The organism is Burkholderia sp. Bp8992 (assembly GCF_003853705.1).
Lineage (GTDB): Bacteria > Pseudomonadota > Gammaproteobacteria > Burkholderiales > Burkholderiaceae > Burkholderia.
The window spans coordinates 56,496-112,501 of the sequence record NZ_QTQI01000001.1; the positions used below are offsets into that span (position 1 = coordinate 56,496).

Here is a 56,006-nt window from a genome sequence, read left to right on the forward strand (position 1 = left end):
GTCGCTCGGCGAACGCGACGCGACGCGCAAGCTCGCGCGCGGCATTCCGCTGCGCCGGCTCGGCGAGCCGGACGACGTCGCGCACGCGGCCGTGTATCTCGCATCCGACGAGAGCCGCTTCGTGACGGCCGCCGAACTCGTGATCGACGGCGGCATGTGCGCGGTCTGATACGCATCCCGAACCACCACGACCGGAGGAGAACATCGTGTCGACACCCGTGAACCGCCAACTGCTGCTTAAGACGCGCCCCGAAGGGCGCGTCGGCCGCGAACATTTTTCGCTCGTCGAGACGCCGGTGCCGGCGCTCGCGGACGGCGAGGTGCTCGTGCGCGTGCTGTATCTGTCGATGGACCCGACCAACCGCGTGTGGATGAGCGACGTGCCGCAGTACCTGCCGCCCGTCGCGATCGGCGAGGTGATGCGCGCGCTCGGCATCGGGCGCGTGGTCGCGTCGCGCCATGCGGGTTTCACGGAAGGCGATCTCGTGCAGGGGCTCGTCGGCTGGCAGGACTACGCGGTCGTGCCGGCCGAGCAGGCCGCGCAGCTCGTGAAGCTGCCCGCGCAGTCGGGCCTGCCGCTGCCGACGCTGCTCGGCGCGTGCGGGATGAGCGGGCTGACCGCGTACTACGGGCTGACCGACATCGCGCCGGTGCAGCCGGGCGAGACGCTCGTCGTGTCGGCGGCGGCCGGGTCGGTCGGCTCGATCGCCGGGCAGATCGGCAAGATCCACGGCGCGCGCGTGGTCGGCATCGCGGGCGGTGCGGACAAGTGCCGCTACCTGACCGAGACGCTCGGCTTCGACGCGGCCGTCGACTACAAGGCCGACGATTTCCGTCAGCAACTGAAGGCGGCGACGCCGGACGGCGTGCACGTGAACTTCGAGAACGTCGGCGGCGAGGTGATGCGCGCGGTGCTGTCGCGGATGGTGATCGGCGGGCGCGTCGCGCTGTGCGGCGTGATCTCGAACTACAACAGCGGCCGCGCGGCCGACGACGTCGGCGTGCTGATCTCGAAACGGCTGACGATGCGCGGCTTCCTGATCCTCGACTACCGCAAGAGCCGCGAAGCCGTGCAGACGCTTTCCGGCTGGCTGCGCGACGGCCGGCTCAAGGCCGAGGAGACTGTTGCAGAGGGTCTCGAGAACGCGCCGGACGTACTCAATCGGCTGTTCGACGGCGACCATCGCGGCAAGCTCGTGCTGCGCGTCGATCCCGACGCGTGACGGGCGTGCGATGCGGGACGCACCGTGTCGCAAGGGCGTGTCGACCGCATTGAGTACGATCAACCGGGCCACAGTTTAGGACTTGTCCCATATATTGTTGCGGCCGCTCTCCCTAAAGTGATTGCCAGCAGACAGGCGGCGTGACCGACGCGTCACGCCGTCTTTTTTCTGGTCACGCGAACGGGAGAGGAAACATGCGAAACGACGCGAAGCGGGCGGTATCGACAACGGGCGCGGTGCGTGATCGAACGGTGTGGAGTACGGATGCCGTGCGGAGGATTGCACTTGGGCTCGGTGTCGCGCTGGCCATGTCGAATGCGGCGGCGAACGGGCAGGCCGGATCGGACGGCGTCGTGCATTTCACGGGCGCGCTCGTCGATCTCTACGACGTGACGTTCGATGCGCCGTCTGGCGCCTTCGTCGAAGGGCCGGGGATGACGCGCAGCGCGGTGGCGACACTGCGGTTCGATGCGCACGGCCGGCGCTTGGCCGGCGCCCATGTGACGCTGGCCGCGGCCAACGGCACGCCGCTCGAGCCGGATGCCGGTTCGGGCGTGCGCGCAACCTGGCGCGATGCCCGCGACGATCGGAGCGTGCCGCTGGTATCGGGCCGTGCGTATCGCGTCGGCCCGTATGGCGGCGTGATGACGGTGGCGGCAGACGACGAAACGGGCGCCGTAGCGCCCGTCGTGATCGGAATCCGTCATCCGTGACGGACGGTTTATTTATGCAGGTGTGCAGATCACTGCACGTCGGCCCTGCGGCGCGTCATTCACCCTGTTCCGAGCGTGCATAGATGTCCCAGCTCGCCATGAACAGCGCGGCGACGAGCGGCCCGATCACGAAGCCGTTGATGCCGAACAGCGCCATCCCGCCGAGCGTCGAGATCAGCACGACCCAGTCGGGCATCTTCGTGTCCTTGCCGACCAGGATCGGGCGCAGCAGGTTGTCGACGAGGCCGATCACGCCGACGCAGAACGCGACGAGGATCACGCATTTCCACACCGCGCCGATCATCAGGAAGTAGAGCGCGGCCGGTACCCATACGAGGCTCGCGCCGATCGCGGGCAGCAGCGACAGGAACGCCATCAGCGAGCCCCACAGCACGACGCCCTCGATCCCGAGGATCCAGAAGATCAGGCCGCCGAGCGCACCCTGCACGAGTGCGACCGCGATGTTGCCCTTCACGGTCGCGCGCACGACCGTCGTGAATTTTGCGAGCAGCAGGTTCTTGTGCTCTTCGTCGAGCGGGATTGCGCGGCGCACGCGGCGGCCGATCTCGCCGCCGTCGCGCAGCAGGAAGAACACCATGTACAGCATCACGCCGAAGCTCACGACGAACTGGAACGTGTTCTGGCCGATGCTGAGCGCCTGGGTGGCCGCGAACTGGCTGATCTGCGCGGCGCCGTCGGTCAGCTTCTTCTGGATGCCCGGGATGTTGGTCAGCCCGTATTTCTGCAGCAGGTTCTGGATCGACGTCGGCAGCGCGTGAATGATGTCGTGGAAGTACTGCGAATAATTCGGCTGGGCGTCCTTCAGTTCCTGGTACACGTACGCGATTTCCTGCACGAGCGTCGCCGCGACGAACACGAGCGGCAGGATCACGATCAGGATGATCAGCGACATCGTCACGAGCGCGGCCAGGTTGCGCCGCTTGCCGAAGCGCGCGGCGAGCCAGCGCTGCACGGGCTGGAACAGGATCGCGAGAATGGTGCCCCAGAACACGGCGCCGGAGAACGGTGCCAGGATCCAGCAGAGCCCGACGGTGACCGCGGCCAGCAGGAAATAGAAGAATTTTTGGTGATCGTGTCCGCTTTCCATGGATGGCGTTCGCGCAGATTGTTGCTTCGTTTGATTGAATTGCGTTGCCCGGGGCGCGATCGGCTCGCGAACGTCACGGGTTCGCGGCGGAACGCGGCGTGGGGCGGCCCGAACGGGAGTATGCCCGCAAAGGCCCCGCCATCATAGCCGCTGCGTGTGGCCCATGCGAAAACGCCGCGGCGAAGGCCGCGGCGCTGCCGGGAAGCAGGTGCGGCGCGAGGCCGCGTGCCGCATCGTCAGATATTGAGCTTCGTGACCTTCGTGCCGTTCACCGACAGGTCGCCCATCAGGCCGGCGTTGGTCAGGACCAGCACCTCGACCGGTGCGGTGGCCGTGGTGGTGTCGACCGCGCCGTTCGCGCCGACCTTCACGACCGCGACCGATGCGTCGGCGCCGGCGGCCCAGCCTTCGGACTTGCGGAACGAGTCGAGCGCATCCTGCGTCATGAACAGGAACACGATCGCCTTCGACTGCGCGCCGGCCTGCAGGCCGACCGACAGCGACGACGTGTTGTAGTAGCCGACGGTGCTGCCGCCGACGCGCAGTGCGCCGTTGCCGGACTGGCCACCGACGATGAAGCCGGCCTGCAGCACGTTCGGGAACACGAGCGTGCCGCGCGATTTCGCGACGAGTTCACGCGAGCCCGGCACCGTCGAATAGAGGCGCGACAGCGTGGCGTTCACGCTGGCGTCGATTGATTGCCGCTTCGACGCACTGGCCGACGCGTTATCCGGCTTGTCGGGTGTGGTCGTGCAGCCGGCCAGCGCGAGGCTGCCGAGCATGACGGCGGCGGCGGCTTTCATGGCGAGGGATTTCTGCATGGCGGTTCTCCTTCGTTGTCTGATTGAGGATGGACAGTGCGGGCAGCGGGGCGGCTGGGCGCGGTCAACGGCGGGAAAGGAGCAGGCCCGCAACGAACGCGAGACCGGCCACGACACCGGCGGTTTGCCACGGGTTGTCGTGCACGGCCTGCGACACGCGTTCGGCCGAATCGCGCAGCCGGGCGGCTGCGCTGCCCGACGCGTAGTCGAGCGCGCTGCGTGCTTCATCGAGCCTGGATTGCACACGCTTGCGCAGGGCGGCGATATCGCCGTCGCCATCGTTTTTCAGCAGGTCTTCGAGTTCGTCGACCAGCCCGCGCAGATCGTCGGTCACGTCGGCATGCAGGTCGCGGGCGGCCGAGCGCGTCGTGCGTCCCACGCGCCGGCCGGTGCGACGGATGTCGGCCAGGCCGCGGTCCAGCTTGTGTTCGATCGAGTCGGTGAGCGCCATGATGTTTATCCTCCTTCGATTCAAGGCCAGTTTGAAGATAAGACGAATCCCAGCAACCAATGTGATTCGCACGATCCGAATGAGTTTCGAGACAATTTTTCAATTCGTTGGCAGGATCGCCGGGAAGCCCCGCCGTGCGGGGCCGCGCGACAATTGAAAAAAATTCTCAATTGGGCGAAACGTGTGCAGCAGACAGCGATACGAAGTGAATGTCCGGTAAATATGGCGTCGCCCGGGGTGCCAGGTAAATAGTGCCATTGCAGGCGACAGGCTGATGCAAATGCACTAATCGACGGCGTACTGGCGAGCAGGGTTTGTGCCTGCGGCCGGCATCCGGGAGCGGTGCCCCAGTGCGAGGTCGACGACGACGGGATCGTGGTCCGACGAGCGATACGCATCGGGTGCGTAATAGGACGACCGGTGCGCGGCCGTTTTGTAATCGGGCACCGGTTGCAGTGCAATCGGTTCATCGGCGTTGATGTGCCAGACGTGCACGGCCTTGACGCGCGCGGCCAGTGCCGGCGTCGCGAGCGCGTGATCGAGGCTGCCGGCCTCGCCGCGAAATACGTAGCTGTACGCAGTGTCGCCGGCGAAGCGGGGCACCAGGTTCGCATAGCCGCGCGCCTCCAGCGCGCGAACGGGATCTTCCTTCGCATAGCTGTTCAGGTCGCCGATCAGCAGCACGCCGTCTGCCGCGGCACCCGTCGGCGACGTGGCGAGCCAGTCGGCGATGCGCACGGCCGCCCGCGTGCGCGCCGCATTCCAGCAGCCCTGGCCGTCCGACTGGTCGCGATCGGCGCCGCTCGCATGCGGGCAGTTCTTCGACTTCAGGTGATTGACTGCGACCGTGAACGCCCGTGTGCCGCCTGCGCGCCGGAATGTCTGCGCGAGCGGCGGCCGGTGCCGGCCGCCCAACGTGACGGTGGCGGCACGCCCGGCCGGCTCGACCGTGCGGCTGTCGTACAGCAGCGCAACCGCGATCGCATCGCGGCCGAGCCGCGCGGTACCGGGATCGACCGCGCGCCAGCCGTCGCCGAGTTGCGTGGCGAGACGCCGGACGGCGCTCGTGTCGCCGTAGCCGTTGTTCGCGATTTCCATCAGCCCGATCACGTCGGCGTTCAGCGCGCGCAACGCCGCGACGATCTTCGCTTCCTGCCGCGCGAACGCGGCAGGCGTTTTTGCGCCGCGATCGGCCGCGGCGCCGAATCCGCTGCCGCGGCCGTCGCCGTTGAAATAGTTGAATACGTTGAACGACACGACGCGCACGTCGGCATCCGGATGCCGGGCCGGTGCATCGCGACGCGGGTTCGCCGTGGCGTCGAACGCCGGCGCGGCGCCGGCGGCCGGTTGCAGCCGCCACGCACCGTAGCGCAGTTCGAGCACGCCTTCGACGCCGCGCACCGTGTAGCCCGCACGAAGCGTGTTGGCGGCGCTCAGTGCGGGCGACGGATAGCGGACGGCCGCGCGATCGCGGCGGTTCGAGCCGTCGTCGAGCACGATGCGGTTGCGCGCGTTGGCCGCCGCGAGCGCAGCGGCTTCGGCGGGCGGCGCGACCTGGGTCGGGATGCGCAGCCGGCCGTTGCTGAGCACGACGCTGCCGTAGCGGCCGAGTTCGTGCGTGCCGCTGACCGTCAGCGTTTGCGGCAGGCGCACCAGCATGCCTTCGTGGGCGGCCAGCACGGCCGGCGTGGCGACCGGCAGCGTGAGCGTGGCGGGCGTGACCGCCTGCCCGCGTGCACAGACCGCGACGCCGCCCGTCAGCGTGAACTGCGTGCGGCCGTATCGATCGTCGATCCGGCCGGTGAGATGCACGAGATCGCCTGCATTCGCACGCGCGTTCGGCGCGTACACGAACAGGCCTTCCGGGACGCCCGGCTTGTGCGTGCGCTGCGCATCGGCCTGCTGGACGAAGAAGCCGCCGAGGCCGTCGGGCCCGCCGAACGTCGCGGTGACGACGGCCTCGATCGACGTCGTGTGCCCGGCCACCGGCGACGGGCCGTCGCCGCGGCGGAGATCGGCGATCGCCGAGGTCGCGCCGCCGCAGCCCGCGCTGACCGGCAGCGCGGCGATGGCCGGACGGACGGAGAGGGCGAGCGACAGCGCAATGGCAGGCAGTGGCAGCAGGCGTGACATGGGACGGTCCACAGGAAGAAAATCCAACGGTTCGGCCCCACATCCTGAAGGCAAAATGTCAGGAAGCGGCCGAATTGGCCGTCAGGCCAGTGCCGGTCGGCCAACGATGCCGGCAGGCCGCATCGCGGCTGTTACGCTTTCGCATCGGGCGTCGCTTGCCGATCGTGCACCGAACATTGCCGCGCCCCGTTCCCACAGGAGATGCCCATGTCTTACATGCTGTTGATTGTCGAGCCGACCGAGCAGCGTGCCGAGCGCACGCTCGACGAAGGTCAGGCGCTGTACGCGCGGATGGTCGATTTCGCCGAGACGCTGAAGGCGCGCGGCGTGCTGCGCGGCGTCGAGTCGCTGGAGCGTTCCGAGCGCGGCACGCGCGTGCAGGTGCGCGACGGCGAGACGCGCCTGCTCGACGGCCCGTTCGCGGAGGCGAAGGAAATGGTCGGCGGCTTTTTCCTCGTCGACGTCGACACGCGCGAAGAGGCGATCGAGATCGCACGCCAGTGCCCGGCGGCGCAATGGTGCACGGTCGAGGTTCGCGCGGTCGGCCCGTGCTTCCTGTGACGGCTGCGACTCGGTATTTACCCTGATCTGTCGCGGCGCGTGTCGATCCGGCCGTCTTTCGTCCGTCGTCCGGATAAGGCCCCGATGGACGGGCGCCTCCTTCCATCGACGACAAGGAGTAAACGATGCGATTCATGATCATGATCCGGGCGAACGCCGTCAGCGAATCCGACGCGTTGCCGGACAACCGGCTGGTCGAAGCCATGACCGTCTATCACGAGGAACTGGCCAAGGCCGGCGTGCTGCTCGACGCGAACGGGCTGCGGCCGAGCGCGCGCGGCTGGCGCGTGCGCTACACGGGCGGCAAGGGCACCGTGATCGACGGCCCGTTCGCCGAAACGAAGGAGCTGATCGCCGGCTATACGCTGATCCAGGTGCGGTCGCGCGACGAGGCGCTCGAATGGACGCGCCGGTTTCCCGCGCCGTTCGGTGCCGAGATGGATTGCGAGATCGAGGTGCGGCCGCTGTTCGAGCTCGACGATCTCACGCCGAGCGACGCGGTCGAGCGGTTCCGCGATCTCCACGTCGGCCGCGCCGGCGCCTGAACGTCCACCTGAATCCAACTTCACCGGGAGCACCCGTCATGCACAAGATGGTCTTCATCAACCTGCCCGTCGCCGACCTGCCGCGCTCGAAGGCGTTCTACCAGGCGCTCGGCTTCGAAGTCGTGCCCGAATACACCAACGACATGGCCGCCTGCATCAAGATCAGCGACGCGATCTTCGCGATGCTGCTCGTGCGGCCGTTTTTCCAGACCTTTACCGACAAGACGATCATCGATCCGGCCACGCAGGTGCAGGTGCTGTCGTGCCTGTCGTGCGAAAGCCGCGCCGAGGTCGACGCGATCGTCGCGAAGGCGCTCGCGGCCGGCGGCTCCGCGCCGCAGGCGCCGCGCGAGTACCCGAACATGTACGGCCACGGGTTCGACGATCCGGACGGCCACGCATGGGAGCTGATGGCCATGCCGCTGGAGGCGCCGGCCGCGGGGCAGGCGTCGTGACGCTCGAGGCGACGCATCGTGCGATCGAAGCGGTCTGGCGAATCGAGGCGCCGAAGATCATCGCGCGCGCCGCGCGCGTGGTGCGCGACGTCGGCGTCGCCGAGGAGCTGGCGCAGGACACGCTCGTCGCGGCGCTCGAGCACTGGCCCGTCGACGGCGTGCCCGACAACCCGGCCGCCTGGCTGATGACGGCCGTGAAGCGTCGCGCGCTCGACCGCGTCCGGCAGGAGTCGCTGCATGCGGCGAAGCGCGACCAGCTCGGGCACGAGATGGACGCGCTCGAGGCGCACGTCGTTCCCGACATCGCGGAGGCGCTCGCCGACGCGAGCGACGACGACATCGGCGACGACCTGCTGCGGCTGATCTTCACGTCGTGCCACCCGGTGCTGTCGACCGATGCGCGTGTCGCGCTGACGCTGCGGCTGCTCGGCGGGCTGACGACGGGCGAGATCGCACGCGCGTTCCTGACGCCCGAGCCGACGATCGCGCAGCGGATCGTGCGCGCGAAGCGCACGCTCTCGGCCGCGCACGTGCCGTTCGAGGTGCCGGCCGCCGATGCGCGGCCCGCCCGGCTCGCGTCGGTGCTCGAAGTGATCTACCTCGTGTTCAACGAAGGCCATGCGGCGACCGCCGGCGACGACTGGACGCGTCCGGCGCTGTGCGACGAAGCGCTGCGGCTCGGCCGCGTGCTGGCCGGGCTCGCGCCGGACGAAAGCGAAGTGTTCGGGCTCGTCGCGCTGATGGAACTGCAGGCGTCGCGCATGCATGCGCGCACCGATGCACAGGGCCGGCCCGTGCTGCTGCTCGACCAGGACCGCAGCCGCTGGGATCCGCTGCTGATCCGGCGCGGCCTCGCGGCGCTGGAGCGGGCGACGAAGCTCGGCGGCGTGCGCGGGCCGTATGCGCTGCAGGCCGCGCTGGCCGCCTGCCATGCGCGTGCGCGGCACGCGTCGGATACCGACTGGGCGCAGATCGTCGCGCTGTACGACGCGCTCGCCGAGGTCGCGCCGTCGCCAGTCGTCGAGCTGAATCGCGCGGTGGCGGTGGGGATGGCGTTCGGGCCGGCCGCGGCGCTCGAGCTCGTCGACGCGCTGCGCGACGATCCTGCGCTGGCACGCTATCACTGGCTGCCGAGCGTGCGCGGCGACCTGCTGGCGAAGCTCGGCCGCGCCGACGAGGCCAAGCTCGAGTTCCGCCGCGCGGCGGAACTGACGCGCAACGAACGCGAACGCGAATTGCTGCTCAAGCGTGCGACGGATGCATGACGCATGACCCATGACGCACGAGAGTGCGTCCAGCTTGCCGTCCCGACACCACCCGCGTCTCGCCTGGCACTGCCTGACACCGCCCGACGCTATCGCGCGCATTGAAAAAGCCTATTGGGGGATGCGAACGCGAGCGCCTAGATTGAAGAGCACGATGCGTGCGCCGCGGCGCACGCATCGTTCCCCACATACATCATCGGCCCGGCTTCGCACGCGGCCGCGCCGACTCGAACGGAGGCGCAAATGGCTCAACTCAAGGGCAGCAAGACCGAAGAGAACCTGAAGGCCGCATTCGCAGGCGAATCGCAGGCGAACCGGCGCTATCTGTATTTCGCTTCGAAGGCCGACGTCGAAGGGCAGAACGACGTCGCCGCGCTGTTCCGCTCGACCGCCGAAGGCGAAACCGGCCATGCGCACGGCCATCTCGAATACCTGGAAGCCGTCGGCGATCCGGCCACGGGCTTGCCGTTCGGTTCGTCGCGGCTGAATCTCGAATCGGCGATCGCCGGCGAGACGCACGAATACACCGACATGTATCCGGGCATGGCGAAGACGGCCCGCGACGAAGGCTTCGACGAAATCGCGAACTGGTTTGAAACGCTCGCGAAGGCCGAACGCAGCCACGCAAACCGCTATACGAAGGCGCTGGACAGTCTCGTCGACTGACGGGCCGCCGCGGGCCGCACGGCATCGCCGTGCGACCGGCATGCGGCCGGCTGTTCGTTCACCGCTGCCCGCAGTGCGCGGGCGGCGCGCTCGCGCGCATGCGCGCCACGCTGGAGCGCCCCCATGCCCCACAAGGAAGGCAGTCTCGAAGCCCCGACCCGGCATCCGCTCGACTGGCAGTCCGATGCGTTCTACGACCAGGCCGCGATCGATGCGGAAATGACGCGCGTGTTCGACATCTGCGCGGGCTGCCGGCGCTGCGTGTCGCTGTGCGGCGCGTTCCCGGCGCTGTTCGACCTGGTCGACGACACGCCGATGGGCGACATCGAGGAAGTGCCGAAGGAAGCGTTCGGCAAGGTCGTCGACCAGTGCTATCTGTGCGACCTCTGCTATATGACGAAATGCCCGTACGTGCCGCCGCACGCATGGAACGTCGACTTCCCGCACCTGATGCTGCGCGGCAAGGCCGCACGCTACCGGCGCGGCGAAGTGGCGTTGCGCGACAAGGTGCTGTCGAACACCGATGCGCTCGGTCATTTCGCGGGTATTCCGATCGTCACGCAGGCGGTCAACGCGGTGAATCGCACGCCGCCCGCCCGCCACGCGCTCGAAGCGGCACTCGGCGTCGATCGCAACGCATGGCTGCCGGCGTTCGCGCCGCGCAAGTTCCGGCGCGGCGCGAAGCGCTCGGACAACCCGCCCGTGCGCGACGGCGAACGCACGCCCGGCAAGGTCGCGATCTACGCGACGTGCTACGTGAATTTCAACGAACCCGGCATCGGCCACGACCTGCTCGCGATCCTCGCGCACAACGACATCCCGTACGAACTCGTCACGCACGAAGCCTGTTGCGGGATGCCGCTGCTCGAACAGGGCAATCTCGACGGCGTCGCCGCGAAGAAGGCCGTGAACATGCCGGTGCTCGAACGCTATGCGCGCGAAGGCTATGCGCTGATCGGCGCGATTCCGAGCTGCGTGCTGATGTACAAGAGCGAGCTGCCGCTGATGTTCCCCGGCGACGAGGCGGTGCGCGCGGTGGCCGACGCATTCTGGGATCCGTTCGAATACGTGATCGCGCGGCATCGCGACGGGCTGCTGAAGACCGATTTCAAGACCGGCCTCGGTACCGTGTCGTATCACGTGCCGTGCCATGCGCGCGTGCAGAACATCGGCCGCAAGACGGCCGACGCGTTGTCGCTCGTGCCCGATACGCGCGTGAACGTCGTCGAGCGTTGCTCGGGCCATGCGGGCACGTTCGGCGTGAAGAAGGAATTCCATGCGGACGCGATGCGGATCGGCGCGCCCGTGTTCAAGGCGATGGCCGAGGCGCAACCGGATGTCGTGTCGTCCGACTGCGCGCTGGCCGGCCATCACATCGTGCAGGGCATCGACGAGAAGGGGCTGCCGTCCGCGCCGCTCGCGCATCCGCTCACGCTGCTGCGCCGCGCGTACGGGATCTGATTCGAGGCCCGCCATCCACGAGGACTGCTCATGACGCTGACCCGCGACTCCCTGCTGACGCTCGAGGCGTACGCCAAGATCCGCCGGGCCGAACACGCACGGCTCGTCGCGTACAAGCGCCGCCGCGCGGTGGCGCTCGGCAATCACCTGCGCTTCCTGTTCGAGGACGAGACGACGATCCGCTATCAGATCCAGGAGATGCTGCACATCGAGAAGATTTTCGACGAGGCAGGCATCGAGGGCGAACTGGAAGCGTATCTGCCGTTGATACCCGACGGCACCAACCTGAAGGCGACGATGCAGATCGAATACGAGCACGAGGCCGAGCGGCGTGCGGCGCTCGCACGGCTGATCGGTGTCGAGGATCGCGTGTACGTGCAGGTCGACGGGCATGCGAGCGTCTATGCGATCGCCGACGAGGATCTCGAGCGCGACACCGCCGAGAAAACGTCGGCCGTGCACTTCGTGCGCTTCGAACTCGACGCGCCGATGCGCGCGGCGCTCAAGGGCGGGGCGGCGCTGTCGATCGGCTGCGATCACCCGGCCTACGCGATGCCGCCGCAGCTTGTGGACGCGGACGTGGCCGCATCGCTGGCCGGCGATCTGCGCTGACGCGACCGCCGTGGGTCCCGGGCGCCGGTTTCAGCCTTCCCGTTCCGACCCGAAACAGGATTTCCGCTCGCCGGGCGGCATGGCCGCGCGCGTGTCGCCGCGAAAATGTAACAGGCGTCACGAGGTTGCATGCGGGGACATACCGTGCATCGCGCGTCACCGCGCTTTCATCACTCGCAGAGAAACAATAAAAAGATTGTGCACGGAGATAATCAAAGCGAACGGGAATTGAATGATTTACCGATTCGTGAATATCTTGTTACGATTTTTTCCCTGATTTACCGATTTTCGGCAGCAATTCTTGCGATTGTTGCCGACAAGGGCCGGATCAGCCTGTAACAGCTTATTTCAGGCCATTCTTCATACCCCGCGGAGCCCCGCCAGACGGGCCTTTGCAGCGGCGGGCATAAAGATCTCGCAAAAAAATTCAAGCGTAAATAGATTGCGCATCAATGGCTGGATGTTTCAGTGCGTAACATTAAGTCATTGTCATATTGAGATAAACCCTGAGGATGGTATGCTTCGTGCACAAAAATTCCCACATTGGAGTGAGACCGTGACTTGTGCGCCATTGCCGGGAATTGCGGCACCGTGAAAGTGCGGTGTCGCCCGGTATGCACAACACCGGATAACCATAATGTGCAACCTGGCCGCCGGGCGACGCGATTGTGTCGCGAAGGCGCCGCCAATCGCAGCCCGGCCTGGCTGCGTGGAGAGATCTACTATGTTCTTCGATGAGCTTAACGATGAAGAGTGGGTTCGTCTTTCAACGCTGATCGCCGATGAACCCATCCGGCTGAACCGTCGTGGGCGTCCACGCGCCGAACCGCGCGTCGTCGCGAATGCGGTGCTGTGGATCCTGACGACCGGTGAAGCCTGGTCCAAGCTGCCCGGCCGCTATCCGTCCGGGCCGACGTGCCGTCGCCGCTATGAAGAGTGGCTGGCGAACGGCACGCTGCTGAAGATGATCGACGTACTGACCCAGTTCAGCGGGCGCACGTTCGCGTATATTCCGCCGCCGCCGGAGGCGGCAGTGCCTGCGCGTCGCGCGGAGCCCGTGCCCGACAACGATCGCTTGCGCGGCGTGTTCTGGCAAAACCCCGAGTCGTGGCAATTGCCGGTTGCGCAGGCAAACGTTTGGGAGGGCGAAGGTGCGTCGATCAGCGCGATGCAGGTCGATGCGGTGATCGACCGGTCCGACGCATCGTTCGTGGTGCCCGGGGCGCCGGCGGCCGAGTTGCGCCATGCACGCGCATCGGCGACGAGCTTCGCCGCGGCCGAACCGCAAGTCGACGAGTATCGCGGCTATACGATCAGCGGCATCGCGCAGCCCGTGCAGAACCTGATGTATCGCGCGTGGGCCGAGATCTCGCAGGGCGACCGGCGCGTGGAGCGCTCGGGCCTCATCGGCCCGCGCTTCACCGATGCCGAGGAAGCCGAGCAGTTCGCGCTCGACTGGGCGCGCCAGTGGATCGATCGCCATGGCGCGAGCGACGAGCCGGCGCGCGAGCCGCAAAGCGAGGTGCTGGTCGGCTTGTCCGCGCTGGCGCGTGCGGAATCGGACATCAAGCGCTTCATCGCCGAGCGTCACGCGGGCGCGATGTCCGAAAGCCGCAACGATCCCGTGCAGTCGGAACGTCGCGAGTACGCGTACCGCGTCGGTTGATCGCGATGTCGATGCAATGCGCGGGCCGCCGTGTGCCACGACGTCCGCGCAGTTGCCCAGTCTCTCCATGGCCGCGTTGCCGGGAGCGCTGCCACGACGGCAGCGCTCCCGGCGTTTGATGCATCACTGGCGGCCGTAGGTATCGTCGAAGCGGACGATGTCGTCCTCGCCGAGATATGCGCCCGATTGCACTTCGATCAGTTCGAGCGGCATCTTGCCCGGGTTCTCCAGGCGGTGCGAGACGCCGAGCGGGATGTACGTCGATTCGTTTTCGGACAGCAGGAACGTTTCGTCGCCGCGCGTGATGCGCGCGGTGCCGCGCACGACGATCCAGTGCTCGGCGCGGTGGTGGTGCATCTGCAGCGACAGTTGCGCGCCCGGCTTCACGACGATGCGTTTCACCTGGAAGCGCTCGCCCATGTCGACCGAGTCGTAGTGGCCCCACGGGCGGTGCACCTTGCGGTGATCGGTGGCTTCCGCGCCGCGTTGCGCCTTGATGCGTCCGACGATCTTCTTCACGTCCTGCACGCGCGATTTGTCCGCGACGAGCACGGCGTCGGGCGTTTCGACGACGACGAGGTTCTGCGTGCCGACGCAGGCGACGAGCCGGCTTTCCGAATGCGCGAAAGTCGATTCGGCGCCTTCGAACAGCACGTGGCCGCGGCCGACGTTCTCCGCATCGTCCTTCGGCGAGATCTGCCAGATCGCGTCCCACGAACCGACGTCCGACCAGCCGGCGTCGAGCGGCACGACGACGCTCTCGCACAGTTGCGGCAGGCTCGCGAGCGGCTCCATCACCGCATAGTCGATCGAGTTCGACGGCGAAGCGGCGAATGCGTCGCGATCGACGCGGAAGAAATCGCCGTCGTCCCTCCCTTGTGCGACCGCCTGTTCGCACGCGGCGTAGATCGCCGGTTCGAGCTGGCGGATCGCCTTCAGCCAGACCGAGGCGCGCACGATGAAGATCCCGCTGTTCCACCAGTATTCGCCCGACGCGACGTACTGCTGGGCGAGTTCGAGGTGCGGCTTCTCGACGAAACGGTCGAGGCGGCGCACGTCGAGGCTGCCCGTCGCGGCGTCACCGAGCGGCGCGCCGACGCGGATGTAGCCGTAGCCGGTTTCCGCGTGCTTCGGCACGATGCCCATCGTCGCGATCTTGCCTTGCGCGGCGCAGTGCACGCCGGCCGCGACGGCTGCGTGAAAGCGCGGCAGGTCGGCGACCGCATGGTCGGCCGGCATCACGGTCATCACCGCATCGTTGCCGTCGGCGACGAGCCGCAGCGCGGCGAGCGTCAGCGCGGGCGCGGTATCGCGGCCGAGCGGCTCGAGCATGATGGTCGCGTTCTTGGCGGTCAGGCGCAGCTGTTCGGCGGTCGTGAAGCGGTGATCCTCGCCGCACACGATCAGCACGTCGTCGTTCAGCGGATGGACGGCCTCGAGGCCGTCGAGGCGCAGTGCGGTCGACTGCAGCAGCGAATGATCGCCGAGCAGGCCAATGAGCTGTTTCGGAAAACGTTCGCGCGACATCGGCCACAGACGCGTGCCGGAGCCGCCGGCAAGAATCACCGGTTGCACCGCGAGGCGCGTGCCGGTGGCGGGGGCGGCGGAAGAAGCATGGCGCGTTTCGGCTGCCACGGCCGGAGCATTCATGATGGCACTCTCCACGGTTGAAGTCAGTGCCTGTCGTTGTAGCATGAAGTAAATCGACAATAAAACCGGGCCCATTGCCTGATATTCATCGGGCATTCACCAGGAAAAATTTTCCGCGCTAGCATCGGTTGCAAATAAAAAAATAAAAAATAATTCCGCGCATTGTTGTCAATGGCTTGCCTGCAAAGGGCTGGCGGCGACCGTAAAGTTTCCGAAAACTTCTCGATTTCCGACCGATTCGGGAAAACGTGCCGAATTAATTCAGAAAGATCGCGGCAAGTATTTCCGATTATTTTTCGAAATACTTGTGCGCTTGAGGGGGAATTTTCTTGTCGCTTCAATAGCGTCATGCAACGTTTGAATCGAGTGTGCGGCACGGGTCGCACGAGGAGCTGTTCGGCAAACGCCTGTTCAAAGAGGAAGCAGACATGTTGAGCGTGCTGGCGAGAGTCATCGATATCGCGATGGTCGTAGCGGGGGCGCTGATCGCCGCCGCGCTGCACGGCGGCAGCATCTGGCTCAACGACCTGCAGCGCACGATGATGCTGTTCGATTGCCTGCTCGTCGTCGTGTGCTTTCCCGCATTCGGCATCTACCAGTCCTGGCGCGGCAAGCGTCTCGTCGGGCTGGTGGGGCGGGTCGTGTTCGCGTGGCTCCTGGTCGAGCTCGCGGGCATCCTGCTGAGCTTCAGCTTTCACCAGTCGGGTGACCTGTCGCGGCTGTGGCTGGGTTACTGGGCGCTCGTGACGATGGCGCTGCTCGCCGGCTCGAAGGCCTGCGTGCACGTCGTGCTGCGGCAACTGCGCCGCGGCGGCTACAACCTGAAGGCGGTCGCGATCGTCGGCGGTACGCCGGCGGCGCGGCGGCTGATCGCGCAGATGCGGGCGCGGCCGGAAGCCGGTTTCAACCCGGTGTGCGTGTACGACGAAAGCGAAGTGCCGGGCGAAGTGGCGCTCGACGACGTGCGCATCGAGCGGCAGTTCGAATCGCTGGTGTGGCTGGTGCGCAGCCGCGCGATCAGCGAGCTGTGGCTCACGCTGCCGATCACCGAGGAGCGCCGGATCCACCACATCGTGACGGTGTTCCGCCACGACTTCGTGAACATCCGCTTCATCCCGGACGTGCGCACGCTGTCGTTCTTCAACCAGGAAGTGGTCGAGGTGCTCGGCGTGCCGGCGATCAACCTCGCGGCGTCGCCGATCACCGACGTGCGGATCCTGCCGAAGTTCGTGTTCGACCGGCTGTTCGCGCTGGCGGCGCTCACGGCGCTTGCGCCGGTGATGGTGCTGATCGCGGGCCTGATCAAGCTGACGTCGCGCGGGCCGGTGTTCTTTCGCCAGAAGCGCAAGGGCATCGACGGGCACGAGTTCGAGATCTACAAGTTTCGCTCGATGAAGGTGCACCAGGAAGTGGCCGGGCAGGTCACGCAGGCGACCAAGAACGACTCGCGCGTGACGCCGGTCGGCCGGTTCCTGCGCCGCACGAGCCTCGATGAACTGCCGCAGTTCATCAACGTGCTGAAGGGCGAGATGTCGGTCGTCGGCCCGCGTCCGCATGCGCTCGCGCACGACGACATCTACAAGGATCTGGTCAAGGGCTACATGTTCCGCTACCGGATCAAGCCGGGCATCACCGGATGGGCGCAGATCAACGGCTATCGCGGCGAGACCGACCAGATCGAGAAGATGATGGGACGCGTGAAGCTCGATCTGTACTACATGCAGAACTGGTCGTTCTGGCTCGACATCAAGATCGTCGTGCTGACGCTCTGGAAAGGCTTCACCGGCAGCAACGCGTACTGATACCGACGTCCGGCACCGCCACGCAGGCATTCCGGTCTTACGAATTTCGAATCATTGGTCACGAGGTCCGACACATCATGAATCTGACTATCATCGGCAGCGGTTACGTAGGTCTTGTCACCGGCGCATGTCTCGCCGACATCGGGCACGACGTGTTCTGTCTCGATGTCGACCAGGCAAAGATCGACGTCCTGAACAACGGCGGCGTGCCGATCCACGAGCCGGGCCTGAAGGAAGTCATCGCGCGCAACCGTGCGGCCGGCCGCCTGCGCTTCTCGACCGACGTCGAGGCCGCGGTCGCGCACGGCGACGTGCAGTTCATCGCGGTCGGCACGCCGCCCGACGAGGACGGCTCGGCCGACCTGCAGTACGTGCTCGCGGCCGCGCGCAACATCGGCCGCTACATGACGGGCTTCAAGGTGATCGTCGATAAGTCGACGGTGCCGGTCGGCACGGCCGAGCGCGTGCGCGCAGCGGTCGCCGAGGAGCTCGCGAAGCGCGGCGGCGACCAGATGTTCTCGGTCGTGTCGAATCCGGAATTCCTGAAGGAAGGCGCGGCCGTCGACGATTTCACGCGTCCCGACCGCATCGTGATCGGTTGCGACGACGACGTGCCTGGCGAACGCGCCCGCGAGCTGATGAAGAAGCTGTACGCGCCGTTCAACCGCAACCACGAACGCACGCTGTACATGGACGTGCGCTCGGCCGAGTTCACGAAGTACGCGGCCAACGCGATGCTCGCGACGCGCATCTCGTTCATGAACGAGCTGGCGAACCTCGCCGACCGCTTCGGTGCCGACATCGAGGCCGTGCGCCGCGGGATCGGCTCCGATCCGCGCATCGGCTACCACTTCCTGTATGCCGGCTGCGGCTACGGCGGCTCGTGCTTCCCGAAGGACGTCGAGGCGCTGATCCGCACGGCCGACGAGCACGGGCAGGCGCTGCAGATCCTGAAGGCCGTGTCGTCGGTCAACGCGACGCAAAAGCGCGTGCTCGCCGACAAGATCGTCGCGCGTTTCGGCGAGGACCTGACGGGCCGCACGTTCGCGATCTGGGGCCTGGCGTTCAAGCCGAACACCGACGACATGCGTGAAGCGCCGAGCCGCGAGCTGATCGCCGAGCTGCTGTCGCGCGGCGCGCGCATCGCGGCGTACGACCCGGTCGCGCAGCAGGAAGCGCGCCGCGTGATCGCGCTCGACCTGGCCGATCACCCGAGCTGGCTCGAACGCCTCTCCTTCGTCGACGACGAGGCGCAGGCCGCGCGCGACGCCGACGCGCTCGTGATCGTCACCGAATGGAAGATCTTCAAGAGCCCCGACTTCGTCGCGCTCGGCCGCCTGTGGAAGTCGCCGGTGATCTTCGACGGCCGCAACCTGTACGAGCCGGAGACGATGAGCGAGCAGGGCATCGAATACCACCCGATCGGCCGGCCGGGCTCGCGCCAGGCCGTCGCCGCCCGCGTGCCGGGCGCCGTGCGCGCCAGCGCGTAACCCGTTTCCCGTCACTCGCCACGAGACGCCATGTTCCGGAACATCCTGATCGTCTGCCACGCGAACGTCTGCCGCAGCCCGGCAGCGGAGATGCTGTTCAAGTCGCACGCCGCGTCGCGCGGCGGCCCGCGTCCGACGTTCCACTCGGCCGGCGTGCATGCGAATGACGGCGACGGCATCGATCCGGTGATGCGGCAGCTGCTCGCCGAGCGGGGCGTCGATGCGACGACCCATCGCTCACGGCGGCTGTCGCGCCGGATCGTGCGCGACGCCGACCTGATTCTCGTCAGCGAGCGCGGACAGATTGCGGCCGTCGAAAAGGTCGATCCGTTCGCGCGCGGCAAGGTCCACCTGCTCGGCAAGTGGGAAGGGGCCGAGATTGCCGACCCGCACGGCGGCCCCGAGGCCGATTACCGCGAGAGCTACTCACTGATCGAACGTCTGGTTCAAGGATGGCTACAGAAACTATGCTGAAACGCCCGATGCGCCCAATGCGCCCGGTGGCGCTTGCCGTCGCGCTGACGACTTTCCTGTCAGCCTGTGCGACCGCCCCCGGCAACTACCTCGACTCGTCGAACCTGAAGGACGAAGGCCGGCAGCAAGCCGCCGAAACCTATCCGGTTCATTACATCGACGCCAAAGTGGTGATGGACCAACTGCAGAAGGCGCAGGTCGACCATCCGCTGCCGCCGGGACGCTATACCGATCCGTCGGAGTACGTGTACCGCGTCGGCCCGCAGGACATCCTCGGCGTCACCGTGTGGGACCACCCCGAGCTGACGACGCCGCAGGGCCAGTCGTTCTCGAGCGGCGGCAACACGACGCAGACGGTCGCGGGCGCGTTGCAGCAGCCGTATACGACCGCGCTGCCGGGCCAGGCCGATCCGTACGGCCAGACGGTCGCTGCGGACGGCACGATCTTCTTCCCGTTCGTCGGCCGCATCAAGGTGGCCGGCAAGACGGTCGCGCAGATCCGCGAGCAGATGGCCACCACGCTGTCGCGCTACGTGAAGAATCCGCAGCTCGACGTGCGCGTGCTGTCGTTCCGCAGCCAGAAGGTGCAGGTGACGGGCGAGGTGAAGCAGCCGGGCCCGCTCGCGGTGAGCGACGTGCCGCTGACGCTCGTCGACGCGATCTCGCGCTCGGGCGGCTCGACCAACGAGGCCGACCTGCAGCGCGTGCGCCTGACGCGCGACGGCAAGCTCTACACGCTCGACGCGAACGGCGTGCTCGATCGCGGCGAAGTGAAGCAGAACGTGATGCTGCAGCCGGGCGACATCGTCAACGTGCCGGACCGCAGCGACAGTCGCGTGTTCATCATGGGCGAGGTCAAGACGCCGGTCACGGTGCCGATGCTCAAGGGCAGGCTGACCATCGCCGACGCGCTGACCGCGGGCGGCGGCATCCTCGACACCGACGCGAACCCGCGCAAGATCTACGTGATGCGCGGGATGCGCGACAACCCGACGAAGCCTGAGGTGTACCGCCTCGACATGACGCAGCCCGATGCGCTGATGCTGTCGAGCCGCTTCCCGCTTCAGCCGCTCGACGTCGTCTACGTCAGCACGGCCGGCTCGGTGCAGTTCAACCGTGTGCTGCAGCAGGTGCTGCCGACGATCCAGACGATCTTCTACATGCGGCAAATCACGCGCTGATAGCCCGCCGGGGCGGCGCCTCCGCCCCGGCACCACTCAAGCGGGAACGAATGGTGAACACGCAAGCGAAACACTCCTACGCGGATCTGTCCGCCAAGACCGAGGAAGAGGACGTCGTCCTCGGCCAGTTGCTCCAGGTGATCATGGACGACATCTGGCTGCTGCTCGGCATCGCGGTGACGGTCGTCGCGCTCGCGGGCCTCTACTGCTTCATCGCGAAGCCGGTCTACCAGGCCGATGTGCACGTTCGCGTCGAGGGCAACGACAACACGTCGCAGGCGCTCACGCAGACGCAGACGGGCGCGATGATCAACAGCGGCCCGCAGCAGGCGCCGACCGACGCGGAAATCGAGATCATCAAGAGCCGCGGCGTCGTCGCGCCGGTGGTCGAGCAGTTCAAGCTGAACTTCTCGGTCGCGCCGAAGACGCTGCCGGTGATCGGCAGCCTCGCGGCACGCCTCGCGACGCCGGGCACGCCGTCGCGGCCGTGGCTCGGCCTGAAATCGTATGCGTGGGGCGGTGAAGTCGCCGACGTCGACACGATCAACGTCGAGCCTGCGCTCGAAGGCAAGAAGCTGACGCTGACGGCCGGCCCGAACGGCACCTATTCGCTGGTCGACGCGAACGGCAAGCGGCTGCTGTCGGGCCAGGTCGGCGAATCGGCGCAGGGCGGCGGCGTGACGCTGCTCGTGAAGAACCTCGTCGCGCGCCCCGGCACGCAGTTCACGGTGGTCCGCTACAACGATCTCGACGCGATCAGCGGGTTCCAGGCCGGCATCCAGGTGACCGAGCAGGGCAAGCAGACGGGCGTCGTGCAGATCTCGCTCGAAGGCAAGGACCCGGACCAGACCGCCGCGATCGCGAACGCGCTCGCGCAGTCGTACCTGAACCAGCACGTGGTCGCGAAGCAGGCCGAAGCGACCAAGATGCTCGACTTCCTGAAGGGCGAGGAACCGCGCCTGAAGGCCGACCTCGAGCGCGCGGAAGCCGCGCTGACGCAGTACCAGCGCACGTCGGGCTCGATCAACGCGAGCGACGAGGCGAAGGTCTACCTCGAAGGCAGCGTGCAGTACGAACAGCAGATCGCCGCGCAGCGCCTGCAGCTCGCGTCGCTCGCGCAGCGTTTCACCGATTCGCACCCGATGGTGATCGCGGCCAAGCAGCAGCTCGCGGAACTGCAGGGCGAGAAGGACAAGTTCAGCAACCGCTTCCGCAGCCTGCCGGCCACCGAAGTGAAGGCCGTTCAGCTCCAGCGCGACGCGAAGGTCGCCGAGGACATCTACGTGCTGCTGCTGAACCGCGTGCAGGAGCTGTCGGTGCAGAAGGCCGGCACGGGCGGCAACATCCACCTCATCGATTCGGCGCTGCGTCCGGGCGATCCGGTCAAGCCGAAGAAGGTGCTGATCCTGTCGGCGGCCGTGTTCCTGGGCCTGATCCTCGGCACGGGCGTCGTGTTCCTGCGCCGCAACCTGTTCCAGGGCATCGAGGATCCGGACCGCATCGAACGCGCGTTCAACCTGCCGCTGTACGGGCTGGTGCCGCAGAGCGCCGAGCAGGTGAAGCTCGACGCGCAGGCCGAGAAGGGCGGCAGCCGTGCCCGGCCGATCCTCGCGAGCCTGCGTCCGAAGGATCTCAGCGTCGAGAGCCTGCGCAGCCTGCGCACCGCGATGCAGTTCGCGATGATGGATGCGAAGAACCGCGTGATCGTGCTGACGGGCCCGACGCCCGGCATCGGCAAGAGCTTCCTGACGGTCAACCTCGCGGTGCTGCTCGCCCATTCGGGCAAGCGCGTGCTGCTGATCGACGCGGACATGCGCCGCGGCCTGCTCGACCGCTACTTCGGCCTCACCGCGCAGCCGGGCCTGTCCGAGCTGCTGAGCGACCAGTCGCCGCTCGAGGAGGCGATCCGCGAAACGCCGGTGCAGGGCCTGTCGTTCATCGCGGCCGGCACGCGTCCGCCGAACCCGTCGGAGCTGCTGATGTCGTCGCGCCTGCCGCAATACCTCGAAGGGCTCGGCAAGCGCTACGACGTCGTGCTGATCGATTCGCCGCCGGTGCTGGCGGTGACCGATGCGACGATCATCGGCCGCATGGCCGGCTCGACGTTCCTCGTGCTGCGCTCGGGCATGCATACCGAAGGCGAGATCGCCGATGCGATCAAGCGCCTGCGCACCGCGGGTGTCGACCTGGAAGGCGGGATCTTCAACGGCGTGCCGCCGAAGGCGCGCGGCTACGGCCGCGGCTATGCGGCCGTGCATGAATACCTGAGCGCCTGACCCACCTGGTGCGTAACCGGGCAGGCAGCGCGTGCTGCCCGCCCGGCCGACTGGAGAAACCATCGATGAAAATTTCCGTGCTCGTTCCGACCTACCGGCGTCCCGCCGACCTCGCGCGCTGCCTGCTGGCGCTGCAGCGGCAGCAGCGGCTGCCCGACGAGGTGATCGTCGTCGCGCGCCCGGAGGACGACGCCACGCACGAGCGGCTCGCCGATCCGGCGGTCGGCGGCGCGCTGCCGCTGCGCATCGTGCCGGTCGACGTGCCGGGGCAGGTCGCCGCGCTGAACAAGGGGCTCGACTCCGCGCACGGCGACATCGTGGCGATCACCGACGACGATGCGGCGCCGCATCCCGACTGGCTCGCCCGCGTCGAATCGGTCTTCGAGGCCGATCCGCGCGTGGGCGCGGTCGGCGGGCGCGACTGGGTCCACGAAAAGGGCCGCGTGCTCGACGAATCGCGCGAGCTCGTCGGCCAGCTCACGCTGTTCGGCAAGATCGTCGGCAATCATCATCTCGGCGTCGGTGGCGCACGCGAAGTCGACATGCTGAAAGGCGCGAACATGAGCTACCGCCGCGCCGCGATCGAGCGGCTGCGCTTCGATACGCGGCTGCGCGGCGCCGGTGCGCAGGTGCACAACGACATGGGTTTCAGCATGCGCGTGCAGCGCGACGGCTGGAAGCTCGTCTACGACCCGGCGATCGCGGTCGATCATTTTCCGGCCGAGCGTTTCGACGACGACCGGCGCGATGCCGCGTCGCTGAATGCGATCAGCAACGGCGCGTACAACATGCACCTGATCCTGCGCGAGCACCTGCCGCCGCTGCGGCGCGAGCTTGCCTGGTGGTGGTGGACGCTGGTCGGCACGCGCGTCTACCCGGGCGTCGCGCATCTGCTGCTGTCGCTGCCTACGGCGAAGCGCGAGCGGATTCTCGAGCACTGGCGCGCGGTGCGCCGCGGCGCGCGCGACGCCCGCCGCGCGAACCTTGCCCCCCACCGCGCGGCGATGCCGCCGGTGACGTCTTGAACGGCACCCCCGGAGGGCTCGCATGACTTCAACGAAAGTTCACGTCCATTTGTTTTACGGCGCCGATCCGCGTACCTACCGGAAAGGCGAGAACATCGGCTGCCTGTACGGCTATCACCATGCCGAATCCGACGAATTCCGGCTGACCTATTCGCAGGACGGCGGCGAGAACCGCGTCGCCAGCCTCGCGCGTCGCGCGCTGAAGGCGGCGCTCGGCTTCGACATCGTGCATGCCTGGCGCAACCGCGCCGCGCTGCTGAACACCGACGTGATCTGGACGCACACGGAACAGGAGCACCTGGCGGCCTCGCTGGTGCTGAAGCTCGCCGGTGCGCAGGGCAAGCGCCCGCTGCTGCTCGCGCAGAGCGTGTGGCTGTTCGACAAGTGGGGCAGCTTCGGCGGCCCGCGCCGCTGGCTGTACCGCAAGCTGCTCAACCGCGCCGACGCGCTGACCACGCTGGCGCGCGACAACGCCGACCTGTGCCGCCGCTATCTGGGACGCGAAGCCGAGTTCGTCTACTACGGGCTGAACACGCAGGATTTCCCGCTGACCGAGCCGCAGCAATGGAAGCCGAACCGGCCGCTGCGGATCGCGGCGATCGGCAACGATCGCGACCGCGACTGGCGCACGTTCCTCGCCGCGTTCGGCGGCGACGAGCGCTACGACGTGCGGCTCGCGACGCGCCGCCGCGTGCCGCGCGAGTGGCATGCGCCGAACGTGAAGATCGGCTCGGCGTCGGGGCTCGCGAAGCAGCACGAGCTGTACGCGTGGGCCGACGTGATCGTCGTGCCGCTGCGGCCGAACTTCCATGCGTCGGGCATCACCGTGATGCTCGAGGCGGCGGCCGTCGGCAAGCCGATGATCGTGTCCGACGTCGGCGGGCTCAGCGACTACTTCCCGCACGATACGGCCGCGTACGTACCGGCGTTCGACGCACAGGCGATGCGCCAGGCCGCCGACCGTTTCGTCGCCGATCCGGTGGCGGCGCTCGCTTGCGCGCAGGCCGCCGCCGCGTGCCTGCGCGATCGCGACCTGACCACGCAGGCGTTCGCCGAACAGCACGTGCGGATCACGCGCGACATGCTGCGCCGGCGCCGCACGCCGGCGGCCGCGGGCGTGGCGATGCCGCTCGCGGATTCGCGTCCGTCGTCGCGGTGAGAGCGGATCGATGAGTACGATTGCCGCCGAACGCACCTCGTCGCGCACGCGCAGCTGGCTGCCCGAGCCGAAGCACTGGGTCGGGCAGGCTGCGCTGTGGTCCCTTACCGCCGCGCTGATCGCCGTACACCAGGGCAGGGTGCTGACGCTCGCGTTCCCGGTTCTGGCCATCGCGGTCGGCATCTGGCTGTATTTCAAGAGCCCGGCGCGCTACGTCGGCTTCATGTGGTGGGTGTGGTTCCTGAGCCCGGAAGTGCGCCGGCTTGCCGACTGGTCGAAGGGCGCGTTCACGCCGACGAGCCTGATCCAGGTCGCGCCGCTCGCGGTGACGATGATCGCCGGCTTCGGGCTGATCCGGCATTACCGCGTGCTCGCGCAGCGGCGCGGGATTCCCGTGCTGCTGATGCTGTTCGGGCTCGCGTATGCGTATCTCGTCGGGATCGTGTCGAGCGGCGTGATGGCCGCGACCTATGACCTGGCGAACTGGGTGTATCCGGTGCTGATCGGCTTCCACATCATGGTCAACGCACGCGACTATCCCGAGTACCGCGACGTGCTGCTGTCCACGTTCATGTGGGGCATGCTCGTGATGGGCCTGTACGGCGTCGTGCAGTACTTCGTGATGCCGCAGTGGGACGTGCTGTGGATGATCGGGTCCGACATGGGTTCGCAGGGCGAGCCGGTGCCGTACGGCGTGCGCGTGTTCAGCACGATGAACTCGTCCGGGCCTTTCGCGTTCGCGATCATGGGCGCGCTGGTGTTCGTGTTCGCCGCGCCGCAGAAGATCCGCTGGTTCGCGGGGGCGGCCGGCTTCGTGTCGTTCGCGCTGTGTCTCGTGCGCTCGACGTGGGGCGGCTGGGTGATCGCGCTCGCGATCCAGCTCGCGCAGTCGAACAACCGCTTGCGGATGCGGATCCTGATCAGCGGCGTCGTGCTGGTCGGGCTCTGCGTGCCGCTCCTGACCGTCGGGCCGGTGGCCGACCGTCTCGGCGCGCGCCTGCAGTCGATCACGAACCTGAAGGACGACCGCAGCTACGACGACCGCAACAAGTTCTACGCCACCTTCGCGCAGACGGCGTTTACCGACGTCGCCGGCGAAGGGATGGGTGCGACGGGCGCGTCCACGAAGCTGTCGAGCGACAGCGGCGAGCTCGGCAAGTACGGCAGCTTCGACAGCGGCGTGATGAACGTGCCGTTCGTGCTCGGCTGGCCCGGCACGCTGCTGTACCTCGCCGGCGTCGTGATGCTGTTCGGCCGCACGCTGCGCGCGGCATTCAAGCTGCGCAAGGACAAGTTCGTCGGCGCGTGCCTGAGCCTGTGCCTGTCGACCTTCGCAATGCTCGTGTTCACGAACTCGCTGATCGGCACGGGCGGCCTGCTGATGTTCACAGCCATTTTTTCGATACTTGCCGCGGCGCACTGGCAAAAGGCACAACGCCTGCTGGCCGCCGCGCGTTCACGGGGAGGCGACCATTGAGAATCGCGATCGTCACGCACGTCGTGCGACATAACGACGGGCAGGGCCGCGTCAATTACGAAATCGCGCGCGCGGCGCTGGCCGAGAACTACGAGGTCACGCTGGTCGCGTCGCATGTCGCGCCCGAGCTGCTGGCCGACCCGCGCGTGCGCTGGGTGCCCGTGAAGGTCGGCGGCTTCTGGCCGTCGAATCTCGTCAAGCAGCAGGTGTTCGCGCTGAAGAGCGCGGCCTGGCTGCGCGCGCACCGCAGCGAATACGACGTGCTGCACGTGAACGGCTTCATCTCGTGGATCAAGGCCGACGTGAATACCGCGCACTTCGTGCACGGCGGCTGGTTCAAGAGTCCGTACTATCCGTTCGGGCCGACGAAGGGCATCTGGTCGGCTTACCAGTACGTTTATACGCGCGTGAACACCACGCTCGAGCGCTGGGCGTACAAGCGCTCGCGCGCGATCACCGCCGTGTCGCAGAAGGTGGCCGACGAGATCGCCGGGCTCGGCATCGACAGCAGCAAGATCAGTGTGATCTACAACGGCGTCGACGGCAGCGCGTTCGCCGGTGCGCAGGCCGACCGTGCGGCGTTCAAGCTGCCGGACGACGCATTCCTGCTGCTGTTCGTCGGCGACCTGCGCACGCCGCGCAAGAACCTCGGCACCGTGCTGAAGGCGCTGACGAAACTGCCGTCGAACGTGCACCTGGCGGTGGCTGGCTATCTGCCGGGCAGCCCGTATCCGGAAGAGGCGCGTGCGCTCGGCATCGATTCGCGCGTGCATTTCCTCGGTCTCGTGAAAAACATGCCGACGCTGATGCGCTCGGTCGACGCCTACGTCTTTCCGTCGCGCTACGAAGCGATGAGCCTGTCGCTGCTGGAAGCGATGGCGGCCGGTTTGCCGGTCGTTACCGCGCGCACGGCGGGCGGCGCGGAAATCATCACGCGCGAATGCGGGATCGTGCTGGAGGACCCGGACGATCCGGCCGCGCTCGCGCAGGCGATCGGCTCGCTCGCGGTGTCGCGCGACACCTGTCGCGCGATGGGCGACGCGGCCCGCGAACTGATGACCCGTTTCGGCTGGGCGCACATGGGTGCCCAGTATGTCGCGCTTTACCGGCGCATCGGCCAACCCACGCAGCCGTCCGCCTTCGAGCGCGTCGAGCATGCAGTCACGCAGGAGCAATCGTGATGTCCCAAACTTCCCGGCCGATCAAATCGTTGCAGATCGGCATGCACTGGTTCCCCGAACGCGCGGGCGGCCTCGACCGGATGTACTACTCGCTCGTTGGCGCGCTGCCGGGCGCGGGCGTCGAGGTGCGCGGGCTCGTCGCCGGCTCGCCGAAGGTCGCCGACGACACGGGCGGCGCGATCCAGGGCTTCGGTCCCGCCACGGAGACGCTCGCGCGCCGGATGCTCGCCGCGCGCCGCGCGCTGCGCGACGAGATCCGCACCGAACGGCCGGACGTGATCTCGTCGCACTTCGCGCTGTACACGTTTCCGGGGCTCGACGTCACGCGCGGGATTCCGCAGGTGTCGCACTTCCAGGGCCCGTGGGCCGACGAAAGCCAGGTCGAGGGCGCCGCGACGCTCGGGCAGCGCGCGAAGCGCTATCTCGAACAGGCCGTCTATACGCGCTCGTCACGGCTGATCGTGCTGTCGCAGGCATTCGGCCAGATCCTGACGAATCGCTACGGCATCGATCCGTCGCGCGTGCGCGTGATTCCCGGTTGCGTCGATACCGCGCAGTTCGATACGCCGCTCACGCCCGCCGAGGCGCGGCACAAGCTGCAACTGCCGCAGGACCGGCCGATCGTGCTGGCCGTGCGCCGGCTCGTGCGGCGCATGGGGCTGGAGGACCTGATCGACGCGATCGGCCTCGTCAAGCACCGTCACCCGGACGTGCTGCTGCTGATCGCCGGCAAGGGCAAGATCGGCGAGGAACTGCAGCAGCGCATCGACGATGCCGGGCTGCAGGACAACGTGAAGCTGCTCGGCTTCGTGCCCGACAACCATCTCGCGGCGCTGTACCGCGCGGCGACGGTCAGCGTCGTGCCGACGGTCGCGCTCGAGGGCTTCGGGCTGATCACCGTCGAATCGCTCGCGTCCGGCACGCCCGTGCTGGTGACGCCGGTCGGCGGGCTGCCGGAGGCGGTCGCCGGGCTGTCGAACGATCTCGTGCTGCCGTCGACGGGCGCGGCTGCGATCGCGGAAGGGCTCGGCGGCGCACTGTCGGGGGCGATCGCGCTGCCCGACGAGGCCGCATGCAAGCGCTACGCGCGTGATCATTTCGACAACGCGGTGATCGCGCGACGCGTCGCCGGCGTGTATGAAGAGGCGATCCGGGCGGCAGGTTGAGCGCCGCGGCGCGCCACCTGCGCGCCGAACCTGAATCGGGACCGGCGCATGCACATGGCCGGTCCGCGAGCCGGCCGCCCGACGAGGGTGGGCCGGCTTTTTTCGTTCGACTCCGATCGCCGGCGCGCATCACGCGCGCCTGAGCGTCGCGGCCCATACGCCGAGCGCGGCCACGCTGACGACGGCCCCAAGCGCGCAGACGCCCGTCCATCCGGCGCGCGCATACATCATCGTCGACGCGATCGCGCCGAGCCCGCTGCCGGCCGAGTAGAACAGCATGTAGCAGCCGACGAGGCGCGCGTGCGCATCGGGCCGCGCGCCGAGAATCATGCTCTGGTTGACGACGTGGACGGCCTGCCCGCCGACGTCGAGCAGCACGATGCCGACGATCAGCCATGCAATCGACGTGTCGCCGAACGCGAGCGGCAGCCATGAGCATGCGAGCAGCGCGAGCGCGGCGCCGGTCGTCGCTTCGCCGCGCCCGCGATCGGCGAGCCGGCCGGCGCGTGCGGCGGCCGCGGCCCCCAGCGCGCCGACGAGGCCGAATGCGCCGATCTGCGTATGCGACATCGCGTGCGGCGGCGCGCTCAGCGGCAGCACGAGCGCGCTCCAGAAGATGCTGAATGCCGCGAACACCAGCAGCGCGATCGCACCGCGCACGCGCAGCACGCGTTCATCGCGCAACAGCGACACCATCGACCGCAGCAGCGCCGCGTAGCCGATGCGCTCGCGCGGCCCGTTCGTGTCGGGCAGCAGCCGCGACAATGCGACGAGCATCGCGATCGCGAGCGCACCCGACACGAGATAGACGGCCCGCCAGCCCGCGAAGTCGGTGACGACACCGGCCAGCGAGCGCGCGGCCAGCAGCCCGACCACCACGCCGCCTTGTGCGGCGCCCACCACGCGCCCGCGTTCGCCTGCGCCCGAGAGCGCTGCCGAGCATGCGATCAGCCCTTGCGTCATCGCGGTGCCGAGCAGGCCGACCGCGACCATCCCCGCCAGCAGCGCGATGCGTGTCGACGACAAGGCGACGCCGATGCAGGCTGCCGTCAGCAGCAGAAGCTGCACGGCGATCAGGCGCTTGCGGTTCAGCAGGTCGCCGAGCGGCACGACGAACAGCAGCGCGAGCGCACAGCCGAGTTGCGTCGCGGTGATGACGCCGCCGACGGCGGCCTGCGGCACGCCGAAATCGCGCGCGATCGAATCGAGCAGCGGCTGGGCGTAATAGACGTTCGCGACGCTCGCCGCACAGCAGACGGCCAGCAGCGCGATGCGCGCCGACGACAGGCCGCCGCCCTCGGCCGGATGCGTCGCGGATGTCGGCACGTTCGATGCAACGGTGCCGGAATGACACGAAGACTCCATGGGGTCCCTCACGCAGACTAGTTGCAAATTGAAACTAGTGTGAGTGTAGGAAAAGTAGTTTTAAAATGCAACTTTTTGTGCGGCGGGCGACGGGCTCGCGCACGGATGCGCCGATGCCGCCGCGCGGGCGGCCGGCACGATTGCGGAGAGGAACATGGCCAGGCAGAAAAGTCTTGCGGATTCCCCGTGCCCGGTGGCGCGGGCGACCGATATCGTCGGCGATCGCTGGGCGTTGCTGATCGTGCGCGATGCGTTCGACGGCGTGCGCCGCTTCGGCGATTTCCGCGCGAGCCTCGGCGTCGCGAGCAACATCCTGTCCGACCGGTTGAAGATGCTGGTGGATGCCGGCGTGTTCGACGTCGTGCCGGCGTCGGACGGCACCGCGTATCAGGAGTACGCGCTGACGAAGAAAGGCGAGGGGCTGTTTCCGGTGATCGTGATGCTGCGGCAGTGGGGCGAGGCGAACCTGTTCGCACGCGGCGAGCCGCATTCGGTGCTGGTCGACCGCAGCACGGGGCGCGCGATCCGCAAGCTCGCGCTGCGGCACGACGACGGCCGGCCGGTGAAGGCGGCCGACACGGTCGTGAAGAAGATCGACGACGAGGCGGGTGGGGCGCGGCGGTGAGCGCGATGCGCGGCGGCCGGTCGGCTGGACTGCCGAGATCGTCGTTGACCGGAGCCGCATCGCCATGACCCATCCGCTGGATTCCGCCGGTCATCGGCGGCTGCTCGACCTGCGGCGCCGGATCCACGGCCCCGGCGACGCTCAATCGTGCGCCGGCATCGGCTGATGCGAACGCGGTGCGCCGTGATGCGCATCGCCCCGCACGCGGGTCGCGAGCAGCGCGGCCGCGAGCAGCAGCGCGACCGACACGGCCGTTTCGATCCGCAATCCGTTGACGACCTGCGATGCACCGCCGCCGCCGGCAAGAGCGCCGAACGCCGCGACGCCCATCGCGCCGCCGGCCTGCCGCGCGGTATTCAGCACTGCCGACGCGATGCCGGCCCGCTCGGGCGCGACCGACGCGAGCACGGCCGTCGTCATCGCGGGCACCGCGAACCCCATGCCCGTCGGAATCAGCAGGAACGGCACGAGCAGCACGGCGAGCGGCGTCGATGCGTCGACGAAATGCAGCGATCCGTAGCCGAGCGCGGCGACCAGCGCGCCGGCCAGCATCGGCACGCGCGGGCCGTGACGCGCGACGACGCGGCCGCTCGCGAGATTCGACAGCAGGAAGCCGCCCGTCAGCGGCAGGAACGCGAGGCCGGCCTGCCACGCCGATTCGCCGCGTGCACGCTGCAGGTACAGTGCCAGCACGAACACGGTGCCGTAGTACGTGAGGTTCACGCAGATCCCGAACAGTACGGCCGCGCTGAAGGTGCGATGGCGGAACAGCGACAGCCGCAGCATCGGCGTGGCCGTGCGCGATTCGACCGCGACGAAGGCGAGCGCGGCCAGCGCCGCGAACGCGAAGCCGCCGGCCACGACCGGATGCGCGAAGCCGAGCGGCCGCCATTCGATCACGGCGCCGGTCAGCGCGGTCAGCATCGCGATCGCGACGAGCTGGCCGCGCAGGTCGAGCGAGCGGGTCAGGCGGGATGGTGTGCTCTGCTCGCGGCGCGCAGGCACCCACGCGAACGCGGCCGCGAGTCCCGCCGCACACAGCGGCAGGTTCACGAGGAAGATGCCGCGCCAGCCCCACGCGGCGATCAGCAGGCCGCCGACCACCGGGCCGGCCGCGATCGAGATCGACCCGGCCGCCGTCCACCCGCCGACCGCGCGGGCACGCAGGTGCGGGTCGTGGCGGCACGCGCCGTTGAGCAGCGCGAGCGAATTGGGCAGCATCGCCGCGGCGCCGACGCCTTGCAGCGCGCGGGCCGCGATCAGCATCGCGGGCGTGACGGCGCCGCCGCAGGCCAGCGACGCGAGCGCGAACAGCACGAGGCCTGCGATGTACAGGCGGCGCGCGCCGAAGCGGTCGCCGAGCGCGCCGCCCGACAGCATCAGCACCGCGAACGCGAGCGTGTATGCATCGACGACCCATTGCAGGCCGGCGACCGGCAGATGCAGGTCGGCTGCGAGATGCGCGAGCGCGATGTTGACGATCGTCACGTCGAGCTGCGTGACGACGAAACCGATGCTGACGGCCGCGACGACGCGTGCCAGCGCGGGCGGGAAAGCGGGAGGCGGTGTGGTCGTATCCATGCATCCATCGTAGGATGCGACGGACCGGCGATGTTTCAGCGGGAGGTGAAGCGTCGATACACGGCCGGTGCATGGCGATTAACATGGCAATGCGGCTGATCATGCATGCCACGGCACACATCGACTTTCGACAGGCCCATCCGGATGACTCCCTCGAACCTGACGACGCGCGACGCGCAGATTGCCGATCACGCCGACATTGCAAGGCTGATGCAACAGCTCGGCTACGATGCGAAACCCGCGATGATCCGCGCCAAGCTGGCGACACTGCTGCCGAGTGCGGTCGACCGTATCCTGGTCGCGACGATCGCGCACAGCGTGGTCGGCTGCATCAGCCTGCATGCGCTTGCGCTGTTTCATGCACCCGGAAATCTCGGGCGCATCACCAGTCTGGTCGTCGACGAGCGCTGTCGCGGGCAGGGTGTCGGCGGTGTGCTGATCGCTGCGGCGCAGGTGTGGTTCGAGACAGCAGGGTGCGTGAAACTGGAAGTGACGAGCGGCGACCATCGGCTCGATGCGCACCGCTTTTACGCGCGGTACGGTTTCACGCGGGACGGACAGCGGCTGTCGAAGCTTGTCCTGTCGTGACGCCACGGCGCGAGCGAGCGCCTCATCCGCTATCGTGGGAAAGCCGGTACCGCTTGGCCGCTCAATGCCGTTCGCCGCGCCAGCGTCCGGGCGCGACGCCGAAGCGTTTCGTGAACGCATGCGTGAACGTGCTCTGGTCAGCGAAGCCGACCGTGCCCGCGATGTCGACGAGCGGATGCCGGCCGTCGGCGAGCAGCACGACCGCTGCGTCGAGCCGCAGCCGCTGCAGGTAGCGATGCGGTGTTTCGCCGAATGCATCGACGAACAGTTGATGAAACCGGCGCATCCCGTAGCCGCAGTGCGCGGCGAGATCGGCGATGCGCAGCGGCTCCGCGAGCCGCGCGCGCAGCCAGCGGTCGATGCGCGCGAAATCGAGGCCCGACGCGGGCGCGGCGATGCCGGCGTCGTCGAGCAATGCGTCGCACAGGCGTGCGGCGGCCTGCCACTGGAACCGGTGCGCGGCTGCGTGCCGTGCGTCGCCGGCCGGCGCATCGTGTTGCGCGGCGGCCGCTGCAACCTGCGCGACCAGCGACGTCAGCGCCGGGTCGATCGACACGGCGCGCGCATGGTCGAACAGCCGCTGCGGCACCGCGAGCGATGCCGCGGGCAGGTCGATCACGAGCTGGCGATTGTCGCCGAGGCCCGCGTAGTCATGGCGCGCGCCGGCCGGAATCAGCCAGGCGGCGTGCCGGTCGATGCGCTGGCCGATCCCGTCCACCGCCATCACCATCGCGCCATCGACGCCGAGCACGACCTGGTGGAAGTCGTGCACGTCCGACGCTTCGCACGTGTCGTAGCGGCGCAGCGCGATGGCGGGGGAGGCGATGCGTTCCATCGGAAGGAAGCGGCCGGGTGCGCGATCAGACGTCGAGCAGTTCGACTTCGAACACGAGCGTCGCGTTCGGCGGAATCACGCCGCCTGCGCCGCGCGGGCCGTAGCCGAGTTGCGGCGGGATCGTCAGGCGACGCACGCCGCCGACCTTCATGCCCTGCACGCCTTCGTCCCAGCCCTTGATGACCATGCCGCCGCCGAGCACGAATGCGAACGGGTCGTTGCGGTCCTTGCTCGAATCGAATTTCTGACCGTCGGTCAGCCAGCCCGTGTAGTGGACGCTGACGGTCTTGCCGGCTTGCGCTTCCGCGCCGGTGCCTTCGGTCAGGTCTTCGTATTTGAGGCCCGATTCGGTCGTGATGACAGACATGACTTCTCCTGAAAGAGCGTTACGTAAAACCGCTATTGTAGGCGAGCGTGCAGCGGGTCGGCGCGCGTGGTTCTTGTGTCGCTGCGTGCGGATCGGCAGCGTCGACCGACCGCCTTGCCTGCGGTCGCCCGAAACACGATTGGAACGCGCGTTTGAATTTTTTGCGAGCCATGCGATCGCCGTTGCACCAGGCGAGTGCGCCGCACGTATGAATCGGTGTTGCCGGGGCCGCCGGCCGTATCGCGTCCGGCCGGCGCCGGATACCGCGAAATGCCCGTCCCACGGGGCTTTCAGGTAGCCGACAGGGCATGCGGCCGGGCGTCGTGCATCACGTGCCGCCCAGCCCCCGCGTTCGAATCGCGGCCGGTCCCGGCGCCGTTCGAGCGCCGTTTTTTCCGCCTTTTCGACCGTGCCCCGTTTGGAAGCGCGCATCTACCGCGCGGCTTGCACGCGCTGGCGCGGGCGGCCTATCTTTACATCTGTCGATGTCAGGATTTTGGCGGTGCGCGACGCGCCGCCCGGGCGTGCGCCGGCCGCGTCGGATGACGCGCCGGGCCGCCTCGGAACCAGGAGAACCATGAACATGAAGTCAGCCGCTTCCGCCACCGCAGCCGGGATCATGCCGGTGCGCCGCGACCTGCGCTTCGACCTGCCGGTCGAACGCGCGAAGGACTGGCATGGCCTCGGGTCGCACGTGACCCATTTCTTCAACGCGCTGTCGCTGCTGTTTCCGGCCGGCGAGCGCTTCTTCATGGATTCGGTGCGCAACTACCGCGACCGGATCGACGATCCCGTATTGAAGCAGCAGGTGCTCGGCTTCATCGGCCAGGAGGCGATGCATACGCGCGAGCACATCGAATACAACGAGCTGATGCAGGCGAACCGCCTGCCCGCGCGCAAGCTCGACAAGCGCGTGTGGACGGTGCTCGCCTTCATGAAGCGCAAGCTGCCGCATTCGGTACAGCTCGCGCATACGGTCGCGGCCGAACACTACACGGCGATGCTCGCCGACTGGCTGCTGCGCGACCCGACGCGCCTCGACGGTTCGGTCGAAGGCTACCGCCAGATGTGGATCTGGCACGCGCTCGAGGAAACCGAGCACAAGGCCGTGTCGTTCGACGTATGGAATGCCGCGATGAAGCCGGGGCTGCGCCGCTACCTGATCCGCATCGGCGTGTATCTGCTGACGACGCTGACCTTCTGGCCGACCGTGTTCCTGATGCACGCGACGCTGCTGTGGCGCGATCGCGGCGCCGGCCATCACGTGCGCGGCATGCTGCGGATGATCGCGTTCCTGTACGGGCCGCGCCGCGGCCTGTTCCCGCGCATCGCGGGCGAATGGCTGAGCTTTTTCCGGCCGGGCTTCCATCCGTGGGATCACGACAACCATCACCATCTTGCGCGCGTCGACGCGCTCGCCGCCACCTACGGCGAAAAGGGCGGCGCACCTGCCGGACGCGGCCGCGCGAACGCGCCGGCATCGCTCGCGTCGGGCCGCTGACACGACCCGCCGCGCGGCGATGCGCGGCGCATGTTGCGTTCCCGCATCAGCGGGCTTCCTGTGACGATTGGCGGAAGTCGACCGGAAACGATTGCACGCCCGCCGGCGTGCGCGGCCGACGGGGCGCGTGCACCCGCGCCGGCGTCCCGATCCTGCGTAGCCGCATCACATGCAAACGCCGCGCGCCAGCACCGGCGCGGGTTTGCGCGCGGTGCGCCGTCCCGCTCCGGGTTCTTGCCGCACGCGCCACAGGGATAACACCCATCTAGTCGCCCGCCGGCCGCATCGATATACCGTTCATGACAGCGTCCCCTTCGCGCGCGATTCGTGCGGAGGGGGATTTTATTCGGACGGAAATGCGGCCAATATGTCGGTTCAATCGTGGTCCGTCGGACACGGCGGCGAGCCGGCGCACGATACCAACGCCAAGCGGGGAACAACGATGGTTGCAAGGTCACCCGACGCAAACGGGCAGGCGGCGCCCGAGATGACGGATGTATCCGTCACCGCTCCCGAGGCTGGACGCAAGCTGTTCGTGATCATGCGGACGCCCGACGAGCCGTTGCTGGCGCAACTGCGCGGGCTCGGCTGGGAGATCGCGGTCGCGAAGACGGCCGGCGCCGCGCAGAACATGACCTCCGGCGTGAGCGTCGCGGCCGGGCTGGTCGATTTCACGGGGTTCACGTCGCGCGACTATCCCGCGCTGAAGGCGTGCCTGAGCCAGCCGGCGATCGGCTGGATTTCCATCGCGCAGGCCGGCATTACGATCAGTCCTGCCGTGCGCGAGCTGATCCGCAGCTATTGTTTCGACTATGTGACGCTGCCGCTGCCCTACGAATGGATTTCGCATGTGCTTGGTCATGCGCGCGGGATGGCCGCGCTCGATCGCGTCGACGGCGCGGCCTATGCGGCGTCGATAGGCGAACACGGGATGATCGGCAACTGCGAAGCGATGCAGCAGTTGTTCAGCACGATCCGCAAGGTCGCGAAGACCGATGCGAGCGTGTTCATCTCGGGCGAGTCGGGTACCGGCAAGGAACTGACCGCGCTCGCGATTCACGAGCGTTCCGGGCGCGGCAAGGGGCCGTTCATCGCGATCAATTGCGGGGCGATTCCGCATCACCTGCTGCAGTCGGAACTGTTCGGCTACGAGCGCGGCGCATTCACCGGCGCGAACCAGCGGCGCGCGGGCCGGATCGAGTCGGCGAACGGCGGCACGCTGTTTCTCGACGAGATCGGCGACATGCCGGTCGAGAGCCAGGCGAGCCTGCTGCGCTTCCTGCAGGAAGGGAAGATCGAGCGGCTCGGCGGGCAGGAATCGATCGCGGTCGACGTGCGGATCATCTCGGCCACGCACGTGGATCTCGACGGCGCGGTCGAGGCCGGGCGCTTCCGCGCGGACCTCTATCACCGGCTGTGCGTGCTGCGCATCCACGAGCCGCCGCTGCGCGCGCGCGGCAAGGACATCGATATCCTCGCGCACTACGTGCTGCAGAAATTCAAGTCCGACAGCGGTCGCAAGATCAGCGGCTTCACGTCGGCCGCGCTCGATGCGATGCGCCGCTACGAATGGCCCGGCAACGTGCGCGAGCTGATCAACCGCGTGCGGCGCGCGATCGTGATGGCCGAGAGCCGGCTGCTGACGCCGCACGATCTCGGGCTCGAGACGCCCGGCGAAACCGAACCCGTGACGCTCGAACAGGCGAGGGCGCTCGCCGAGCGCACCGCAATCGAGAACGCGCTGCTGCGCAACGATCACCGGATCAACAAGGCCGCCGCCGAACTCGGCATCTCGCGCGTGACGCTCTACCGGATGATGATCGAGCACGGGCTGAACGATCACGACAACAACGGCGGAAACGGCGACAACGGCGGGCACGACGGCGCGCCGTCCGGCGACGCCGGGCATCAGCGGGTCGGCTGAGCAGGAGCCGGTGCGGCACGACCGCGCCGGTTGCACCGTGCAGCCGGCGCGGTCGTCCGGCCCGGCCCGTGTCGACCCGCCGCGCCGGCGGGCATGTAAAGCGCATGAAACATTTCGCGTCGGCAGCCGGGCGAATTCTCGCGGCAAACCGCGCCGAACGGCCCGGCACCTATCGGTAAAAACGCCGCGCTCCATTGTTCAGCCTTATCCCGCAAGGCTCTGCCGTCGCCCGTCCGGCGCGTGCCGCGTGCCGCATGTTTCAGATTCGCAACTTCCGCCAATCCGCCCCCGTTCCGGCTGCCTGCGGGCACTGCCAACCCCTTGTCTGGACAGGCTTACGCGTGGCTGGCCCGCTCCTTGCGAAGCTTGTCATGCGAAAGTCGACGACGCGAGGTCCGGCCGGTTCCAGCGGCCAGGACGCACTCCGCGGGGATGCGGCGGCGGAGCGCGGCGCAGTTGCCGCGTTCCGGCGGGCAACGGACGTCGTCGCCTGATCGTCGGGGCACCGGCATCGTCCGGTTGCCGGAACAAACATCACACAGCAAACGGGGTAGAAAATGAACGATCGCCACACGCCGCGGCCGGCAGGCCGCGATCGCAGTGACTCGGGGCATCGCCGGTCGAACGTCGCACTCGCAGCCGGCCGGCATGCATCGACAGGCCATCTCTCCGCGCCCGGTGCGAGGCGGATCCGGCTGGTTGCCGGTCATCCGCGCCGGGTCGGCACTTTCCTGCACGCCAACCCGGTTCGCATGGGCATGTGCGCACGGGCGCCGGTACCGCGGCGCCCGATCTTCGCCTATTGACCCCGAGCAGCAGGCCGGCCGTTCGCGTTGCCGGTCGTTCCCTGGGCAATTGATCTGCAATCCGAACGATGGTCGAGGCGCCGTGTCGTGCACGCGACGCAAGACAAGAGCATTCGATGCAACGGCGAACCGCGCGGTGCCGTTGCCATCCGGTTGAAGGGGAGGGGCGGTCGGACGCGCGCGACGGGAGTGGCACCCGTACGCGCGCGACGCCGTTTCAGCTGCCGTAGATGTCGAAGTCGAAGTACTTCGACGCGAGCCGCTTGTAGGTGCCGTCCTTGACCATGTCGAGGATCGCGCGATCGATCTTCGCCTTCAGGTCGGCGTCTTCCTTGCGCAGCCCGATGCCGGCGCCGATGCCGAGCATCTTCTCGTCGACGAGTTCGGGCCCGACGAACGTGTAGTTCGCGCCGCGCGGCGATTTCAGGAACCCGATCGCGGCCTGCACTTCATCCTGGAGCGCTGCATCGAGGCGGCCCGACGTCAGGTCCGCGTACACGCCGTCCTGGTTCTGGTACGACACGACGTTCGCGCCTTGCTTGCCCCAGTACGCCTTCGCGTACGTTTCCTGCGTCGTGCCCTGCTCGACGCCGATCGACTTGCCCTTCAGCGATTCGGCCGTCGGCAGCAGCGGCGAGCCCTTCTTCACGACGAGCCGCGTCGGCTGGTTGTAGATCTTCGTCGTGAAGCCGATCTGTTCCGCGCGTTGCGGCGTGATCGACATCGACGACAGCACCGCGTCGAACTTCTTCGCCTTCAGCGCCGGAATCATCCCGTCGAAATCGTTCTCGAGCCACACGCACTTGGCCTTCAGCCGCGCGCAGATCTCGTTGCCGAGGTCGATGTCGAAGCCGACGAGCTTGCCGTCGGGCGCCTTCGACTCGAACGGCGCGTAGCTGGCATCGGTGCCGAAGCGGATCGTGGTCCAGTCCTTCGCGGCGGCGGGGCCTGCGGATACCGCGAGCAGGGCGATCGAAACAGCGGCAATCAGTCTCTTCATGGTGCGTTCCTTGGCGGGTGCTTCCGGGTTCTGTGCGACACGGTTTCACGGATACGAGCCGCGTCTTCGCGCGGTGTCCGCACGGTCATTAACGCAGAAAATAAAATACGAGTCCAGAATGGACAAAAAATATCGTTCCGTCGGAAGCAATGGCCGATCGACGGGTGTCGACCCTTGCAAAAATACGAAAATGGACTAATCTTGTTAGTAAATTCGTTTCGAGACTAACGATCATGTCACAGCCCGCCTACGATTCGCATTCCGCCCCGCCGCAGGCCTCGGTCGCCCAGATGTCGGCGGCCGGCCTGCGTGCGTTTTTCAACATCGCGCGCGACTGGGAACTGACGATCGACGAGCAGATCGTGCTGCTCGGGTCGCCCGGCCGTTCGACGTTCTTCAAGTGGAAGGCCACGCCGGAATCGGCGCGGCTGCCGCGCGATACGCTCGAGCGGCTGTCGCTGCTGCTCGGCATCTACAAGGCGCTGCAGATCCTGCTGCCGCAGCCGGCCGCGGCCGACGCGTGGGTCAAGCGGCCCAACGACGCGGCGCCGTTCGGCGGCCGGCGCGCACTCGACCGGATGCTCGCCGGCAACGTCGGCGATCTGGTCGCCGTCCGGCAATATCTCGACGCGATGCGGGGTGGCTGGGCGTGACGATGCCGATCGAAACACAACAATGGCCCACGACCACGGTCGACTGGGCACCTGCCTATCGTGTGATTCCCACCCGTTTTCCGGCAATCAACCTGTTCGACCGCGTCGCCTCGGCGGACGATTTCGACGCGCTGTATGCGCTCGAGTCGCTGACCAACGACCGCATCCGCAACGAAATCGGCGCGCTTGACCTCGTGCCGCCTGCCGAGCGCCGCTACGGGCTGGGCTGGGGGCCGATCATGGCTGCGTTTACGCACCTGAATCCGCAGGGCAGCCGCTTTTCCGACGGCAGCTACGGCGTGTTCTATTGCACCCGCTCGCGCGATACGGCGATCGCCGAAACGCGCTATCACAGCGCGCTGTTCCTGGCCGCGACGAAGGAGCCGCCGATGCGCCAGCAGATGCGGCTCTACACCGTGTTCGCGCAGGGCAGCGTGGTCGACGTGCGCACCTGGCCGCAGCGCGATCCCGCGTTGCTGCATCCGCTCGACTACGGCGCCGGGCAGGCGCTCGGCCGGGCGGTGCGCAACGCGGGCGGCGCGGGGATCGTCTATCCGTCGGTGCGCGACCCGCGCGGCGAGTGTCTGGCGGCGTTCCGCACCGCGCTGCTGCGCGATTGCCATCACGCGGCCTATCTCGAATACAACTGGAACGGCACCGGTGTCGATGCGGTGTTCGAGCTGAACCAGGTCGGCTAGCACGCACCGGCTCGCGCGCCGTGGCCGGCGACGGTGCAGGGGCGCGAGCGCGTTACGGCAGCGGCCAGTCGCCCGCGTGGCGCTCGCGCGCCTCGGCCTGCGTCATCGACCACGTGCTGCCGGTACGCGGCTCGACGAGCGTGAGCCTCCCGGCCGGCGCGAACGCGCCCGTGTCGATGAACCATTGCGCACCGATCCGCTGCGGCGCGCGCACGGGCGTATGCCCGGTGCAGGTCAGCGACAGCCCGGCCTGCCGCGCCGGATCGGCGAGCCCCTGGACGAGATCGCGACCCCAGATCAGCCGCTCGCGCACGTCGTGCGCATAGCTGCCCGTGTCGAGATCGGCGTCCGAGCCGAAGAATTCCGCATGCAGCACGTTGAAGCGGCCGGGGCCGTCGCCGATCACGCGCACCAGCGGCAGCGCGTCGACGCGCGCCGCATGGGCGTGCAGCCGTTCCGGCGGCAGGTCGGCGCCCCAGTCGCCGCCGATCCCGCGCCACGCGTCGGGCGACAGCTTGCCGCGCGACACGAGGCTCAGCACTTCCTCGTGGTTGCCGCGCACGACGTGGCACCACGGACGGTCGAGCAGGTCGAGCGCGGTTTCGGAGGCAGGGCCGCGGTCGACCAGGTCGCCGACCGAGAACAGGCGGTCGCGGGCCGGATCGAAGCGGATGTCGCGCAGCAGCGCGCGCAGCACGTCCACGCACCCGTGCAGGTCGCCGACGACGAAGTCGCAGCCGGCGGTGTTCGCGGGGTGGCGGCAGAGGGGGGCGGTGGCAGTCATCCCCTTATCTTAGGCGCTCGCGCCCATCGCCACGTCACGATGGAATGGCGATAATCGGGCGCGGTATCCTACGGCGCGGCGCAGCGGGCCGCCCCGTGCGCCGTTCGAACCCTTTCCATCCGCTTTCGGAATCACACGATGACGCTTTATCCGCAGGTATTACGCAACCGGCCGCGCATGGTCGTGGCGTTCGTCGCAGGCTTGCTGTGCGCGGTGCTGCTGCCGTTTCCGCTGCGTCCGGCCGTGCGGGCGCTGATCGGCTGGGATTGCACGGTCTGGCTGTATCTCGTGCTGATGTGGGTGCGCATGGTTACCGCGCATCATCACAAGGTGCGCGAAGTCGCGATCCGTGAAGACGAAAACGCGACGACCGTGCTGACCGTCGTGTGCTTCGCGACCGTCGCGAGCGTCGCTGCGATCGCGATCGAACTCGCAACCGTCAAGAGCGTGGGCTTCAGCGCGGGGCTCAGCCACTACGCGATCACGGCCGCGACGCTGTTCGGTGCGTGGTTCCTGATCCCGACGATCTTCACGCTGAACTATGCGCGGCTCTATTACGGCTCGCCGTCCAGCGACCGCGCGCTGCGCTTCCCCGACCGCAACCCCGAGCCCGATTACTGGGACTTCCTGTATTTCGCGTTCACGATCGCGGTCGCGTCGCAGACGGCCGACGTGTCGCTCGCGAACCGCTCCGCGCGACGCTCGGTGCTCGCGCAGTCGATCCTGTCGTTCTACTTCAACATGGCCGTGCTCGGGCTGTCGATCAACGTCGCGGCCGGCCTGCTGAGCTGACGCCGGTCACGCGAGCAGGCCGTACGGGCCGCCGCGTTCCAGCGCCCGCTGGTACGCGGGCCGCGCATGGATCGCGTCGAGAAAGCGCGCGATCGCCGGATAGCGGCTGCCGCCGCCGCGCGCGGTCGCCGCTTCGAGCGGGAAGCTCATCTGGATGTCGGCCGCGCTGAAGCCGTCGCCGACGAACCAGCCGGTGCGGCCCAGCGCGCCGTCGATATGGCCGAGATGCAGCGCGATCTGCGGATCGACGAAGCCCGACTGCAGCGTGGCGGCGATCTTGCGCGCGATCGGCCGCGCGAAGAACGGCATCGGCGCATGCGCGATCCGCAGCGCGACGAGCTTGAGCAGCAGCGGCGGCATCGCCGATCCTTCCGCGTAGTGCAGCCAGTACGTGTACTCGTGCCGCCCGGGCGTGCCGGGCGGCGGCGCGAGGCGCCCGTTGCCGTAGCGTTCGACCAGGTACTCGATGATCGCGCCCGATTCGGCGAACGTGCGGCCTTCGTCGGTGACGACCGGCGACTTGCCGAGCGGATGGATCGCGCGCAGTTCGGGCGGCGCGAGCATCGTTTTCGGATCGCGTTCGTAGCGGACGATCTCGTACGGCACCTCCAGTTCTTCGAGCAGCCAGAGCACGCGCTGCGAGCGCGAGTTGTTCAGGTGATGGACGGTGAGCATGTCGTGGCCGGAAAGGGGCGGGAACGACATCATACCCAGCGCGCGTGGCATGCACGCGAATCCCGTCCGGCGCCGTGCCGAACCGCTATGCGCGCCGCACCGCGACCCACGCGCCCCAGAACAGGCTCGCGAAAAAGCGCAGCGGCGCATCGAAGCCCGCGTCGCGCAGCAGGTCGAACATGGCGTCCTCGGAGGCGGGCGGATCGGCGCCCTGCAGGATCTTCGCGAGTTGCGCGCGTACGGCGTCGGGCGTGGCGCCCTTCATGCGCCAGCGCTGCTGCCACGCGTCGAGCAGGCGAGGGTGGTCCGCATAGCGGCGATGGTTGCCGGCGAGCACGAGCGGTGCGCCGGGCTTCAGGCGCCGCGCGATCGCGCGCAGCAGCGCGGCCTTCGCGTCGTCGCCCGGCACGTGATGCAGCACGCCGATCAGCGTTGCGCCGTCGAACGCGGCGGCATCGGGCAGCGCGTCGACGCCGTCCTCGACGAACGTCGTGCGCGACCCGAAGCCTGCGGCCTCGACGTTCGAGCGCGCGAGCACGAGCATCGGCGCGGACGGGTCCACCGCCGTGAATTGCCAGCCCGGTTCGAGCGCGGCCGCCACGCAGATTTCCTGCCCCGTGCCGCCTGCGCCCGCGACGAGGATTTGCGCATCGGTCGCGCCGATCGCCGACGCGAGCATGCACGCGGTGAGTTCGTGACATGCATCGTAGCCGGCGAGCGCGATGCGCGATTGCGCGGCGTATTCCTGCGCGCGTGACGGATCGAATTTCGCGGCGCTGGCGGGAAGCGACATGGCGGTTTCCTTGGGTTTGTGGCGGACGACGTGCCCGCGAGCCTGACGCAGAGCGTACGGGCGCACGGCCCGCGCAACAAGGCGAGCAGACATTCCGGTATGCCGACTACCCGATTCGCCGGCACGTGCCGGCAAGCCCGTTTTCCCAGGGGTCGGTTCGCATTTAAAAATGTCTGACCAGCCTGCATCGCGGTGGCGAATCCGGCGCATACTCGGTTCTCTCCCCCCGCCTGGCCTTCGCATGCCGGGCCCCGATGCGCCGCGCCACGGGCGCGGCCATGCCGCTCGGTACGCACGAGGAGCGCATGATGTCCGATTGTCCGCACGATCCGTACGCGCAGCACTACATCCATTGTTTGCCGTTTGGCGCGCAGCCCTGTGGCGCGCTCGGCACGTCGCCGCGCACGCATTTCCGCGTGTGGGCGCCGGGCAGTACGCAGGTTCAGCTCGAACTCGATTCCGGCTCCGACCCGACGCTCGTTCCGATGACGGCCGCCGGCCCGAACTGGTTCGAAGTCTTCGCCGACTGCGGCGCGGGCACCCGTTACCGCTATCGCCTCGACGATGCCGTGTCGATTCCCGATCCCGCGTCGCGCTCGCAACCCGACGGGCTCAACGGCCCGAGCGAAGTCGTCGATCCGCGTGCGTTCACGTGGCGCAACACGTTCTGGCACGGGCGTGCGTGGGAAGACATGGCGCTTTACGCGATCCGGCCGCACGCGGTGGGCGGCTTCGACGGCGTGCGCCGCCGCCTGCCGCAGCTCGCGCGGCTCGGCGTGACCGCGCTGGAACTGCTCGCGTCACCGCACGACAGCCTGCCGTTCGCGCCGCTCGCGGCCGAGGGCGGCCCCGACGCGCTGAAGGCGCTGATCGACGAAGCGCACGGCTACGGTTTCGCGGTGCTGCTGGAGCTCGACTACGCGCGCTTCGGCAGCGGCACCGACGCGCTGCGCCACTACGCGGCGCCGTTCTTCCATACGCGCGACGATCCGCTGCAGGCTGCGCCGCTGGCGCTCGATCACCCGGAAGTCTGCGATTTCTTCTGCGACAACGCGCTGTACTGGATCGACGAATACCGTTGCGACGGGCTGCGCCTGCGTGAAGCCGACCGGATCGGCGTGTCGTGGCTGCGCGAGATCGCGGACCGCGTGCGCGCGGCCGTGCCGGCCGACCGGCTCATTCATCTCGTGCTCGGCAGCGAGCGGCATCCCGCGCATCTCGCCGATACGCATTTCGACGCGCAGTGGAACGGGTGCGGCGAACGCGCGCTGCACCGGCTGACGGGGCGCGATACGTCGGCCCACGAAGGCATTTCCACGCACCAGTCGATCCACACGCTCGCGCGTGCATTGACCGCGGCCGGTGCGGCATTCCAGCCGGCCGCATCGGCAGAGGGCATGAGGGCCGACGGCGGGCTGGCGCTGACGTCGCTCGTGCTGTCCGACGGCGCATGGCGCGACAGCGGCCAGAGCGACCACGCGCAGGAGGCCGGCCTGGCTGCGCTCGCGCTGTCGCTGCTCACGCCGCAGATCCCGCTGATCTTCGACGAAACCGCGCGCGACGCCGATCGTGCGCACTTCGTGCAGTCGGCGCTCGCGGTGCGCGCGAAGCTGATCGCGCCGCGGCTGTCCGATTGCCGGCCGCAGGACGCGCATGCGCTGAAGGCGGACGGCGACGGCGATGCCGACGCGCTGCTCGCGTCATGGCGGCTCGCCGACGACGAGACGCTGACGATCGCGCTGAACCTGTCGCCCGATGCGCTGCGGTTCGACGCGCCGAAAGGGCGCGTCGTGTTCGAGACGCCGGCGCGTGCGCGCGACCGCGTCGATGAAGGGGAATTGCCGCCGTATTCGCTCGTCGCGTGGCTGACGGGCGACGTCAACCACTATGCGCTGACGCACGACGTGCGGCGCATCGATGACGGTTCGTGGCGCGGCATGCGTGCGAACCTGAACGCCTGAGCCGACGACGGCGTGATGGCTGGAAGGCCGGGCGCATGCGTGCCCGGCTGCACGGCAGGAAATCCCGGACTTACCAGAACCCGCGAATGCCCGCGATGCCGTACGCGCCGTGGCGGCGCGCATCGTCGAGATCCGCACGCGTCATCCCGCCGAGCGCGAAGACGGGCATCGCGGCCTGCGCGGCCAGCGCTGCGAACTGCGCCCAGCCGAGCGTCGGCGCACCGGGGTGGCTGAGCGTCGGCAACACCGGCGACAGCGTGACGAAATCCGCGCCGGCGCGCGCGGCCAGCAGCAGGTCGTCGTGCGTGTGACACGCGGCGGACACCCATCGTCCGGCCGGCAACGGCCGCTGCGCGGCGGCGCGCAACGCGGTGCCGTCGAGATGCCAGCCGGCGCCGTCGAGCCGCGTCACGCCGGCTGCATCGATCGGGCCATTGAGCATCAGGTGGGCGCCGGCCGCGTCGCAGCGCGCGAGCGCCGCGGCGGCGAGCGACGCGAACGCGGCTGCGTCGAGCGATTTCACGCGCAGTTGCACGAGCGTTTCGCCGCGTGCGAGCACGGCCGACAGCCGGTCGAGGAACGCCGCGCGATCGGCCGCCGCTGCGGACGCCGGTTCCGGCGTGATCACGCAGCAGCGCGGCAGCGGCGCGGCGACCGGGTTCATCGCGTGCGGCGCAGCGGGGCCGTCATTCGTCGGCCTCTTTCGCGACTTTCGGATAGACGCGCACGAGCACGATGCGCGGCCCGTTCATCTTCTTCACGACGACGTCGAAGCGGTCGAACGACACGCGCTGCCCTTCGGTCGGCAGGTCGCTGAGCGCCTGGATCACGAGGCCGCCGACCGACTCCGCGCGGCCTTCGTCGATGTCGATGCCGAGCGCCTGCTCGAGCGACACGACGGGCAGGCTGCCCTTGCCCATCAGCGTGCCGTCGTCGAGGCGGCTCCAGTCGGCATCGCCCTGGCGGAACTCGTCGTGGATCTGGCCGACCAGTGCGCCGAGCAGGTTGTCGAGCGTCAGGAAGCCGATCGGCTTCTCGCCCTTGTTGCCGACCAGCGCGAAGTGCGGCGCGCCCTTGCGGAAGCGGCGGAACAGGTCGAGCGCCGGCGTGTCGGGCCGCACGTACTGCACGGGGCGCACGTAGTCGGACAGGTCTTCGAGCGCCGCGCCGGCATGACGTGCGAGCAGCAGGTCCTTCAGGTGGATCAGCCCGCTCACCTGTTCGCGCGACGCGTCCTCGAACAGCGGATAGCGGCTGAAGCGGTGCCGCGCGACGATCTCCATGTTGTCGGGCAGCGGCAGGTCGCGCCGCAGGCCGATCATTTCATGGGCCGGCCGCATCAGGTCCGACACGGTCATCGACGAGAAGTCGAGCGAATGCGCGAGCGTGTTCCATTCGTCGTTGGTGTACGTGCCGCGCGCCGGCTGGGCGGTATTGCCGGCCGTACTGCGGCGGCTGCGCAGGATCAGCTTCAGTTCGTCGGTCGAGTAGTGCGCGTCGCCGCCGTGGTCGGCCGACAGCCCCGCGAGCCGCAGCACTGCGTTGGCGCTGTTGTTGAGCACCCAGATCGCCGGATACATCGCCCAGTAGAACGCATACAGCGGCAGCGCGACCCACAGGCCGACCTTCTCGGGCTGGCGGATCGCCATCGATTTCGGCGCCAGTTCGCCGACGACGATGTGCAGGAACGAGATCAGCGAGAACGCGAACGCGAGCGAGATCAGGTGCACGACGCGTTCGGACTCCACGCCGATCAGGTCGAGCAGCGGGCCGAGCAGTTGCGCGAAGGCCGGTTCGCCGACCCAGCCGAGGCCGAGCGACGCGAGCGTGATGCCGAGCTGGCACGCGGAAAGATACGCGTCGAGGCGGCCGTGCACGATGCCGAGGATGCGGCCGCGCAGGCCGTGCTTGCGGGCCAGTGTCTTGACGCGCGTGGCGCGCAGTTTGACGAGGCCGAATTCGGCCGCGACGAAGAACCCGTTGAGGGCCACCAGGAACAACGCGCCGATGAGCGCGAAGATCTGTAACAAAGAATCGCTCCGGTTATGACAGGCCCGTCAGTATAGAGCCAGAAAGGAATTTGTAATGAATGGGGCGGCCGAATACTTACACCGGCGCCTCACAGGGGACGGAGAAGGTGAGGGTGGTCACTGCGCCGTGGGCGAACGCGGTATGCGAGAACGCGCCGCCGTGCGCGAGCGCGACGCGCAGGCACAGCGCGAGCGTCCATGCGATCCGCTTCGCGTCGCGCTCGCGCAGCATCTCGCGCCGGGCGAACGCTTCGAACGCGTGCGGCTGCGCGGGATCGGCGAGCGCGTCGGCATTCACGGTGCAGGTAGCGCGTGCGGTGAACTGCGCGCCGTCGCGCGTGCATTCGAACGTCACGCGAGTGCCGGCGGCGCTGGCTTCGACGGCGGTCGTCAGCATCGTCCACAGCGCCTGCGCGATGCGCTCGCGGTCGACGGTCAGCGACGGCTCGCCGTCCGGCAGCGTCGCGTCGAGCGCGACCTGCCGTGCGTCGGCGAGCGTCGCGCGCACGAGCGCGATCGTGTCGTCGAGCAGCGGGCGCAGCGCGAACGGCTGTGGCTTGAGTGCGAGCGTGCGGGTTTCCGCGCGTGGCGCGTCGAGCACGTCGTCGATCAGCGCAACCTGCTGGTCGATGCCCGTGCGGATGCCCGCGAGTGCGCGCTGCAGGTTCGGATCGGCATTGGCGAGCTGGCGCTCGAGCACGTATGCCCAGCTGTGCATCGCGTTCAGCGGGCTGCGCAGGTCGTGCGACGCGGTGGAGAGCGCCTGGTCGCGCAGGAACAGCGCGGCCTGGGCGGCGTAATGCGCTGCGCGCTCGCGCAGCAGGTCGGCGGCGGGATCGACGGTAGTGGACGTCACGGAGCTGGCCTGTCGGAAACGGTTGGCGTGGAAGTCACGCGAACCGTCATTATAGGGACCGTGCGCGTCACGCCGGCAGTGCGTCCTCGTCCTTTTTCCGGGCGTCGCCGTTCGGCAGCAACTGGCACGCGAGCAGGCCGGCCAGCATCAGCGCGCAGCCGACGAGCGCGCGCAGCGTCAGCGTTTCGCCGAGCGCGGCCCAGCCGGCGACCGCCGCGAACACGCCTTCCATGCTGAAGATCACGGCCGCGTGCGCGGGCGCCGCGTCGCGCTGCGCGACGACCTGCAGCGTATAGCCGACGCCCACCGACAGCAGCCCGCCGTACAGCAGCGTCGGCAGTGCGCCGCGCAGCATCGCGACGCTGACCGGCTCGACGGCGAGGCCGACCGTGAGGCACGCAATGCCGCACACGAGGAACTGCAGGAACGCGAGCACGAGCGGATCGTGGCGCTTCGCGAGATGGCCGACGGCCATCACGTGCGCGGCGATGATGACGGCGCCCGCGAGCTGGAACCAGTCGCCGTAGAGCACCGAGAAATGCTCGTCGATGCTGAGGAAATACAGGCCGATCGCCGCGAGCAGCGCGCCGAACCACGTGCCCGCGCCGATCCGGTGGCGCGCGAACACGCCCATCAGCGGCACGATCACGACGTACAGCGAACTGATGAAGCCCGCGTTGGCCACCCGCGTGAACTGCAGGCCGACCTGCTGCAGCGAGATCGATACCGCGAGCAGCCCGCCGAGCGCGAGGCCCGGCAGCAACAGCGCCGGGTCGCGGCGGATGGCCGCGAGCTGCGCGCGCGACGCGGCGTTGAGCATCAGCAGCGGCACCAGCACGAGCGCGCCGAGCAGGAAGCGCAGCCCGGTGAACAGGAACGGCCCGATCACGTCGAGGCTCAGGCGTTGCGCGACGAAAGCCGAGCCCCAGATCGCGGCGGCGGCGAGCATCAGCAGGTTGGCGTGGAGGTGCTTGCGGGCTTCGGGCTTCATCGGAATTCTTCTGGAGATTACAGGCGGCGACCCGCTAGTTTACGCCGAGATTGCAAGGCTGTCGGCAAACCGGCGCAGCGCCGCCGCCGCCCGGGCGTCGCGTACCCGCGAATACAGCACGACCTGCGATTGCGGCAGCGGCGGCAGCCCGAATTTCGCGCCGACGTCGGCCAGCGTGCGCGGGGCGACGCGCCGCGCGAGCGGGCAGACGGCGAGCCCTGCTGCGGCGGCGGCCGTGACCGCCGCGACGCCGCCGCCGATGAAGCGCTCGCGCCACGGCCGCGCTGCACGATCGAGCGCGCGCAGCGCGGCCGCCCGCACGCCGCACGGGCCGGCCAGCACCGCGAGCGGCAGCGGCTCGCCTGCGCGCGGCACCCAGTCGGGCGCGGCGAGCCAGGCCAGCGGCTCGGTGAACAGCAGCGTGCCGTCTTCGCGCGGCGAATCCTCGCCTGGCTCGTGCCGCACGATCACCGCGTCGAGCCGGCGTTCGTCGTATTGCGCGAGCAGGTTCGTCGACGTCCCGAGATGCATTTCCAGCGACAGCCCCGGATCCTGCCGATGCAGGCTCGTGAGCACGGCCGGCAGGTCGGGCACCGCGACGTGCTCGCTGACGCCGAGCGACAGGCGGACCGTGCCGGCCGAGATCGCGCCGAGCGCGTGCTCGTGCGCATCGAGCAGCGCGCGGGCGGCCGGCAGGAAATTCTCGCCGTCGGCCGCCAGCTTGACGACACGCGGCGTGCGCGCGAGCAGCGGCGTGCCGAGATGGGCCTCCAGCCGCTTCAGCTTCAGGCTGACGGCCGATTGCGTGGTGCCGAGCGCATCGGCGGCGCGCGTGAAGCTGGCGAGATCGGCAACCAGCACGAACGCGCGCACGGCATCGAGATCGAGTACTTTCATTTTGAATGTAAATGAATGAAATATTCATCAATGACTGTTCATTATAGTTATGCGCGCCTAACCTGATGCTGTGTTTCCGTTCTTCAACGTCAACTTCACCGACAGGAGCAGGACCATGCCACTTACCCGTATCGCCGTACGCGAAGGCAAACCGGCCGCCTACCGCGCGGCAATCGTCGACGGCGTGCAGCGCGCGCTGGTGCGCACGTTCAACGTGCCCGAGGACGACATCTTCATGGTCGTCACCGAACATGCGGCCGAGAACTTCGTGTATGGCCGCCATTACCTCGACATCGAGCGCAGCGACGATCTCGTGATCATCCAGATCACCGCGAACAACACGCGCACGCTCGAGCAGAAGCGGGCGCTGTACCGGGCGATCGCCGACAACCTCGCGGAGCAGCCCGGCGTGCGGCAGCAGGACGTATTCATCAGTCTTGTCGAAGTGCTGAAGGAGAACTGGTCGTTCGGCAATGGTCTCGCGCAATACGCCGTTTGACCTGGGACACGACGACAGGGCCAGATCGTCGCCAGCACGATTGTGCGACGTGTACTATGGAAGCTGCTTCACGGACGACGCCGGCGTGGTCGATACGCCGGCGATTCTTCTTGTGCAGGAGCCTTCATGTCGCGTGCGTTGGAAATCGTGTTGTCGCTGTCGCTGGAAGGTTGGCCGGTCAAGGCTGCGAGCCGCACCCGCGGCACGCAGCGCGACTTCGGCGCCGAGCTGGTGCGGGCGTGGCGGATCTGCCCGCAGGTGCGGATGCGGCGCGGCCATGAACGCGTGACGATCGAGCCGTGCCAGATCGAGGAGGCCGAGGCGAGCCCCGGCGCAAGCTGGTGGACCTGGGTCGAATCGAACGCGCATGGCAGGCGCGTCGTCGCGTCGCGCACGAAGGCGTTCGCGCCCGGCGTCACCGAGCGCGAACTGTTCGATGCGGAGCATGCCGGCATCGTCGTCGCGATGCCGTTACCCGTACCCGTTACGACGATCGCAGCCGATGCCGATGCGCCGACGGACGAAGTCGATGGCGCCGCGCGTGACGCCGCGCCACCGGATGCGGGTGCGCGGCTCGACACGTCGGCGCTGCGCCTCGTCAGCGAACGGCGGCGCGGGCGGTGGGCCGACGACAGCGGCGTCGTGGTCGAGTTGACGCTCGACGACATCACGCTGTCCGGCGGCGGCGAGCCGCCGCGCCGCTACGTCGAGTTGCGGCTTGCGGCACCCGACTGGGAAACCGTGCCCGCGCGCACGGCCGCACTGCATGCGCTGTTTGCCGCGGCGCGCGAGCTGAGCGGCGCGTGGCCCGCGTTCGTGCAACTGACGAGCGTGATCGACCGCGCCTGCGCGGGCGCGCCGGTGGCCGCCGGGCTGGTCAAGGCGCAGCTCGTCGACCTGACCGGCATCCGCACGCAACGTGCCGCGCTGTTCGCGCTGTCGGGCGACATCACCGCGCAGTGGCTCGGCAACGAAGGCGGCGTGCTCGAGCGCGACGATCCCGAATTCGTTCACCAGATGCGCGTCGCGCTGCGCCGCCTGCGCACGCTGATGCGTTTTTTCCCGCGCTTTGCCGACCGCCAGTGGCGCGACACGCTCGGCGTCGACCTGCGCTGGCTCGCCGGTCTGCTCGGCACGGTACGCGACTGGGACGTCTTTTCGACCGAGAGCCTGCCCGCGCTGATCGCGGCCGACGGCGGCGACGGCGACTGGGACGGCACGCTCGACGCGGCCCGCGCGCAGGCGATGGCCGCACGCGTCGAGCTGCGGCAGGCGCTGCATTCCGCCCGCTATGCGCGGCTGACGCTCGGCTGGCTCGAATGGCTGGGCACGCTCGCGCTGCCGGCGGCCGAAGGCGGCGACGCACCGTCGCTGCGGCGGCACGCGACGAAGCGCGTGCGCCGGCTGTTCGGCCATCTCTACGCATCGCCGTCGCTCACGTCGCTCGATTCGGCTGCGCGCCACCAGGTGCGGATCGACGCGAAGCGGCTGCGCTATGCGCTCGAATTCTTCGCGTCGCTGGCGTCGCGCCGCACGCGCAACGAGACGGTCAAGGCGCTCTCGCGCGTGCAGAGCGTGCTCGGTGAAGCGAACGACACGATCGTCGCGCTGCATCACCTCGAGCAGCTGGACGCGCCGCCATACCAGATCGGTTTCGTGCGCGGCTACGGCGCGGCGCTCGAACAGCGCGCGGCGCGCGACGCCGAAACGCTGCTGGCCAGCCTGCGCCCGCCGAAGCTCGACGGCAAGCCGGGCTGAGCGGCGCGCTGACTATAATGGCCGCCCGTTTCCCGCACGCATTCCGATGACCGACGCACCGCATTCCTCCTCGTCCGCCGAACCGCTCGAACTGGGCGGCGAGCTGTGGCTGCGCGCCGGCGAGCAGACGCTCGGCGGCGCGACGCGCATCGCGCTGCTCGCGGCGATCGGCGACACCGGCTCGATCACGCGTGCGGCGAAGGCCGTCGGCCTCAGCTACAAGGCCGCGTGGGACGCCGTCGACACGATGAACAATCTCGCCGGCGAACCGCTCGTCGCGCGGTCGACGGGCGGCAAGGGCGGCGGCGGCACGACGCTGACGCCGCGTGCGACGTCGCTGATCGCCGCGTTCCGCACGATCGAGCGCGAGCATCGCCGCTTCATCGAGGCCGCGAGCGCGGCCGTCGCCGGCTTCGACGTCGACTGGGCGCTGATCGGCCGGATCGGGATGAAGACGAGCGCGCGCAACCAGTTGTTCGGCAAGGTCGCGTCGATCGTGCGCGGCACCGTCAACGACGAGGTGACGCTCGCGCTGCCCGGCGGGCAGCCGGTCGTTGCCGTGCTCACGCACGAAAGCGCCGAGGCGCTCGGCCTGCGGGAAGGCGCGGATGCCTGCGCGCTGGTGAAGGCGTCGTGGGTCGTGCTCGCGGTGGACGATGGCGGGTCGGACCTGAAGGTGTCTGCGCGCAACCAGTTGAGAGGCAGTGTGGAAGCCGTCGCGACGGGCGCGGTGAACAGCGAGGTGACGCTGGCGCTCGACGGTGGCGGGACGCTGACGGCCGTCGTCACCAACGACAGCGTCGAGGCGCTGCAACTCGACGCCGGTCGACCGGCGATCGCGCTGTTCAAGGCGTCGAGCGTGATTCTCGCCGTGACGGGCTGACGAAGCAGCCCGGGCGGCGCGCGTCGAAGATCGTGTGACGGACGGGGCGAAGCCGGCATCGCACCGCACGTGCGCGATACCGGCTTCGTTTCCGCTTTCAGCCTATGCCGCTACGCGCGGCTTCTCTCAGGCTCCAACCTGCCTGCCACGACCACGGCCGCGCGCGCTCAGGTGACGCGCGTCGGCCACTCGGCGTGCGGCGGGTTCGCCTGCACGCGTCCTTCGCTCAACTGCACGACCTGGTCGCCGAATGCGGCGACGTCGTCGGGGTCGTGCGAGATCAGCACCATCGGGATATCGAGCCGCGCCTGCAGCTCGGCGAGCTCGTGGCGCATGCGCTGGCGCATCGCGCCGTCGAGCGCCGCGAACGGTTCGTCGAGCAGCAGGATCCGCGGCTGCGCGACCAGCGCGCGCGCCAGCGCGACACGCTGCTTCTGCCCGCCCGACAGTTGCGACGGATACTGCCCCGCGAGCGTTTCCAGGTCGAAGGCGCGCAGCCAGTACGCGACCTCGGGCGGCACCGCCTTCGCGCGCGGATTGCGCAGCCCCGGCGTGAGCCCGAACGCGATGTTCTGGCGCACGTTCAGGTGCGGAAACAGCGCGTAGTCCTGGAACAGGTACGCGACGCGGCGGTCGCGGGTCGGCACGTCGATGCGGCGCGCGGCGTCGAACAGCGCTTCGCCGTTCAGCGTGATCGAGCCTTCGTCGGGCGACAGCAGCCCGGCGATCGCCTGCAGCGTCATGCTCTTGCCCGCGCCGGACGGCCCGAACAGCACGACGCGCTGAGTCGTCGCGGTGAACGACAGGTCGAGCGTGAAGCGCCGCTCGGCGTTCGCGTAGGTCTTGCGGATGTCGACGACGAGGCTCATGCGCGCCTCCACCGAAGCAATCGGGTCCCGGAACGATACGGACGGGGCACGCGCGTCATGTCAGCTGGCTCCGCCGGGCGCGCGACGGCACGAGCCAGCCGGTCGCGAGCAGCACGAGCACGCAGGTGATCGACGTCACCAGCACGAGGAAGTTGGCCGTGTTGTCGTCGCCGGCCTGCACGGCCGCGTAGATCGCGACCGACAGCGTCTGCGTGCGGCCGGGCAGGTTGCCCGCGATCATCAGCGTCGCGCCGAACTCGCCGAGTGCGCGGGCGAACGCGAGCAGCGCGCCCGCGAGAATGCCGCGCGTGGCGAGCGGCAGCGTCACGCGGAAGAACACCGCGACTTCGCCGAGCCCGAGCGTGCGCGCCGCGCGTTCGAGATGCGGATCGACGCCTTCGAACGCGGCGCGTGCCGACTTCAGGATCAGCGGAAACGCGACGACCATCGATGCGATCACCGCACCCTGCCACGTGAAGACCAGCTCGATGCCGAGGCTGTCGAGCCATGCGCCGAACACGCCGCGCCGGCCGAGCAGCACGAGCAGGTAATAGCCGAGCACCGTCGGCGGCAGCACGAGCGGCAGCGTCAGGATGGAATCGACGACATCGCGCAGCGGCGAGCGCCAGCGCGCGAGCACGAACGCGGCCGCGACGCCGAGCACGAGGTCGAGCGCGGTTGCCCAGCCGGCAACCTTCAGCGACAGCAGCAGCGGTACCCAGGCGTCTTGCATCGCGATACGCTCACTTGCCCGCGGGCTTGAAGCCGAACGTCGACAGCACGGCCTGGCCCTGCGGCGACGCGACGAAGTCGATGAACGACTGCGCCTGCGCGGCGCGGCGGCTGTCCTTGACCACGGCGATCGGGTAGGTGATGGCCGTCCTGGTCGGCACCGTGAGCGCGACCTTCACGCGACCCGGCATGATCGCGGCGTCGGTACCGAACACGAAGCCCGCATCGACCTCGCCGCGCGCGACGTAGTCGAGGCTCTGGCGCACGTTCGCGGCCAGCACGCCCTTCGCGCTGACGGCATCCCACACGCCGGCCGCGCGCAGCGCGCCTTCGGTGTAGCGGCCGACCGGCACCGATGCCGGGTCGCCGTACGCGATGCGCTTCACGCCGGGCGCCGTCAGGTCGTTCAGCGACGTCGGTGCTGCCGCGTGGCTGTCCGCCGGCACGATCAGCACGAGCGAGTTCGCCGCGAAATCGCGACGCGTGCCGGGCACGATCACCTTTTCGTCGACCGCGCGATCCATCGCCTTCTGGTCGGCCGACGCAAACACGTCGGCCGGCGCGCCCTTGGCGATCTGCTGCATCAGCACGTCCGACGCGCCGAAGTTGAACAGCACCTTGGTGTCCGGATGCTGCTTCTGGTAAGCATCGCCGACGGCCTTGAACGCATTCGTCAGGCTGGCGGCGGCCGACACGACCAGTTCGTCGGCGGCGGAGGCGGGCGCGCTGAACGCGATGCCGGCAGCGGCAAGCGCGGCCATCGGCAGCAGGCGGAGCAGGGTGCGGCGAAGCGGACGGACGGTCGAGCGCATGGCGGATTCGTTTCGAATGGGTGGAAACCGTAATCGTAATATAGGGCGGGTTATAACGCTCGACATACCGTTCATGCGACGGTGCGCATGAAATGGTCAGACCTGCAAAAGGGCGGCCGGACGGCCCGTCACATGCGGAACGTGTGCTGCGTCGACGATTCGGTGCGCTG

General features: G+C 68.4%; 55 protein-coding genes (2 of these 55 cut by a window edge). 33 read left to right on the plus strand and 22 right to left on the minus strand.

Going from position 1 to position 56,006, the window contains the following annotated elements; genetic code table 11:
* The 3 genes from DIE03_RS00265 to DIE03_RS00275 form a co-directional block, all read left to right on the plus strand.
* Positions 1-169, plus strand: partial view of an SDR family oxidoreductase gene (locus DIE03_RS00265; RefSeq protein WP_185658072.1) — the end only. Its footprint begins 620 nt before the window's first position; only the last 169 of its 789 coding nucleotides appear in the window; its start codon lies beyond the left edge, outside the window; its stop codon occupies positions 167-169.
* A gap of 37 nt (positions 170-206) precedes the next feature.
* Complete coding sequence (locus tag DIE03_RS00270) at positions 207-1,223, plus strand: NADP-dependent oxidoreductase (RefSeq protein ID WP_124446382.1); 1,017 nt, start codon at positions 207-209, stop codon at positions 1,221-1,223.
* A gap of 194 nt (positions 1,224-1,417) precedes the next feature.
* Entirely contained in the window at positions 1,418-1,936 is a 519-nt protein-coding gene (locus DIE03_RS00275) for a thioesterase (RefSeq protein WP_124446384.1), read from the plus strand.
* A 55-nt stretch (positions 1,937-1,991) separates the two neighbouring features.
* Here the strand turns inward: DIE03_RS00275 and DIE03_RS00280 are convergent, their stop codons facing one another.
* The 4 genes from DIE03_RS00280 to DIE03_RS00295 all read right to left on the minus strand — a co-directional run bounded on the left by DIE03_RS00280 (position 1,992) and on the right by DIE03_RS00295 (position 6,449).
* Positions 1,992-3,044: an AI-2E family transporter gene (locus DIE03_RS00280; protein WP_124446386.1), complete on the minus strand. Its 1,053-nt coding sequence runs from the start codon at positions 3,042-3,044 to the stop codon at positions 1,992-1,994.
* Between the two features lie 236 nt (positions 3,045-3,280).
* A complete protein-coding gene (locus tag DIE03_RS00285) occupies positions 3,281-3,865 on the minus strand; it encodes a YSC84-related protein (RefSeq protein ID WP_124446388.1) in 585 nt (194 codons plus the stop codon).
* Positions 3,866-3,929: 64 nt separating this feature from the next.
* A complete protein-coding gene (locus DIE03_RS00290) occupies positions 3,930-4,316 on the minus strand; it encodes a YqjD family protein (protein WP_124447249.1) in 387 nt (128 codons plus the stop codon).
* 285 nt (positions 4,317-4,601) lie between these two features.
* Positions 4,602-6,449 carry an ExeM/NucH family extracellular endonuclease gene (locus DIE03_RS00295; protein ID WP_124446390.1) on the minus strand — a complete coding sequence of 616 codons (1,848 nt, stop codon included), beginning with the start codon at positions 6,447-6,449 and terminating at the stop codon, positions 4,602-4,604.
* Positions 6,450-6,656: 207 nt separating this feature from the next.
* Between DIE03_RS00295 and DIE03_RS00300 the strand changes: the two genes are divergently transcribed.
* The 9 genes from DIE03_RS00300 (at position 6,657) to DIE03_RS00340 (ending at position 13,680) form a co-directional block, all read left to right on the plus strand.
* A complete protein-coding gene (locus DIE03_RS00300; RefSeq protein WP_034185688.1) occupies positions 6,657-7,010 on the plus strand; it encodes a YciI family protein in 354 nt (117 codons plus the stop codon).
* Between the two features lie 125 nt (positions 7,011-7,135).
* Positions 7,136-7,555: a YciI family protein gene (locus DIE03_RS00305; RefSeq protein WP_124446392.1), complete on the plus strand. Its 420-nt coding sequence runs from the start codon at positions 7,136-7,138 to the stop codon at positions 7,553-7,555.
* 38 nt (positions 7,556-7,593) lie between these two features.
* A complete protein-coding gene (locus DIE03_RS00310) occupies positions 7,594-8,010 on the plus strand; it encodes a VOC family protein (RefSeq protein WP_124446394.1) in 417 nt (138 codons plus the stop codon).
* Entirely contained in the window at positions 8,007-9,275 is a 1,269-nt protein-coding gene (locus tag DIE03_RS00315) for an RNA polymerase sigma factor (protein WP_124446396.1), read from the plus strand. The genes DIE03_RS00310 and DIE03_RS00315 overlap by 4 nt, the downstream gene beginning before the upstream one ends.
* Positions 9,276-9,518: 243 nt before the next feature.
* Positions 9,519-9,941 carry a rubrerythrin family protein gene (locus DIE03_RS00320; RefSeq protein WP_006497294.1) on the plus strand — a complete coding sequence of 141 codons (423 nt, stop codon included), beginning with the start codon at positions 9,519-9,521 and terminating at the stop codon, positions 9,939-9,941.
* A gap of 123 nt (positions 9,942-10,064) precedes the next feature.
* Entirely contained in the window at positions 10,065-11,402 is a 1,338-nt protein-coding gene (locus tag DIE03_RS00325; RefSeq protein WP_124446398.1) for a heterodisulfide reductase-related iron-sulfur binding cluster, read from the plus strand.
* 30 nt (positions 11,403-11,432) lie between these two features.
* Positions 11,433-12,014: a DUF3501 family protein gene (locus DIE03_RS00330; RefSeq protein WP_124446400.1), complete on the plus strand. Its 582-nt coding sequence runs from the start codon at positions 11,433-11,435 to the stop codon at positions 12,012-12,014.
* Between the two features lie 129 nt (positions 12,015-12,143).
* Positions 12,144-12,353 carry a hypothetical protein gene (locus DIE03_RS00335; protein WP_124446402.1) on the plus strand — a complete coding sequence of 70 codons (210 nt, stop codon included), beginning with the start codon at positions 12,144-12,146 and terminating at the stop codon, positions 12,351-12,353.
* A gap of 385 nt (positions 12,354-12,738) precedes the next feature.
* Positions 12,739-13,680, plus strand: coding sequence for a transposase (locus DIE03_RS00340; RefSeq protein WP_124447251.1), 942 nt, complete (start codon positions 12,739-12,741; stop codon positions 13,678-13,680).
* Between the two features lie 123 nt (positions 13,681-13,803).
* On the opposite strand, the gene DIE03_RS00345 is transcribed toward DIE03_RS00340, so the two are convergent.
* A complete protein-coding gene (locus tag DIE03_RS00345) occupies positions 13,804-15,330 on the minus strand; it encodes a mannose-1-phosphate guanylyltransferase/mannose-6-phosphate isomerase (RefSeq protein WP_124446404.1) in 1,527 nt (508 codons plus the stop codon).
* Positions 15,331-15,758: 428 nt separating this feature from the next.
* On the opposite strand from DIE03_RS00345, the gene DIE03_RS00350 reads away from it, so the two are divergent.
* The 10 genes from DIE03_RS00350 (at position 15,759) to DIE03_RS00395 (ending at position 28,561) form a co-directional block, all read left to right on the plus strand.
* Positions 15,759-17,132 carry an undecaprenyl-phosphate glucose phosphotransferase gene (locus DIE03_RS00350; protein ID WP_124446406.1) on the plus strand — a complete coding sequence of 458 codons (1,374 nt, stop codon included), beginning with the start codon at positions 15,759-15,761 and terminating at the stop codon, positions 17,130-17,132.
* 77 nt (positions 17,133-17,209) lie between these two features.
* Positions 17,210-18,622 carry a UDP-glucose/GDP-mannose dehydrogenase family protein gene (locus DIE03_RS00355; protein WP_124446408.1) on the plus strand — a complete coding sequence of 471 codons (1,413 nt, stop codon included), beginning with the start codon at positions 17,210-17,212 and terminating at the stop codon, positions 18,620-18,622.
* 30 nt (positions 18,623-18,652) lie between these two features.
* On the plus strand, positions 18,653-19,096 hold the full coding sequence (locus DIE03_RS00360; RefSeq protein ID WP_027791027.1) for a low molecular weight protein-tyrosine-phosphatase: 444 nt from the start codon (positions 18,653-18,655) through the stop codon (positions 19,094-19,096).
* Positions 19,075-20,277: a polysaccharide biosynthesis/export family protein gene (locus DIE03_RS00365; protein ID WP_409364402.1), complete on the plus strand. Its 1,203-nt coding sequence runs from the start codon at positions 19,075-19,077 to the stop codon at positions 20,275-20,277. The genes DIE03_RS00360 and DIE03_RS00365 overlap by 22 nt, the downstream gene beginning before the upstream one ends.
* A 50-nt stretch (positions 20,278-20,327) precedes the next feature.
* Positions 20,328-22,553 (plus strand): polysaccharide biosynthesis tyrosine autokinase, encoded by a 2,226-nt coding sequence (locus DIE03_RS00370; RefSeq protein WP_124446411.1) that lies wholly within the window; start codon positions 20,328-20,330, stop codon positions 22,551-22,553.
* A 65-nt stretch (positions 22,554-22,618) separates the two neighbouring features.
* Positions 22,619-23,578 (plus strand): glycosyltransferase family 2 protein, encoded by a 960-nt coding sequence (locus DIE03_RS00375; RefSeq protein WP_124446413.1) that lies wholly within the window; start codon positions 22,619-22,621, stop codon positions 23,576-23,578.
* Positions 23,579-23,600: 22 nt separating this feature from the next.
* Positions 23,601-24,737 carry a glycosyltransferase family 4 protein gene (locus tag DIE03_RS00380; protein WP_124446415.1) on the plus strand — a complete coding sequence of 379 codons (1,137 nt, stop codon included), beginning with the start codon at positions 23,601-23,603 and terminating at the stop codon, positions 24,735-24,737.
* 10 nt (positions 24,738-24,747) lie between these two features.
* Complete coding sequence (locus DIE03_RS00385) at positions 24,748-26,214, plus strand: O-antigen ligase (RefSeq protein WP_124446417.1); 1,467 nt, start codon at positions 24,748-24,750, stop codon at positions 26,212-26,214.
* Positions 26,211-27,395: a glycosyltransferase family 4 protein gene (locus tag DIE03_RS00390; RefSeq protein WP_124446419.1), complete on the plus strand. Its 1,185-nt coding sequence runs from the start codon at positions 26,211-26,213 to the stop codon at positions 27,393-27,395. The genes DIE03_RS00385 and DIE03_RS00390 overlap by 4 nt, the downstream gene beginning before the upstream one ends.
* Positions 27,395-28,561, plus strand: coding sequence for a glycosyltransferase family 4 protein (locus DIE03_RS00395; RefSeq protein ID WP_124446421.1), 1,167 nt, complete (start codon positions 27,395-27,397; stop codon positions 28,559-28,561). Before DIE03_RS00390 ends, DIE03_RS00395 begins: the two co-directional genes overlap by 1 nt.
* A 129-nt stretch (positions 28,562-28,690) precedes the next feature.
* Here DIE03_RS00395 and DIE03_RS00400 read toward each other — a convergent pair whose 3' ends face one another.
* Positions 28,691-29,926, minus strand: a complete 1,236-nt coding sequence (locus DIE03_RS00400; protein ID WP_124446423.1) for an MFS transporter — start codon at positions 29,924-29,926, stop codon at positions 28,691-28,693.
* Positions 29,927-30,080: 154 nt separating this feature from the next.
* Here DIE03_RS00400 and DIE03_RS00405 point away from each other — a divergent pair, with 154 nt between their 5' ends.
* A complete protein-coding gene (locus DIE03_RS00405) occupies positions 30,081-30,551 on the plus strand; it encodes a helix-turn-helix domain-containing protein (protein WP_124446425.1) in 471 nt (156 codons plus the stop codon).
* A 141-nt stretch (positions 30,552-30,692) separates the two neighbouring features.
* Here the strand turns inward: DIE03_RS00405 and DIE03_RS00410 are convergent, their stop codons facing one another.
* Positions 30,693-32,132, minus strand: a complete 1,440-nt coding sequence (locus tag DIE03_RS00410; protein WP_124446427.1) for an MFS transporter — start codon at positions 32,130-32,132, stop codon at positions 30,693-30,695.
* Between the two features lie 144 nt (positions 32,133-32,276).
* Here DIE03_RS00410 and DIE03_RS00415 point away from each other — a divergent pair, with 144 nt between their 5' ends.
* On the plus strand, positions 32,277-32,720 hold the full coding sequence (locus tag DIE03_RS00415) for a GNAT family N-acetyltransferase (protein ID WP_124446429.1): 444 nt from the start codon (positions 32,277-32,279) through the stop codon (positions 32,718-32,720).
* Positions 32,721-32,781: 61 nt separating this feature from the next.
* On the opposite strand, the gene DIE03_RS00420 is transcribed toward DIE03_RS00415, so the two are convergent.
* On the minus strand, positions 32,782-33,555 hold the full coding sequence (locus DIE03_RS00420; RefSeq protein WP_124446431.1) for an AraC family transcriptional regulator: 774 nt from the start codon (positions 33,553-33,555) through the stop codon (positions 32,782-32,784).
* A gap of 25 nt (positions 33,556-33,580) precedes the next feature.
* Complete coding sequence (locus tag DIE03_RS00425) at positions 33,581-33,922, minus strand: FKBP-type peptidyl-prolyl cis-trans isomerase (protein ID WP_006479474.1); 342 nt, start codon at positions 33,920-33,922, stop codon at positions 33,581-33,583.
* 583 nt (positions 33,923-34,505) lie between these two features.
* Between DIE03_RS00425 and DIE03_RS00430 the strand changes: the two genes are divergently transcribed.
* The gene (locus DIE03_RS00430; RefSeq protein WP_124447255.1) at positions 34,506-35,423 is read left to right on the plus strand and encodes a metal-dependent hydrolase; all 918 of its coding nucleotides are present in this window, start codon (positions 34,506-34,508) and stop codon (positions 35,421-35,423) included.
* A gap of 442 nt (positions 35,424-35,865) precedes the next feature.
* On the plus strand, positions 35,866-37,347 hold the full coding sequence (locus tag DIE03_RS00435) for a sigma-54 dependent transcriptional regulator (RefSeq protein WP_124446433.1): 1,482 nt from the start codon (positions 35,866-35,868) through the stop codon (positions 37,345-37,347).
* 1,023 nt (positions 37,348-38,370) lie between these two features.
* On the opposite strand, the gene DIE03_RS00450 is transcribed toward DIE03_RS00435, so the two are convergent.
* A complete protein-coding gene (locus tag DIE03_RS00450; RefSeq protein WP_124446437.1) occupies positions 38,371-39,153 on the minus strand; it encodes an ABC transporter substrate-binding protein in 783 nt (260 codons plus the stop codon).
* 233 nt (positions 39,154-39,386) lie between these two features.
* Here DIE03_RS00450 and DIE03_RS00455 point away from each other — a divergent pair, with 233 nt between their 5' ends.
* Together DIE03_RS00455 and DIE03_RS00460 are read left to right on the plus strand one after the other, a co-directional pair.
* A complete protein-coding gene (locus DIE03_RS00455; protein WP_124446438.1) occupies positions 39,387-39,806 on the plus strand; it encodes an MbcA/ParS/Xre antitoxin family protein in 420 nt (139 codons plus the stop codon).
* Between the two features lie 2 nt (positions 39,807-39,808).
* Positions 39,809-40,504, plus strand: a complete 696-nt coding sequence (locus DIE03_RS00460; RefSeq protein ID WP_124446440.1) for an RES family NAD+ phosphorylase — start codon at positions 39,809-39,811, stop codon at positions 40,502-40,504.
* A gap of 52 nt (positions 40,505-40,556) precedes the next feature.
* Here DIE03_RS00460 and DIE03_RS00465 read toward each other — a convergent pair whose 3' ends face one another.
* Positions 40,557-41,288, minus strand: coding sequence for a metallophosphoesterase (locus DIE03_RS00465; RefSeq protein WP_124446442.1), 732 nt, complete (start codon positions 41,286-41,288; stop codon positions 40,557-40,559).
* A gap of 138 nt (positions 41,289-41,426) precedes the next feature.
* Between DIE03_RS00465 and DIE03_RS00470 the strand changes: the two genes are divergently transcribed.
* Positions 41,427-42,080: a DUF1345 domain-containing protein gene (locus DIE03_RS00470; protein WP_124446444.1), complete on the plus strand. Its 654-nt coding sequence runs from the start codon at positions 41,427-41,429 to the stop codon at positions 42,078-42,080.
* Positions 42,081-42,086: 6 nt separating this feature from the next.
* Here the strand turns inward: DIE03_RS00470 and DIE03_RS00475 are convergent, their stop codons facing one another.
* Together DIE03_RS00475 and DIE03_RS00480 are read right to left on the minus strand one after the other, a co-directional pair.
* The gene (locus DIE03_RS00475; RefSeq protein WP_124447257.1) at positions 42,087-42,755 is read right to left on the minus strand and encodes a glutathione S-transferase; all 669 of its coding nucleotides are present in this window, start codon (positions 42,753-42,755) and stop codon (positions 42,087-42,089) included.
* A gap of 85 nt (positions 42,756-42,840) precedes the next feature.
* Positions 42,841-43,548, minus strand: a complete 708-nt coding sequence (locus DIE03_RS00480) for a class I SAM-dependent methyltransferase (RefSeq protein ID WP_124446446.1) — start codon at positions 43,546-43,548, stop codon at positions 42,841-42,843.
* A gap of 308 nt (positions 43,549-43,856) precedes the next feature.
* Between DIE03_RS00480 and DIE03_RS00485 the strand changes: the two genes are divergently transcribed.
* A complete protein-coding gene (locus DIE03_RS00485; protein ID WP_124446448.1) occupies positions 43,857-45,509 on the plus strand; it encodes a DUF3459 domain-containing protein in 1,653 nt (550 codons plus the stop codon).
* A 70-nt stretch (positions 45,510-45,579) separates the two neighbouring features.
* Here DIE03_RS00485 and DIE03_RS00490 read toward each other — a convergent pair whose 3' ends face one another.
* The 5 genes from DIE03_RS00490 to DIE03_RS00510 form a co-directional block, all read right to left on the minus strand.
* Positions 45,580-46,173 carry a thiamine phosphate synthase gene (locus DIE03_RS00490; RefSeq protein ID WP_124446450.1) on the minus strand — a complete coding sequence of 198 codons (594 nt, stop codon included), beginning with the start codon at positions 46,171-46,173 and terminating at the stop codon, positions 45,580-45,582.
* A gap of 22 nt (positions 46,174-46,195) precedes the next feature.
* Positions 46,196-47,539: a hemolysin family protein gene (locus tag DIE03_RS00495; protein WP_124446452.1), complete on the minus strand. Its 1,344-nt coding sequence runs from the start codon at positions 47,537-47,539 to the stop codon at positions 46,196-46,198.
* A 76-nt stretch (positions 47,540-47,615) separates the two neighbouring features.
* Complete coding sequence (locus DIE03_RS00500) at positions 47,616-48,395, minus strand: sensor histidine kinase KdpD (RefSeq protein ID WP_124446454.1); 780 nt, start codon at positions 48,393-48,395, stop codon at positions 47,616-47,618.
* Positions 48,396-48,462: 67 nt separating this feature from the next.
* A complete protein-coding gene (locus DIE03_RS00505; protein WP_124446456.1) occupies positions 48,463-49,386 on the minus strand; it encodes a DMT family transporter in 924 nt (307 codons plus the stop codon).
* Between the two features lie 39 nt (positions 49,387-49,425).
* Positions 49,426-50,283 (minus strand): LysR family transcriptional regulator, encoded by an 858-nt coding sequence (locus tag DIE03_RS00510; RefSeq protein WP_124446458.1) that lies wholly within the window; start codon positions 50,281-50,283, stop codon positions 49,426-49,428.
* Positions 50,284-50,398: 115 nt separating this feature from the next.
* Between DIE03_RS00510 and DIE03_RS00515 the strand changes: the two genes are divergently transcribed.
* From DIE03_RS00515 to DIE03_RS00525, 3 genes are all read left to right on the plus strand, one after another.
* Positions 50,399-50,782, plus strand: a complete 384-nt coding sequence (locus DIE03_RS00515; RefSeq protein ID WP_124446460.1) for a tautomerase family protein — start codon at positions 50,399-50,401, stop codon at positions 50,780-50,782.
* A 126-nt stretch (positions 50,783-50,908) separates the two neighbouring features.
* On the plus strand, positions 50,909-52,540 hold the full coding sequence (locus DIE03_RS00520) for a CHAD domain-containing protein (RefSeq protein WP_124446462.1): 1,632 nt from the start codon (positions 50,909-50,911) through the stop codon (positions 52,538-52,540).
* A 46-nt stretch (positions 52,541-52,586) separates the two neighbouring features.
* Entirely contained in the window at positions 52,587-53,423 is an 837-nt protein-coding gene (locus DIE03_RS00525) for a TOBE domain-containing protein (protein WP_124446464.1), read from the plus strand.
* 167 nt (positions 53,424-53,590) lie between these two features.
* On the opposite strand, the gene DIE03_RS00530 is transcribed toward DIE03_RS00525, so the two are convergent.
* The 4 genes from DIE03_RS00530 to DIE03_RS00545 all read right to left on the minus strand — a co-directional run.
* On the minus strand, positions 53,591-54,292 hold the full coding sequence (locus tag DIE03_RS00530) for a sulfate/molybdate ABC transporter ATP-binding protein (RefSeq protein ID WP_124446466.1): 702 nt from the start codon (positions 54,290-54,292) through the stop codon (positions 53,591-53,593).
* A 55-nt stretch (positions 54,293-54,347) separates the two neighbouring features.
* On the minus strand, positions 54,348-55,025 hold the full coding sequence (modB, locus tag DIE03_RS00535) for a molybdate ABC transporter permease subunit (RefSeq protein ID WP_124446468.1): 678 nt from the start codon (positions 55,023-55,025) through the stop codon (positions 54,348-54,350).
* A 10-nt stretch (positions 55,026-55,035) separates the two neighbouring features.
* Entirely contained in the window at positions 55,036-55,836 is an 801-nt protein-coding gene (modA, locus tag DIE03_RS00540; protein WP_124446470.1) for a molybdate ABC transporter substrate-binding protein, read from the minus strand.
* Positions 55,837-55,964: 128 nt separating this feature from the next.
* Positions 55,965-56,006: the final stretch of a phosphatase PAP2 family protein gene (locus tag DIE03_RS00545; RefSeq protein WP_124446472.1), read on the minus strand. It continues 660 nt past the right edge of the window; the window shows 42 of its 702 coding nt (coding positions 661-702); its start codon lies beyond the right edge, outside the window; it ends in the stop codon at positions 55,965-55,967.

Coding starts and splice junctions, on each gene's coding strand:
- DIE03_RS00320 (WP_006497294.1), top strand. CDS start 9,519: ATGGCTCAACTCAAGGGCAGCAAGACCGAAGAGAACCTGAAGGCCGCA.
- DIE03_RS00310 (WP_124446394.1), top strand. CDS start 7,594: ATGCACAAGATGGTCTTCATCAACCTGCCCGTCGCCGACCTGCCGCGC.
- DIE03_RS00285 (WP_124446388.1), bottom strand. CDS start 3,865: ATGCAGAAATCCCTCGCCATGAAAGCCGCCGCCGCCGTCATGCTCGGC.
- DIE03_RS00280 (WP_124446386.1), bottom strand. CDS start 3,044: ATGGAAAGCGGACACGATCACCAAAAATTCTTCTATTTCCTGCTGGCC.
- DIE03_RS00380 (WP_124446415.1), top strand. CDS start 23,601: ATGACTTCAACGAAAGTTCACGTCCATTTGTTTTACGGCGCCGATCCG.
- DIE03_RS00480 (WP_124446446.1), bottom strand. CDS start 43,548: ATGTCGCTTCCCGCCAGCGCCGCGAAATTCGATCCGTCACGCGCGCAG.
- DIE03_RS00395 (WP_124446421.1), top strand. CDS start 27,395: ATGTCCCAAACTTCCCGGCCGATCAAATCGTTGCAGATCGGCATGCAC.
- DIE03_RS00465 (WP_124446442.1), bottom strand. CDS start 41,288: ATGACTGCCACCGCCCCCCTCTGCCGCCACCCCGCGAACACCGCCGGC.
- DIE03_RS00430 (WP_124447255.1), top strand. CDS start 34,506: ATGAAGTCAGCCGCTTCCGCCACCGCAGCCGGGATCATGCCGGTGCGC.
- DIE03_RS00520 (WP_124446462.1), top strand. CDS start 50,909: ATGTCGCGTGCGTTGGAAATCGTGTTGTCGCTGTCGCTGGAAGGTTGG.
- DIE03_RS00420 (WP_124446431.1), bottom strand. CDS start 33,555: ATGGAACGCATCGCCTCCCCCGCCATCGCGCTGCGCCGCTACGACACG.
- DIE03_RS00350 (WP_124446406.1), top strand. CDS start 15,759: ATGTTGAGCGTGCTGGCGAGAGTCATCGATATCGCGATGGTCGTAGCG.
- DIE03_RS00530 (WP_124446466.1), bottom strand. CDS start 54,292: ATGAGCCTCGTCGTCGACATCCGCAAGACCTACGCGAACGCCGAGCGG.
- DIE03_RS00325 (WP_124446398.1), top strand. CDS start 10,065: ATGCCCCACAAGGAAGGCAGTCTCGAAGCCCCGACCCGGCATCCGCTC.
- DIE03_RS00505 (WP_124446456.1), bottom strand. CDS start 49,386: ATGAAGCCCGAAGCCCGCAAGCACCTCCACGCCAACCTGCTGATGCTC.
- DIE03_RS00450 (WP_124446437.1), bottom strand. CDS start 39,153: ATGAAGAGACTGATTGCCGCTGTTTCGATCGCCCTGCTCGCGGTATCC.
- DIE03_RS00485 (WP_124446448.1), top strand. CDS start 43,857: ATGTCCGATTGTCCGCACGATCCGTACGCGCAGCACTACATCCATTGT.
- DIE03_RS00475 (WP_124447257.1), bottom strand. CDS start 42,755: ATGCTCACCGTCCATCACCTGAACAACTCGCGCTCGCAGCGCGTGCTC.
- DIE03_RS00510 (WP_124446458.1), bottom strand. CDS start 50,283: ATGAAAGTACTCGATCTCGATGCCGTGCGCGCGTTCGTGCTGGTTGCC.
- DIE03_RS00435 (WP_124446433.1), top strand. CDS start 35,866: ATGGTTGCAAGGTCACCCGACGCAAACGGGCAGGCGGCGCCCGAGATG.
- DIE03_RS00490 (WP_124446450.1), bottom strand. CDS start 46,173: ATGAACCCGGTCGCCGCGCCGCTGCCGCGCTGCTGCGTGATCACGCCG.
- DIE03_RS00455 (WP_124446438.1), top strand. CDS start 39,387: ATGTCACAGCCCGCCTACGATTCGCATTCCGCCCCGCCGCAGGCCTCG.
- DIE03_RS00365 (WP_409364402.1), top strand. CDS start 19,075: ATGGCTACAGAAACTATGCTGAAACGCCCGATGCGCCCAATGCGCCCG.
- DIE03_RS00515 (WP_124446460.1), top strand. CDS start 50,399: ATGCCACTTACCCGTATCGCCGTACGCGAAGGCAAACCGGCCGCCTAC.
- DIE03_RS00410 (WP_124446427.1), bottom strand. CDS start 32,132: ATGGATACGACCACACCGCCTCCCGCTTTCCCGCCCGCGCTGGCACGC.
- DIE03_RS00275 (WP_124446384.1), top strand. CDS start 1,418: ATGCGAAACGACGCGAAGCGGGCGGTATCGACAACGGGCGCGGTGCGT.
- DIE03_RS00355 (WP_124446408.1), top strand. CDS start 17,210: ATGAATCTGACTATCATCGGCAGCGGTTACGTAGGTCTTGTCACCGGC.
- DIE03_RS00345 (WP_124446404.1), bottom strand. CDS start 15,330: ATGAATGCTCCGGCCGTGGCAGCCGAAACGCGCCATGCTTCTTCCGCC.
- DIE03_RS00340 (WP_124447251.1), top strand. CDS start 12,739: ATGTTCTTCGATGAGCTTAACGATGAAGAGTGGGTTCGTCTTTCAACG.
- DIE03_RS00405 (WP_124446425.1), top strand. CDS start 30,081: ATGGCCAGGCAGAAAAGTCTTGCGGATTCCCCGTGCCCGGTGGCGCGG.
- DIE03_RS00425 (WP_006479474.1), bottom strand. CDS start 33,922: ATGTCTGTCATCACGACCGAATCGGGCCTCAAATACGAAGACCTGACC.
- DIE03_RS00400 (WP_124446423.1), bottom strand. CDS start 29,926: ATGGAGTCTTCGTGTCATTCCGGCACCGTTGCATCGAACGTGCCGACA.
- DIE03_RS00330 (WP_124446400.1), top strand. CDS start 11,433: ATGACGCTGACCCGCGACTCCCTGCTGACGCTCGAGGCGTACGCCAAG.
- DIE03_RS00290 (WP_124447249.1), bottom strand. CDS start 4,316: ATGGCGCTCACCGACTCGATCGAACACAAGCTGGACCGCGGCCTGGCC.
- DIE03_RS00385 (WP_124446417.1), top strand. CDS start 24,748: ATGAGTACGATTGCCGCCGAACGCACCTCGTCGCGCACGCGCAGCTGG.
- DIE03_RS00470 (WP_124446444.1), top strand. CDS start 41,427: ATGACGCTTTATCCGCAGGTATTACGCAACCGGCCGCGCATGGTCGTG.
- DIE03_RS00460 (WP_124446440.1), top strand. CDS start 39,809: ATGCCGATCGAAACACAACAATGGCCCACGACCACGGTCGACTGGGCA.
- DIE03_RS00360 (WP_027791027.1), top strand. CDS start 18,653: ATGTTCCGGAACATCCTGATCGTCTGCCACGCGAACGTCTGCCGCAGC.
- DIE03_RS00370 (WP_124446411.1), top strand. CDS start 20,328: ATGGTGAACACGCAAGCGAAACACTCCTACGCGGATCTGTCCGCCAAG.
- DIE03_RS00375 (WP_124446413.1), top strand. CDS start 22,619: ATGAAAATTTCCGTGCTCGTTCCGACCTACCGGCGTCCCGCCGACCTC.
- DIE03_RS00305 (WP_124446392.1), top strand. CDS start 7,136: ATGCGATTCATGATCATGATCCGGGCGAACGCCGTCAGCGAATCCGAC.
- DIE03_RS00300 (WP_034185688.1), top strand. CDS start 6,657: ATGTCTTACATGCTGTTGATTGTCGAGCCGACCGAGCAGCGTGCCGAG.
- DIE03_RS00295 (WP_124446390.1), bottom strand. CDS start 6,449: ATGTCACGCCTGCTGCCACTGCCTGCCATTGCGCTGTCGCTCGCCCTC.
- DIE03_RS00525 (WP_124446464.1), top strand. CDS start 52,587: ATGACCGACGCACCGCATTCCTCCTCGTCCGCCGAACCGCTCGAACTG.
- DIE03_RS00415 (WP_124446429.1), top strand. CDS start 32,277: ATGACTCCCTCGAACCTGACGACGCGCGACGCGCAGATTGCCGATCAC.
- DIE03_RS00335 (WP_124446402.1), top strand. CDS start 12,144: ATGCGGGGACATACCGTGCATCGCGCGTCACCGCGCTTTCATCACTCG.
- modB (WP_124446468.1), bottom strand. CDS start 55,025: ATGCAAGACGCCTGGGTACCGCTGCTGCTGTCGCTGAAGGTTGCCGGC.
- modA (WP_124446470.1), bottom strand. CDS start 55,836: ATGCGCTCGACCGTCCGTCCGCTTCGCCGCACCCTGCTCCGCCTGCTG.